Annotated in this window: 53 protein-coding genes (2 of these 53 cut by a window edge); 20 read left to right on the top strand and 33 right to left on the bottom strand. The window is 70.7% G+C overall.

Features of this window, described 5'->3' with window-relative positions:
- Positions 1–1,456, bottom strand: partial view of a BACON domain-containing protein gene (locus tag ACG01O_RS16645; protein ID WP_394386290.1) — the 5' portion only. It extends 1,136 nt beyond the left edge of the window; only the first 1,456 of its 2,592 coding nucleotides appear in the window; it begins with the start codon at positions 1,454–1,456; its stop codon lies off the left edge, out of view.
- Between the two features lie 126 nt (positions 1,457–1,582).
- Positions 1,583–2,713: a PQQ-dependent sugar dehydrogenase gene (locus ACG01O_RS16640; RefSeq protein WP_394386288.1), complete on the bottom strand. Its 1,131-nt coding sequence runs from the start codon at positions 2,711–2,713 to the stop codon at positions 1,583–1,585.
- Between the two features lie 195 nt (positions 2,714–2,908).
- Between ACG01O_RS16640 and ACG01O_RS16635 the strand changes: the two genes are divergently transcribed.
- Positions 2,909–3,475, top strand: coding sequence for a DUF3617 domain-containing protein (locus tag ACG01O_RS16635; RefSeq protein WP_394386286.1), 567 nt, complete (start codon positions 2,909–2,911; stop codon positions 3,473–3,475).
- Positions 3,476–3,554: 79 nt separating this feature from the next.
- Here ACG01O_RS16635 and ACG01O_RS16630 read toward each other — a convergent pair whose 3' ends face one another.
- The 8 genes from ACG01O_RS16630 to ACG01O_RS16595 all read right to left on the bottom strand — a co-directional run bounded on the left by ACG01O_RS16630 (position 3,555) and on the right by ACG01O_RS16595 (position 15,605).
- Positions 3,555–4,295, bottom strand: coding sequence for a PEP-CTERM sorting domain-containing protein (locus ACG01O_RS16630; RefSeq protein WP_394386284.1), 741 nt, complete (start codon positions 4,293–4,295; stop codon positions 3,555–3,557).
- Positions 4,296–4,801: 506 nt separating this feature from the next.
- Positions 4,802–6,781, bottom strand: coding sequence for an Ig-like domain-containing protein (locus tag ACG01O_RS16625; protein ID WP_394386282.1), 1,980 nt, complete (start codon positions 6,779–6,781; stop codon positions 4,802–4,804).
- A gap of 29 nt (positions 6,782–6,810) precedes the next feature.
- The gene (locus tag ACG01O_RS16620; protein WP_394386355.1) at positions 6,811–8,718 is read right to left on the bottom strand and encodes an Ig-like domain-containing protein; all 1,908 of its coding nucleotides are present in this window, start codon (positions 8,716–8,718) and stop codon (positions 6,811–6,813) included.
- A gap of 147 nt (positions 8,719–8,865) precedes the next feature.
- The gene (locus ACG01O_RS16615) at positions 8,866–10,518 is read right to left on the bottom strand and encodes a peptide chain release factor 3 (RefSeq protein ID WP_394386280.1); all 1,653 of its coding nucleotides are present in this window, start codon (positions 10,516–10,518) and stop codon (positions 8,866–8,868) included.
- 58 nt (positions 10,519–10,576) lie between these two features.
- Complete coding sequence (locus tag ACG01O_RS16610; RefSeq protein ID WP_394386277.1) at positions 10,577–11,485, bottom strand: class I SAM-dependent methyltransferase; 909 nt, start codon at positions 11,483–11,485, stop codon at positions 10,577–10,579.
- A 135-nt stretch (positions 11,486–11,620) separates the two neighbouring features.
- Positions 11,621–12,121, bottom strand: coding sequence for a Dps family protein (locus ACG01O_RS16605; protein WP_394386275.1), 501 nt, complete (start codon positions 12,119–12,121; stop codon positions 11,621–11,623).
- 194 nt (positions 12,122–12,315) lie between these two features.
- Complete coding sequence (katG, locus tag ACG01O_RS16600; RefSeq protein WP_394386273.1) at positions 12,316–14,553, bottom strand: catalase/peroxidase HPI; 2,238 nt, start codon at positions 14,551–14,553, stop codon at positions 12,316–12,318.
- Positions 14,554–14,684: 131 nt separating this feature from the next.
- Positions 14,685–15,605: a hydrogen peroxide-inducible genes activator gene (locus ACG01O_RS16595; RefSeq protein WP_394386271.1), complete on the bottom strand. Its 921-nt coding sequence runs from the start codon at positions 15,603–15,605 to the stop codon at positions 14,685–14,687.
- Positions 15,606–15,691: 86 nt separating this feature from the next.
- Between ACG01O_RS16595 and panB the strand changes: the two genes are divergently transcribed.
- Both panB and panC read left to right on the top strand, forming a co-directional pair.
- Positions 15,692–16,501, top strand: a complete 810-nt coding sequence (panB, locus tag ACG01O_RS16590) for a 3-methyl-2-oxobutanoate hydroxymethyltransferase (protein WP_394386269.1) — start codon at positions 15,692–15,694, stop codon at positions 16,499–16,501.
- A gap of 2 nt (positions 16,502–16,503) precedes the next feature.
- Positions 16,504–17,340 (top strand): pantoate--beta-alanine ligase, encoded by an 837-nt coding sequence (gene panC / locus ACG01O_RS16585; protein WP_394386267.1) that lies wholly within the window; start codon positions 16,504–16,506, stop codon positions 17,338–17,340.
- Here panC and ACG01O_RS16580 read toward each other — a convergent pair.
- Entirely contained in the window at positions 17,333–17,809 is a 477-nt protein-coding gene (locus ACG01O_RS16580) for an FKBP-type peptidyl-prolyl cis-trans isomerase (RefSeq protein WP_394386265.1), read from the bottom strand. The genes panC and ACG01O_RS16580 overlap by 8 nt on opposite strands.
- 146 nt (positions 17,810–17,955) lie before the next feature.
- Between ACG01O_RS16580 and ACG01O_RS16575 the strand changes: the two genes are divergently transcribed.
- From ACG01O_RS16575 to ACG01O_RS16555, 5 genes are all read left to right on the top strand, one after another.
- A complete protein-coding gene (locus ACG01O_RS16575) occupies positions 17,956–18,672 on the top strand; it encodes a peptidylprolyl isomerase (RefSeq protein ID WP_394386263.1) in 717 nt (238 codons plus the stop codon).
- Positions 18,673–18,725: 53 nt separating this feature from the next.
- On the top strand, positions 18,726–21,086 hold the full coding sequence (locus tag ACG01O_RS16570) for a YCF48-related protein (RefSeq protein WP_394386261.1): 2,361 nt from the start codon (positions 18,726–18,728) through the stop codon (positions 21,084–21,086).
- Between the two features lie 135 nt (positions 21,087–21,221).
- Positions 21,222–22,124, top strand: coding sequence for an alpha/beta fold hydrolase (locus tag ACG01O_RS16565; RefSeq protein ID WP_394386259.1), 903 nt, complete (start codon positions 21,222–21,224; stop codon positions 22,122–22,124).
- Between the two features lie 40 nt (positions 22,125–22,164).
- Positions 22,165–23,352: a 6-phosphofructokinase gene (locus ACG01O_RS16560; protein WP_394386258.1), complete on the top strand. Its 1,188-nt coding sequence runs from the start codon at positions 22,165–22,167 to the stop codon at positions 23,350–23,352.
- A gap of 113 nt (positions 23,353–23,465) precedes the next feature.
- Positions 23,466–23,672: a hypothetical protein gene (locus ACG01O_RS16555; protein WP_394386257.1), complete on the top strand. Its 207-nt coding sequence runs from the start codon at positions 23,466–23,468 to the stop codon at positions 23,670–23,672.
- Between the two features lie 89 nt (positions 23,673–23,761).
- Here the strand turns inward: ACG01O_RS16555 and recG are convergent, their stop codons facing one another.
- Positions 23,762–25,837 carry an ATP-dependent DNA helicase RecG gene (gene recG / locus ACG01O_RS16550; protein ID WP_394386255.1) on the bottom strand — a complete coding sequence of 692 codons (2,076 nt, stop codon included), beginning with the start codon at positions 25,835–25,837 and terminating at the stop codon, positions 23,762–23,764.
- Positions 25,838–25,919: 82 nt separating this feature from the next.
- Between recG and ACG01O_RS16545 the strand changes: the two genes are divergently transcribed.
- From ACG01O_RS16545 to ACG01O_RS16535, 3 genes are read left to right on the top strand one after another with little or no spacing between them, the layout of a single operon-like run.
- Positions 25,920–26,291 carry a COG4315 family predicted lipoprotein gene (locus ACG01O_RS16545; RefSeq protein WP_394386253.1) on the top strand — a complete coding sequence of 124 codons (372 nt, stop codon included), beginning with the start codon at positions 25,920–25,922 and terminating at the stop codon, positions 26,289–26,291.
- 12 nt (positions 26,292–26,303) lie between these two features.
- A complete protein-coding gene (locus tag ACG01O_RS16540; protein ID WP_394386251.1) occupies positions 26,304–26,876 on the top strand; it encodes an RNA polymerase sigma factor in 573 nt (190 codons plus the stop codon).
- Entirely contained in the window at positions 26,873–27,718 is an 846-nt protein-coding gene (locus tag ACG01O_RS16535) for an anti-sigma factor family protein (protein ID WP_394386250.1), read from the top strand. The genes ACG01O_RS16540 and ACG01O_RS16535 overlap by 4 nt, the downstream gene beginning before the upstream one ends.
- 42 nt (positions 27,719–27,760) lie before the next feature.
- On the opposite strand, the gene ACG01O_RS16530 is transcribed toward ACG01O_RS16535, so the two are convergent.
- The 3 genes from ACG01O_RS16530 to ACG01O_RS16520 form a co-directional block, all read right to left on the bottom strand.
- Positions 27,761–28,510 (bottom strand): substrate-binding periplasmic protein, encoded by a 750-nt coding sequence (locus tag ACG01O_RS16530; RefSeq protein WP_394386248.1) that lies wholly within the window; start codon positions 28,508–28,510, stop codon positions 27,761–27,763.
- 99 nt (positions 28,511–28,609) lie between these two features.
- On the bottom strand, positions 28,610–28,978 hold the full coding sequence (locus tag ACG01O_RS16525; RefSeq protein WP_394386246.1) for a hypothetical protein: 369 nt from the start codon (positions 28,976–28,978) through the stop codon (positions 28,610–28,612).
- Positions 28,979–29,004: 26 nt separating this feature from the next.
- A complete protein-coding gene (locus tag ACG01O_RS16520; protein WP_394386245.1) occupies positions 29,005–29,376 on the bottom strand; it encodes a TraR/DksA family transcriptional regulator in 372 nt (123 codons plus the stop codon).
- A 123-nt stretch (positions 29,377–29,499) separates the two neighbouring features.
- Here ACG01O_RS16520 and queA point away from each other — a divergent pair, with 123 nt between their 5' ends.
- Complete coding sequence (gene queA / locus ACG01O_RS16515; RefSeq protein ID WP_394386243.1) at positions 29,500–30,645, top strand: tRNA preQ1(34) S-adenosylmethionine ribosyltransferase-isomerase QueA; 1,146 nt, start codon at positions 29,500–29,502, stop codon at positions 30,643–30,645.
- Here queA and ACG01O_RS16510 read toward each other — a convergent pair.
- On the bottom strand, positions 30,597–31,202 hold the full coding sequence (locus ACG01O_RS16510) for an IMPACT family protein (RefSeq protein WP_394386242.1): 606 nt from the start codon (positions 31,200–31,202) through the stop codon (positions 30,597–30,599). The two genes, queA and ACG01O_RS16510, sit on opposite strands and share 49 nt — an antisense overlap.
- Positions 31,203–31,224: 22 nt before the next feature.
- A complete protein-coding gene (locus ACG01O_RS16505) occupies positions 31,225–32,103 on the bottom strand; it encodes a substrate-binding periplasmic protein (protein ID WP_394386240.1) in 879 nt (292 codons plus the stop codon).
- Between the two features lie 83 nt (positions 32,104–32,186).
- Between ACG01O_RS16505 and tgt the strand changes: the two genes are divergently transcribed.
- Together tgt and ACG01O_RS16495 are read left to right on the top strand one after the other, a co-directional pair.
- Positions 32,187–33,314 (top strand): tRNA guanosine(34) transglycosylase Tgt, encoded by a 1,128-nt coding sequence (gene tgt, locus ACG01O_RS16500; RefSeq protein WP_394386238.1) that lies wholly within the window; start codon positions 32,187–32,189, stop codon positions 33,312–33,314.
- A 38-nt stretch (positions 33,315–33,352) separates the two neighbouring features.
- Positions 33,353–33,859 (top strand): hypothetical protein, encoded by a 507-nt coding sequence (locus ACG01O_RS16495; RefSeq protein WP_394386237.1) that lies wholly within the window; start codon positions 33,353–33,355, stop codon positions 33,857–33,859.
- A gap of 24 nt (positions 33,860–33,883) precedes the next feature.
- Here ACG01O_RS16495 and ACG01O_RS16490 read toward each other — a convergent pair whose 3' ends face one another.
- The 10 genes from ACG01O_RS16490 to ACG01O_RS16445 all read right to left on the bottom strand — a co-directional run bounded on the left by ACG01O_RS16490 (position 33,884) and on the right by ACG01O_RS16445 (position 43,259).
- On the bottom strand, positions 33,884–36,124 hold the full coding sequence (locus tag ACG01O_RS16490; RefSeq protein WP_394386235.1) for a PAS domain-containing sensor histidine kinase: 2,241 nt from the start codon (positions 36,122–36,124) through the stop codon (positions 33,884–33,886).
- A gap of 19 nt (positions 36,125–36,143) precedes the next feature.
- Positions 36,144–36,974 carry a phosphate/phosphite/phosphonate ABC transporter substrate-binding protein gene (locus tag ACG01O_RS16485; protein ID WP_394386233.1) on the bottom strand — a complete coding sequence of 277 codons (831 nt, stop codon included), beginning with the start codon at positions 36,972–36,974 and terminating at the stop codon, positions 36,144–36,146.
- 145 nt (positions 36,975–37,119) lie between these two features.
- On the bottom strand, positions 37,120–38,586 hold the full coding sequence (locus tag ACG01O_RS16480) for a radical SAM protein (protein ID WP_394386232.1): 1,467 nt from the start codon (positions 38,584–38,586) through the stop codon (positions 37,120–37,122).
- Positions 38,583–39,308, bottom strand: coding sequence for a prolipoprotein diacylglyceryl transferase (locus tag ACG01O_RS16475; RefSeq protein WP_394386231.1), 726 nt, complete (start codon positions 39,306–39,308; stop codon positions 38,583–38,585). The genes ACG01O_RS16480 and ACG01O_RS16475 overlap by 4 nt, the downstream gene beginning before the upstream one ends.
- Positions 39,298–39,552 carry a hypothetical protein gene (locus ACG01O_RS16470; RefSeq protein ID WP_394386230.1) on the bottom strand — a complete coding sequence of 85 codons (255 nt, stop codon included), beginning with the start codon at positions 39,550–39,552 and terminating at the stop codon, positions 39,298–39,300. Before ACG01O_RS16470 ends, ACG01O_RS16475 begins: the two co-directional genes overlap by 11 nt.
- Before the next feature lie 7 nt (positions 39,553–39,559).
- Complete coding sequence (locus tag ACG01O_RS16465) at positions 39,560–39,832, bottom strand: hypothetical protein (RefSeq protein WP_394386228.1); 273 nt, start codon at positions 39,830–39,832, stop codon at positions 39,560–39,562.
- A complete protein-coding gene (locus tag ACG01O_RS16460; protein ID WP_394386226.1) occupies positions 39,829–40,086 on the bottom strand; it encodes a hypothetical protein in 258 nt (85 codons plus the stop codon). The genes ACG01O_RS16465 and ACG01O_RS16460 overlap by 4 nt, the downstream gene beginning before the upstream one ends.
- Positions 40,083–41,981 carry an MFS transporter gene (locus tag ACG01O_RS16455; protein WP_394386224.1) on the bottom strand — a complete coding sequence of 633 codons (1,899 nt, stop codon included), beginning with the start codon at positions 41,979–41,981 and terminating at the stop codon, positions 40,083–40,085. Before ACG01O_RS16455 ends, ACG01O_RS16460 begins: the two co-directional genes overlap by 4 nt.
- Positions 41,982–41,988: 7 nt before the next feature.
- Positions 41,989–42,771: a DUF2145 domain-containing protein gene (locus tag ACG01O_RS16450; protein ID WP_394386223.1), complete on the bottom strand. Its 783-nt coding sequence runs from the start codon at positions 42,769–42,771 to the stop codon at positions 41,989–41,991.
- Complete coding sequence (locus ACG01O_RS16445; RefSeq protein WP_394386221.1) at positions 42,768–43,259, bottom strand: hypothetical protein; 492 nt, start codon at positions 43,257–43,259, stop codon at positions 42,768–42,770. Before ACG01O_RS16445 ends, ACG01O_RS16450 begins: the two co-directional genes overlap by 4 nt.
- A gap of 219 nt (positions 43,260–43,478) precedes the next feature.
- Here ACG01O_RS16445 and ACG01O_RS16440 point away from each other — a divergent pair, with 219 nt between their 5' ends.
- The gene (locus ACG01O_RS16440) at positions 43,479–44,261 is read left to right on the top strand and encodes a hypothetical protein (RefSeq protein ID WP_394386220.1); all 783 of its coding nucleotides are present in this window, start codon (positions 43,479–43,481) and stop codon (positions 44,259–44,261) included.
- Between the two features lie 77 nt (positions 44,262–44,338).
- Here ACG01O_RS16440 and ACG01O_RS16435 read toward each other — a convergent pair whose 3' ends face one another.
- Both ACG01O_RS16435 and ACG01O_RS16430 read right to left on the bottom strand, forming a co-directional pair.
- Positions 44,339–44,785: a YiaA/YiaB family inner membrane protein gene (locus ACG01O_RS16435; protein ID WP_394386219.1), complete on the bottom strand. Its 447-nt coding sequence runs from the start codon at positions 44,783–44,785 to the stop codon at positions 44,339–44,341.
- Between the two features lie 111 nt (positions 44,786–44,896).
- The gene (locus ACG01O_RS16430) at positions 44,897–46,138 is read right to left on the bottom strand and encodes an amidohydrolase family protein (RefSeq protein WP_394386217.1); all 1,242 of its coding nucleotides are present in this window, start codon (positions 46,136–46,138) and stop codon (positions 44,897–44,899) included.
- Between the two features lie 124 nt (positions 46,139–46,262).
- Between ACG01O_RS16430 and ACG01O_RS16425 the strand changes: the two genes are divergently transcribed.
- Positions 46,263–47,075, top strand: coding sequence for a helix-turn-helix domain-containing protein (locus tag ACG01O_RS16425; protein ID WP_394386216.1), 813 nt, complete (start codon positions 46,263–46,265; stop codon positions 47,073–47,075).
- On the opposite strand, the gene ACG01O_RS16420 is transcribed toward ACG01O_RS16425, so the two are convergent.
- A complete protein-coding gene (locus ACG01O_RS16420) occupies positions 47,044–47,733 on the bottom strand; it encodes a CAAX prenyl protease-related protein (RefSeq protein ID WP_394386215.1) in 690 nt (229 codons plus the stop codon). The two genes, ACG01O_RS16425 and ACG01O_RS16420, sit on opposite strands and share 32 nt — an antisense overlap.
- A 135-nt stretch (positions 47,734–47,868) precedes the next feature.
- On the opposite strand from ACG01O_RS16420, the gene ACG01O_RS16415 reads away from it, so the two are divergent.
- Positions 47,869–48,630: a UPF0149 family protein gene (locus tag ACG01O_RS16415; RefSeq protein ID WP_394386213.1), complete on the top strand. Its 762-nt coding sequence runs from the start codon at positions 47,869–47,871 to the stop codon at positions 48,628–48,630.
- Between the two features lie 49 nt (positions 48,631–48,679).
- On the top strand, positions 48,680–49,447 hold the full coding sequence (locus ACG01O_RS16410) for a metallophosphoesterase (protein WP_394386211.1): 768 nt from the start codon (positions 48,680–48,682) through the stop codon (positions 49,445–49,447).
- Here the strand turns inward: ACG01O_RS16410 and ACG01O_RS16405 are convergent.
- Positions 49,425–50,405, bottom strand: coding sequence for a DMT family transporter (locus ACG01O_RS16405; RefSeq protein ID WP_394386209.1), 981 nt, complete (start codon positions 50,403–50,405; stop codon positions 49,425–49,427). The two genes, ACG01O_RS16410 and ACG01O_RS16405, sit on opposite strands and share 23 nt — an antisense overlap.
- Before the next feature lie 58 nt (positions 50,406–50,463).
- Between ACG01O_RS16405 and ACG01O_RS16400 the strand changes: the two genes are divergently transcribed.
- Positions 50,464–51,135: a hypothetical protein gene (locus ACG01O_RS16400; RefSeq protein WP_394386207.1), complete on the top strand. Its 672-nt coding sequence runs from the start codon at positions 50,464–50,466 to the stop codon at positions 51,133–51,135.
- A 6-nt stretch (positions 51,136–51,141) separates the two neighbouring features.
- Here the strand turns inward: ACG01O_RS16400 and glpD are convergent, their stop codons facing one another.
- A complete protein-coding gene (gene glpD / locus ACG01O_RS16395; protein WP_394386205.1) occupies positions 51,142–52,626 on the bottom strand; it encodes a glycerol-3-phosphate dehydrogenase in 1,485 nt (494 codons plus the stop codon).
- 22 nt (positions 52,627–52,648) lie between these two features.
- On the opposite strand from glpD, the gene glpK reads away from it, so the two are divergent.
- Positions 52,649–54,136 (top strand): glycerol kinase GlpK, encoded by a 1,488-nt coding sequence (gene glpK / locus ACG01O_RS16390; protein ID WP_394386203.1) that lies wholly within the window; start codon positions 52,649–52,651, stop codon positions 54,134–54,136.
- Here the strand turns inward: glpK and ACG01O_RS16385 are convergent.
- A protein-coding gene (locus ACG01O_RS16385; protein WP_394386201.1) for a TMEM165/GDT1 family protein crosses the window boundary here: on the bottom strand, positions 54,125–54,468 show its 3' portion. 232 nt of this gene lie beyond the right edge of the window; the window shows 344 of its 576 coding nt (coding positions 233–576); its start codon lies off the right edge, out of view; the stop codon is at positions 54,125–54,127. The genes glpK and ACG01O_RS16385 overlap by 12 nt on opposite strands.

The following is a 54,468-nucleotide window of genomic DNA, read 5'->3' as shown; positions in this document are numbered from 1 at the left end:
AGGCCAGGGCTGCGCCGTAGTTGTCGGTCACGGTGAGCGTGCGGCTCAGCACGTTGCCCGCCGTCGATGCCGTGAGCCCCACGCCCCATTGCGAGGGCAGCAGGCGGCGCTGGTCGGCGTTGAGGTTGACGGTCAGGGGCCAGGTGGCGCGGTCGCCATTCACGGTGGCGGTCACGTTGACCGTGGTGGACACCGAGCCGGGCGTGACGGCACCGATCACCGGGGCCAGCGTGACCGTGGCTCCGCTGCCGCTCACCGTGCCGATGGCCGTGGGGCTGCGCAGCCAGGCCGGCAGGCTCGACAGCGCAAACGGCCAGCTGTTGGTGCCCGTGTTGAGCGTGAGGGTGGTGGACTGGCCGCTCACCATGTCGCGGCCCTTGGCGCCACCCAGCGTCAGCGCAGTCGCGGGCGCCGACAGCAAAGGCGCTGTGAGCGTGAGGTTGGTGGTGACGGTTTTGTCCGCCAAGCCGGCCGACGACAGCACCACGTTGGCGCTGTAGCGGCCGCTGGCCAGGGCGCCCACGCTGGGGTTGGGCTGCAGCGTCAGGGTGGACGGCGTGGTGCCGCTCAACGGCGTAGCCACAAGCCAGGGCTGCGAGACGGCGGCCGTCCAGGGCGTGGGCACGTCGTTGTCGATGGCAAATCCCAGCGGTTGCGCCGCAATGGGTGCGCCGTTCACGGCTGCAAAGCTGGGCACGCCCGAGGTGAGCGTGAAAGCGGCTGGCAACACCGCCAGGCTGAAAGGCACCGAGGCGGTCTGGCCGTCGCTGGATGTGACCAGCACGCTGCCGGTGTAGCTGCCTTGCGCCAGCGCCGGTGTGGTGTAGCCCACGCTGAAGCTGCCGTTGCCCGTGCCGCTGCCGCTGGTGATCTTGAGCCACGGCGTGGTGGTGGTGGCCGTCCAGGTGGCGCCGCCGCCCTTCACGTTGATGGACACCGTGGTGTTGAGCTGGCCGCCACGGTGCACCGTGCTGGTGGTGGTCGTGGCGGGGCTGGCGCTCAGCGGGCCGGGCGTGACGTTGATGTCATACGGCAGCGGCACGGGCGAGCCCGGAATCTGCACGGCGCAGCCCGAGTCCTTGCACAGCTGAACCTGGAAGGTGCCCTGGTAGCGCCCCTGGCTCAGGGACGGCGAGGTGTGCAGGGTGACTGACTGCGTGTTGGCGTTGACCGCGGTGAGCGACACGGCGGGCGTCAGCACCTGCTGTGGGTCCACGATGAAGGCGTAGATCGCGCCCGTGAACTGGGACGGGTCGGTGGCCGTGGCGCGCAGTGTGAGCGTGGCCGACGCGCCCGCGGCCACGTTGGCCGTGGCGGTGGTGGGCGAAAACGTCAGCGCGCTGGCCGCGCCGCCGCCCGACCCGCCCCCTCCGGTGGAGCCACCGCCCCCGCCGCCACAGCCGCTCAGCAGTGCCGTCAGCGCCAGGGCGCCCAGCATGGCCAAGATGGAACGCATCCGCTTCTCCCGCTTCATCTGGTTTTGAAAAAACCGCGGATGCTATCGGGGCGCGGGGCCGGTGGTGGATGGGCGCTGCTGGCGCCGTGCCCCCGTTTCAAGGGGCCAGACGGCTGGCGGTCAGCTTCAGGGCTTCACGCGCACCACCTTGCCGTGCGCTTCCAGCACCAGGTACAGCAGGCCGTCCGGCCCTTCGCGCACATCGCGCATGCGGCCGGCGTCGGGGAACAGGCGCTCTTGCTCCACCGGGCGGTTGCTGGCGTCCAGCTTCACGCGCTCCAGGTGGCCGAACTTCAGTGAGCCGATGAAGAAGCTGCCCTGCCAGGCCGCGCCGTACTTGTCGCTCTTCAGGCGCGCCAGCCCGGCCGGGGCGATGGACGGCACCCACTTCACTACCGGCTGCTCCATGCCCGCCTTGGCGGCGATGCCGTCGCCGATCTTGCCGCCACCGTAGTTCTCGCCGTAGGTGATGACGGGCCAGCCGTAGTTCAGCTTCGGGCTGATGAGGTTGAGCTCGTCGCCGCCCTGCGGGCCGTGTTCGTGCTCCCACAGGCGCCCTTGCGCGTCCACGATCAAGCCCTGCGAGTTGCGGTGGCCGTAGCTCCAGATCTCGGGCAGGGCGCCGGGCGTGCTCACGAACGGGTTGTCGCTCGGCACGCTGCCGTCCTTGTTCACGCGCACGACCTTGCCCAGGTGGTTGTCCAGCGTCTGCGCCTGCTGCATGCCCTTGTAGCGCTCGCCCAGGCTCAGGAAGAGCTTGCCGTCCGGCGCCTCGGCGATGCGGCAGCCAAAGTGGTGCTTGCTGTCCATCTTCGGAACCTGGCTGAAGATCACCTTCACGTCAGTCAGCCGCTTGGTGTCGGCGCTCAGCTTGGCGCTGGCCAGCGCGGTGCTGTTGGTCTTCTTGTCGGCGCTGGGCTCGGCAAAGCAGAAGTAGATCGTGCGGTTGCGGGCGAAGTCGCTGTCCAGCTGCACATCCAGCAGCCCGCCCTGGCCCTCGGCCACGACAGCGGGCACGCCGGCAATCGGCGCGCTGGGCTTGCCGCCCGGTTTGGCCGTTCGCAGCGTGCCGTCACGCTCGGTGATCAGCAGTTCGCCGCCGGGCAGAAAAGCCACGGCCCACGGCGTTTTGAGTCCGTCGACGACGGTTTCCAGTTCGGGGGCGGCCTGGGCCGCAGCGGTGGTCAGGGCCGCGACGGCAGCCACGGCGACGCGAGCGGCTTGCGTGGCCAATGGGGAGCGGAGGTGCTTGGGCATGGGTGAAGCGGGTGGGTGAAGCAGCGGGGAGTGGCGGCAGGGAATGGGGGGGCGTGTGACGCGCCAAGCGCGAGATCATCGCAGCGGCCCTGAATCCGCGCCTGCGCGCCGATGCGAAACCAGTTGCAACCCAGGGCTGCTTTGGGCGGGGGAACCTGCTGCAATCGGGGCCCCTTTTCACTCCCCTGTTGCGCCATGTCCCGTTGTGCCTTGCGGTTTCGTCCGGTGGTTGCCCTCGCCAGCCTGTTCGCGTTCGCTCACGTGGGGGCGGCGCCGGTCATTGAGGTCAAGCCCGGCCTGTGGGCGACCGACACCGAGATCTGGATCAACGGCCAGTCCATGCGGGCCAGCCTGCAGGCGCTGAAGGCCCGCGTGCGCGATCGCTTGAGCGAGGCCCAGCGGGCCGAGCTGGACCGGGTGCAGTCGGGCGAGCAGCAAAGTTGCCTCGCCCCGGCGCAGTCGCGCATCGACCTGGCCCGCTACCTGGAGTCGTCCCTGGGCCACACCGGGCCGTGGACCTGTGAGGTCACGCCCAGCCAACTCGACGCCGGCCAAGCCGCGGGCCGCTACGCCTGCCGCACCAGCGGCGGTGGGCGCACGCAGGGCACGTTCTCGGCCACCTACGGCCCCACGCGCTACACGCTGGAACTGAACGGGCGCGGCAACGCGGTGGACGGCCGCAACGGCCAGGCCATCGGCGGCGGGCTGGAGGTGGAGCAGCGCCTGCTGTCCAACGGCCGCTGGGTGGGCGAGCGCTGCTGAGCGCGCTCCGCCGCTGCCCCGCAGCCGGCGAGGCGAAAAAAAACCGGCCTGGGGCCGGTTGGCGCTCATGCGCGGAGGGTCAGCGGGCGCGGCGGTTGCGGCGCAGGGCCAGCAGGGCCAGGCCTGCGGCACCCACCAGCGCGATGCTGGACGGCTCCGGCACGGCGTTGTTGACGTTCAGCGAGATGTTGTCGATGGCGAACTGGGCGGGGCCGGTGTAGTTGCCGGGAATGACTTCCGTGAACTGCAGGCGGTAGTTGCCGGCGCCCAGTGCGTTGAGCTTGGCGGCGACGTCCAGGCTGATGTCGTGCAGCGTCCAGGTGGTGGAGCTTTGGGGCAGCACGAAGGCATACAGGTTGGCCAGGGCCGCACTGCCAGCGGCGTTCATCACGTCCACGCTGAACGTGCGGTTGGTGCCGCTGTAAGTGGCTTGCGTGCCGAACGTGAAACCCAGCAGGGCGCTGCTGAGGTTGCCCGTCAGCGAGAAGCCCTGCGACAACGTGAAGTTGCCGCCGCTGCCGTCAAAGCCGTTGAAGGCGCTGTAGCCGGCGATGGGCGTCGCGGGCGTGCCGAAGTAGTTGGCAGCCTGGTTGCGCACATACCAGGCAGGTTGGCCGCTGGTGGAGTTGGCGATGGCGGCGTTGCGGCCGTCGCCGAATGAGGCCTGGAAGGGAGAGGTTTGGGTAGACGACGCCGTCCAGCCCGAGAAGTTGCCGGTTTCGAAGTTGCCGTTGACCAGCACTTCGTGGGCCGAGGCGGAGGCCAGCAGGCCCACCGACAGAGACATTGCGAGGCCGAGGCGGCCGAGGGTCGTTTGCATTGTTTTGTTGGGGATGGAGTGGAAGCGAGGCGCATGCTAGGTGCGCGCCAAAGCAGGACCGAGCCCCAAAGGCCCCACACCCGAGGGTGTCCCACGAACCGTTCGTGACGGAATGCCTGCCCTGTGGCCCCCGGCAACACCGGGGGGCGGGCGCACTCTGACGGCAGCGGTGGGGCGTCAGCCTTCCATCCGCTGCTGGAAGACCAGGCCCGCGTGCTCGCGCAGCGCGTGGAACTTGATGCGGGGCCCGTGCTCCGGCACGGCGCGCAGTGCGCCGGCGTACTCCAGCAGCACGGTGGGCGAGTGACGTCTGGACGGAGGCGTCCTGGATGCCTCGCCCCCGACCCAGTTTGTCTCTAGCCTGGCGAGCGCGGCGCTGCTGGAGGCGAGGTCGGTGGCCGTCGCTGCACCAGCAGGCAGGGCGGTGCCATCTTCGTGGCCTTGACGCCGGTTGCTCCCATCTGCGTGGTCAGCCCCCGGCACGGGCCCGGAAAATCAGTTGAATCTCAGTCCGCGGGGCCGAAGTCGCGCATGCGCACCAGGCCGCCGCTGCTGCTCATGGCCAGGTAGCCGCCGGTGACGGCGCGCACCGGGGCGTACATCACATAGGCCACGGGGTTGCCCGCCGTGAGCTGCATCACGCTGCGCTTGTCACTGGAGAGGAACCAGCGGTCCCCGCGGTCCACCTCGCCACTGCCGAAGTCGTAGGTGATGCGGCCGTCGGCGTGCAGGATCTGCGGGTAGCTGTTGTAGCGCGCCCCGGCGGGGTCGGCGCTGCCGATGCCCGTCTGGTAGCTGGTGACCCACCGGCGTGCCGCCCCGGCGGTGGTGAAGGTCGGCACGGGGCCGCCCTTGGCCACCAGGCGCAGGTTGGCGCGCGTGGGCGTACCGCTCTCCAGATATTCGGTCAGCCAGTACTCCATGCCCGGCTCGGGGCCGTTGCCCAGCCGGGTGTAGCGGAAGGTGGTCTCGGTGCCGGACAGCACCCAGCGGCCGTCGGTGAGCTGGCCCTTGTAGCCGGGCAGGTTGGGCGTGCCGTCGGTGACCACCGCCTGCAGGCTGCACATGCACTGCGCCACGCCGGCGCTCGACGCCAGGTCGATGCCGGCCCAGGTCGTGCCGACTGCGAAGTCTTCCAGGCGCAGCGGCTGTCGGTCGCGCTCCACGTCGTAGCTGACGACCGGCGCCCAAACCGTGTAGCCCGCAACGGGGCAGAAGGCGGTGGTGGCCGGGCAGTCGGCCAGCCAGCGGGTCATCAGCTGGCGGCTGGCTTGGCCATCGATACCGCGCACCTGCTTGTACTGCTGCGCGTACACCCGGTACTGGCCGTCCATCAGCACGGGGCTGGCCAAGGTGATGGTGAGCGTATTGCCCGCCGTGGCCCAGCTGGCGTTGATGGCCGTGTTGGTGGAGAAGGTCCAGACGATGCCGGTGGCACTGCCGTCGGCGCGCAGGTCGAATACCGAGCCCGTGGGCATCACGACGTTGCTGCTGCCCTCGTACAGGGCGGCCAGCCTGCTGCCGGTCGCGGCGACCGTGGGCGCCGCAGCCGCGGCGACCTGGGCCAGCGTCTTCTCGACGAGGGCGGGGTAGGTGACGGAGCCGCCGACCCACTGCTGGTTGAAGGCCGCCAGGGCGGCGGGGCTGGCTGCCAGCTCGGTGGCTGTGGTCGCGCCCGAGGGCAAGGTCGCACTGTCCTCGTACGCATGCCGCAGCAGCGTCGTGATGTCCAGCAGGTCGTTGGGGTCCTGTGCGGCGGCAGCGGCCTTCAGCTCGCTCGTGGTCGCGGGCTGCAGGCCGCGTTGCTTGAGCAGGCCGTGGCGGGCGGTGCTCAGCGCGTCGAGCACAAGGGCCGGCCACTGCGTGGCGTTGATGCGTGTGCCAGCTTGGGCGTAGAGGCTGCCCGCATCGCCCACGAGGCTGGTGCGCGTGTACGCGGCGCGCACGCCGGATTCCTTGGCGGTCAGCGTGATCAAGGCGCCCGGTTTGCCCGTCTTGACCGAGAGCTTGTAGGCCCCGGCGTCGTCCGCGTTGACCTTGACGGTGGCGTCACCCACCTGGGCGGTGACTTCGGTCAGCGAGTTGATGCCCGGCACGGTGCCGCTGAGCTCGATCTCGGCCTCGACGTTCACCTTGACGGTGGCGGTGCTGTTGGCGGCGCCCACATCGGCCCGGTAGGTGAACTGATCGTCGCCGAAGAAGCCGACGTCGGGCGTGTATTGCAGGCTGCTGCCCTGCACGACGACCTTGCCGTGCGCCGGCGCCGTGGCCACGCTGAGGGTGGCGGTGCCGCCCGTCACGGTGTCATTGCCGCTCACGGCCAGTACGGCGGCGGCGCCTGCCGGCACGGTGTACTGGTCGTCCAGCGCCGTCACCGTCGGCGCCGGTGGCGCAGGGGGCGGTGCAGACCCGCCGGATCCGCCGCCGCAACCCGCCACCAATGCGAGGGCGAGCGAGGCGAGCCCCTGTCGATGATCCGTCTTCATGGGTTTCATTCGTTGGAATCTGTGCTGCCTCAGTTGATCGGCCCGAGGTCACGCAGGCGGACCAGATACGTCGTCCCGTCGCTATAGGTACTGGGCGATACCAGCGCCAGGTAGCTGCCGGATGGCGCAGCGACCAGTCGGTAGCGATAGATGAAGCCATCTTCTGTAAGCCTTGTGACCTCGCGGCCGTCGCCCGACAGCGTCCAGGTGGAGGTGGCATAGGGCTTGCCGTTGTAGTGGTCGATCGAGATGACTTTGCCATCGGCCTGCCACCATGATTCGTTCCCTGACCAATGCAGAGGATCGTGCTGCTGGGGCAGGTTAGGCGCGAACCAGCGCCGGGTGGCCGAGGTCGCGTTCAGCGTCACGTCGGCCGCCTTCACAACCGGTATGAGCTTCGCCTTCACGCGCGTGCCGTTCTGTTCCAGCTCCACCAGCCAGAGCTCGAGCCCGTCGGCATCCTGGCGCAAGCGGGTGTAGCGATGGGTCAGGTTGCCCGCCCGCAGCAGCAATTGGCCCTCAACAAGTTGCCCTGTGAAGCCGGGCAGCTCCAGCGCCGCGCCGAAGCTCACTTCGCGCGCGCGGCACAAGCACAGGGCCGTGCTCGCGTCAGCCTCTGCGATCAAGCCGGCCCAACGTTGCGAGGCAGCAAAGTCCTCAGCCCGCAGCGGCAGCCGGTCGCGCTCGAGATCGAAACTCGTGTACGGCCTCCAGCCCAACGTGTAGCCCACGCAGGCGGGGGACATGCGCGCGCAGTTGGGGTCAACGTCCGCGTCCAGCATCAACTGCGCGCTGGGCTGGTCGTCCGTGCCGCGGACGCTCCGCAGCCGGTACTCCGGGTACCAGATGACGGAGCCCGCCGGCGGGCGCGGGCCATCCAGCTTCACGCGCAGGGTGTCGCCGTCCCGGGTCCATCGGCCTGGATAGACCGTGGCCGAGTCGTAGGCCTGCACGGTGGCCTGGCCATCGGGCGCCAAGCTGAAAAGACGCTGCGCAATGATCAGTCGCCGCCCGGTGGACGCCACGGTCGGTGCCTCGGCGGCAGCAAAGGCATCGGCGGTGGGGGAGAGATAGACCTTGGAACCAGCCTGCCAAAGGTAAGGCGTGCCGGCCAGGGCTGTTGCGCTGCGCAGGTAATCCAGCGTCGTGCCCATGCCCGCCGGCAGGGCGCCGTTTTCCTCGAAGAGGTGCCGCAACTGCATGACGAGGTTGAACAGGTCGTCCGGATCCTGCCTGCGCAGGGCCGCGCGCAGACCCGTGCCGTTGGTGGGCATGCCGGTCTGCAGCAGCAGGCCGTAGCGGGCGGTGGTCAAGACGTCGAGCCGCAGGCTGGGCCATTGTGTGTCGTCCAGGCGCGGGCTGTTCCGTGCGAACAGGGTGCCGAAGTCGCTCACGGCACTGGCCATGGCCAAGCGAGCCTCGGCGGCCGTGCCCTGGCTGGTCAGCGTGACGAGGCTGTCGGCGCGTGCGCTCTTGATCTGGACGAGATAGCGGCCGCCGGCATCGACGCTGGCCTTGAACTGACGGTCGCCGACCTGGGCGATGACGTCGGTCGGCGTCGTCGGCGCCGGCTTGAGGCTGCCGCTCAAGGTCAGCTCGGCCTCGACGGTCAGCTTGACGGTGGCGGTGCTGCTCGCCGCACCCACGTCCACGCGGTAGCTGAACTGGTCGGTGCCATAGAAGCCAGCATCCGGCGCGTAGCGCAGCGTGGTGCCCTGCACCGTCACCTGGCCGTGCGCCGGGTTCGTGGCAACGCTGACCGTCGCGGTGCCGCCCGTGACCGAATCATTCACCAGCACCGCCAGGTCGGACGGCGTTCCGGCCGGCAGCGTGAAGGGGTCGTCCACAGCTTGCACGGTGGGCGCCGGCGGCGGCGCGGGCGCCGGGGCGCTGCTGCCGCCACCACCGCAGGCGGTCACGAACGCCGCCAGGCACATCGCGGCCACTGTGGCGGCACGGGGCACGCCCGCGGGCGTTGACGAATGAAACTGCACGTGGCTCTCCCTGAACCTGGACCTAACGCCCCGCTTGGGTGGCGGGCGGACTGTATCGAAGGTTCAGGGCGGCGACGGAGGTTGGAGGCCTCAGCCTTCCATCCGCTGCTGGAAGACCAGGCCTGCGTGCTCGCGCAGCGCGTGGAACTTGATGCGGGGCCAGTTCTCTTGCATGGCGCGCAGTTCGCCGGCGTACTCCAGCAGCACGGTGGGCGCGTTCACGGCGTCCCAGGCCACGCGGTGGGCGTTGTGGTCGATGAAGCGGCGCAGCTCCTTCTCGCCGCTGCCGGGCTGGCCTTCGGCGTCGTCGCAGGTCACCCAGCGGGCGACGTTGTAGCGGGCCGCGGTGATGCGGGCCTTCACGCCGTACTCGTGCTCCAGGCGGTGGGCCACCACTTCAAACTGCAGCTGGCCCACAGCGCCCAGCAGCAGCACGCTGCCGGCCTCGGGGCGGAAGACCTGGATCGCGCCTTCCTCGCCCAGCTGGCGCAGGCCCTCGCGCAGCTGCTTGGTCTTGAGCGGGTCGGCCACTTCCACGCTGCGGAACATTTCCGGCGCGAAGAAGGGCAGGCCGGTGTACTGCAGGGCTTCGCCTTCGGTGATGGTGTCGCCCAGCTGCAGCACGCCGTGGTTGGGAATGCCGATGATGTCGCCGGCAAAGGCTTCGTCCAGCAGCTCGCGCTTCTGGCTCATGAAGGTCACCACCGTGTTGGGCCGCAGGCCCTTGCCCGAGCGCACCACCTTCAGGTTCATGCCGCGCTCGAAGCGGCCCGAGGCCACGCGCACGAAGGCGATGCGGTCGCGGTGGGCCGGGTCCATGTTGGCCTGGATCTTGAACACCACACCGGTGAACTTGGGCTCTTCGGGCTTGACGGTGCGCTGCATGGATTCGCGCACGTCGGGCGGGGGCGCCAGTTCCACCAGCGCGTCCAGCACTTCCTGCACGCCGAAGTTGTTCACGGCGGAGCCGAAGAACATGGGCGTTTGCTTGCCGCTCAGGAAGGCGTCGTGCTCAAAGGCGGGCGCGGCTTCCTTGACGAGTTCGATCTCGCCCTGCGCGTTGTCGTACTGCATGCCGAAGCGTTCGGCGTAGATCGGGTTGTCCAGCCCTTCCAGCACTTCCTCGGTGCCGGCCACGCGGTCCTCGCCGGGGGCGAACACGCGCATGCGCTCCTGGCGCAGGTCCATCACGCCGTGGAACTGTTTGCCCATGCCCACCGGCCAGGTGAAGGGCACGACGGTCATGCCCAGTTCCTGCTCGATCTCGTCCATCAGCGCGAGCGGGTCTTTCACCTCGCGGTCCATCTTGTTGACGAAGGTCAGGATGGGCGTGTTGCGCGCGCGGCAAACCTGCAGCAGGCGGCGGGTTTGCGGCTCCACGCCGTTGGCCGCGTCGATCACCATCAGCGCCGCGTCCACGGCGGTCAGCACGCGGTAGGTGTCTTCCGAGAAGTCCTGGTGGCCCGGCGTGTCCAGCAGGTTGATCACGCAGTCGCGGTATTCCATCTGCATGACGGACGACGCCACCGAGATGCCGCGCTGCTTTTCAATTTCCATCCAGTCGGAGGTGGCGTGGCGCGTGGCCTTGCGGGCCTTCACGGAGCCGGCGATCTGGATGGCGCCCGAGAACAGCAGCAGCTTTTCCGTCAGCGTGGTCTTGCCGGCGTCGGGGTGGCTGATGATGGCGAAGGTGCGGCGGCGGCGAACTTCCGTCTCGATGCGGCTGGCGATGGGTTCTGACATGCGGTGGCTCTCGGGCTAACCCGCAATTATCCCCGGCACCGCCCAGGCAGGTGCGGCCTCAGTGGGGGCGGAAGGCGCCGTCGCGGTAGCGCTGCAGCCGAATGGATTCCAGGTGCGCCGTCCACGCGGCGGCGTGGGTCGGGTCGGCGGGCCAGGGCATGGGCTGCAACGCGATCACGAAGCTGTTGCCCACCTCGCCGGTGCACATCGCCGGAATCAGGCTGCATTGCCGCAGCAGGTACAGCTCCAGCAGCAGGATCTGCAGCGACTCGGGCGTGAACACGTGGTAGTGCAGGTAGCTGAGGTCGCGCGCCTGCCCGGTCATGGACCGCTGCAGGTGCTCGAACGCGGCGTGCAGGTCGCCCACGCTCAGCGGGTCTTGCGGGCCGAATCGGTGCGGTGCGCCGGCCGGCGGCGACGCCGAGTGGCTGTCGGTGTCGAACGCCAGTTTTGCGGCAGGCGCAGCGTGCGGCCAGTGGTGGCGCATCAGCACGTCGCTGGTGGTGGTGAGCTGGCGGAAGAGGTCGAAGGTTTGCGTCTTCAGCGGCACCACCATCACCGCCGTTCCGCCGGGCTTGAGCAGCGTTTCTACGCTGCGCAGGTGCATCAGCAGATCGGGCTGGTGCTCGATGTTGTGGCAGCTGTAGATCAGGTCGAAGCGTTGTTCTGCGGGCACGCAGTCGGCCAGGCGGCCGTCGGCGCAGACGTAGTCGATGTCGTCGAACAGATCGAACGGGCCGTCCGGCAGCCGGTACACCTCGCGCATCTGCCGCTGCAGGGTGGCGGTGTCGCAGTAGTCGGACACCTTGAGGTTGGGGTAGTCGCGGCGACGGAAGGCCGGGCTGGCGCCAGGCCCGATTTCCAGGATGTGCGCGTCGGGCGCTATCGCGGCCTTCAGCACCTCGGGCACGCTGCTGCCCGGCTGCAGGCCGGCCATGAGGCGTTCGATGAAAGGCGGAATGGACATGCGCAGCCCGAGAAAACGGAAGTTCGCCGATTGTGGGCGGCCCCAGCGCAAGGGATCGCGCCCAATGCGCCGGGATTCACCGTCATTCCACCTGTATCGCCGGCCCTATCGCTGGCCCGCCGCGCGGGCCGAAGCTCACTCTTCCAGCAGGCTGCGCAACATCCAAGCCGTCTGCTCGTGCACCGTGATGCGCTGGGTCAGCAGGTCGGCGCTGGGCTCGTCGCTGGCTTTGTCCACGGCCGGGAACAGCTGGCGTGCGGTGCGGGCCACGGCCTCGTGGCCTTCTTTCAGGATGCGCACCATCTCCAGCGCCTTGGGCGGGGTGGCGGGGGCGTCGGGCAGGCTGCTGAGCTTGGCGAACTGCGCGTAGCTGCCCGGCGCGGCGTGGCCCAGGGAGCGGATGCGCTCGGCGATCGGGTCCACCGCGTTCCACAGCTCGGTGTACTGGGCCATGAACATCGCGTGCAGGCTGTTGAACATCGGGCCCGTCACGTTCCAGTGGAAGTTGTGGGTGGTCAGGTACAGCGTGTAGGTCTCGGCCAGCAGCTGAGACAGGCCGGCCGCGACGGTGGCGCGGTCCTTGTCGCTGATGCCGATGTGGATTGCCGGCGCGGCGGCGGTGCGTTTCTTGGCCATGGGTGCTCCTGTGAAAACGACGGGGCGAGCCTACCGGAAGCGGCTCGCCCCTGGGGTGGGTGCGGGTGTGAACCCGTCAGCCGTTCAGGCCGTGCACCAGCAGGGCGATGCCGGCGAGGTTGCCGCTGGCAAAAACCAGCCAGCCCAGGCCGCGTTGGGCGGTGCGTGCTGCGTGTTGCATGTCAGGGTCTCCTTCAGGCGTGCAGGTCGAAGCGGTCCAGTTCCATCACGTGCGTCCAGGCGGCCACGAAGTCGTGAACGAACTTGGGCTGGGCGTCTCGGCCGCCGTACACCTCGGCAATGGCGCGCAGCTGGGCGTTGGAGCCGAACACCAGATCGGCCACCGTGGCGGTCCACCGGCGGGCACCGGTGGCGCGGTCCACGCCTTCGATCACGTCGCCCGCCTGCTGCCACTTCGTGCCCATGTCCAGCAGGTTCACGAAGAAGTCGTGGCTCAGCACGCCCGGGCGGTGGGTGAACACGCCGTGCGGGCTGCCGCCGGTGTTGGCGCCCAGCACGCGCAGGCCGGCCACCAGCACCGCCATCTGCGGGGCCGAGAGCGTGAGCAGCTGGGCCTTGTCCACCAGCAACTCGGCCGCGGCGGCTGCGGGCAGGCCCGGGGCCAGGTGGTTGCGGAAGCCGTCCGCACGGGGCTCCAGCGGGGCGAAGGAGGCCACGTCGGTTTGGTCCTGCGTGGCATCCATGCGGCCGGGGCGGAAGGGCACCGTCACCGGCACGCCGGCTGCCTTCGCCGCGGCTTCGACCGCCGCATTGCCGGCCAGCACGATCAGGTCGGCCAGCGACACCTGCCGGCCGCCGGTGGCGGTCGCGTTGAACTGCTGCTGAATGGCTTCCAGCGTGGCCAGCACCGCGGCGAGTGGCTCGGGCTGGTTCACGGCCCAGTCCTTCTGCGGTGCCAGGCGGATGCGTGCGCCGTTGGCGCCGCCGCGCTTGTCGCTGCCGCGGAAGGTGCTGGTCGAGGCCCAGGCGGTGCTCACCAGCTGCGCGGTCGTCAGGCCCGAGGCCAGCACCTGCGCCTTCAGCGTGGCGATGTCGGCCGCGTTGATCAGCGGGTGGTTCACGGCCGGGATGGGGTCTTGCCACAGCAGCGGTTCCTTCGGCACCAGCGGCCCCAGGTAGCGCGTGACCGGGCCCATGTCGCGGTGGGTCAGCTTGAACCAGGCGCGGGCGAAGGCGTCGGCAAAAGCGGCCGGGTCGGCATGGAAGCGGCGCGAGATTTTTTCGTAGGCCGGGTCGAAGCGCAGGGCCAGGTCGGCGGTGCTCATCATGGGCGCGTGGAACTTCCTGGGGTCGTGCGCGTCCACCACCGTGTCGGCCCCGGCGCCGCCGGTCGGCACCCACTGGTGGGCTCCGGCCGGGCTCTTCGTCAGCGTCCAGTCGTACTTGAAGAGGGTGTCGAAGTAGCCGTTGTCCCACGTGGTGGGGTTGGGCTTCCAGGCGCCTTCCAGGCCGCTGGTGATGGTGTGCCCGGCCATGCCGGAGGCGTAGCTGCTCTTCCAGCCCAGGCCCTGGTCCAGCAGGTCGGCGCCCTCGGGCTCCTTGCCCATGTGGCTGGCGTCGCCCGCGCCGTGCGCCTTGCCGAAGGTGTGGCCGCCGGCAATGAGGGCCACGGTTTCTTCGTCGTCCATGGCCATGCGGGCGAAGGTCTCGCGGATGTCGCGGGCCGACAGCAGCGGGTCGGGGTTGCCGTTGGGGCCTTCCGGGTTCACGTAGATCAGGCCCATCTGCACGGCGGCCAGCGGGTTCGCCAGCTCGCGGTCACCGTGGTAGCGCTCGTCGCCCAGCCAGGTGGCCTCGGGGCCCCAGTCGATGTCGATCTCGGGTTCGTAGATGTCTTCCCGCCCGCCGCCGAAGCCGAAGGTCTTGAAGCCCATGGATTCCAGCGCGACGTTGCCGGTCAGGATGAAGAGGTCGGCCCAGGACAGCTTCTCGCCGTACTTCTGCTTGATGGGCCACAGCAGGCGGCGGGCCTTGTCGAGGTTGCCGTTGTCGGGCCAGCTGTTCAGCGGGGCGAAGCGCTGGTTGCCGGTGCCGCCACCACCTCGGCCGTCTTGCACGCGGTAGGTGCCGGCGGCGTGCCAGGCCATGCGAATGAAGAAGGGGCCGTAGTGACCGTAGTCGGCCGGCCACCAGGGCTGCGAGTCGGTCATCAGGGCCTTCAGGTCAGCGATGACGGCGTGCAGGTCCAGGCTCTGGAAGGCGGCGGCGTAGTCGAAGGCCTCGCCCATGGGGTTGGCGGCCGGGGCGCGCTGGTGCAGCACCGCCAGGTTCAGCTGGTTGGGCCACCAGCGCTGGTTGGCCGTGGCGGCGCGGCTGGCGTTAGCGCCGTGGTGGAAGGGGCACTGGGCGGCGGCCGGGGTGGCAGCCGGGTTGGTGGCCGGGTTGGTGGCCGGGTTGGTGGCTTGGGTCATGTCAGCTCCTGCGGTGAGATGGCAGAAGCTTATTGAAAACTATCGACTTTGTTGGTTGAATAGATTCAATCTAACGATAGCCAAAATTGTGGGCGGCTCCAGCGCCCCCGGGCCGGGACGGCCCGGTCGGTTCAGCTCAGCCGGGTCACGCCGTCCAGCTGGCAGGCGTAGATCGCGTTGCGCAGCGCCGCAATCGCCTCGTAGCGGGTGAAGCTGCGCCGCCAGGCCAGCACCACGCGGCGGGTGGGAATCGGGGCGCTGAAGGGCACGAAGGCCAGGTGGGGCGAGGCGTCGCGCGGCACCGAGAGCGCCGGCACCACCGTCACGCCCATGCCCGAGGCCACCATGTGCTTGATGGTTTCCAGCGACGAGCCCTCGAAGCTGCGGCGAATGCCTTCGGCGTTGCTGGAGAAGCGGGCGAACTCCGGGCACACCTCCAGCACGTGGTCGCGGAAGCAGTGGCCGTTGCCCAGCAGCAGCATGGTTTCGCGCTTGAGCTCTTCGGCGCTGATGGTTTCGCGCGCGGCCAGCGGGTGCGAGGCCGGCACGGCCACCACGAAGGGCTCGTCGTACAGCGCGGCGGTGGCCAGCCCGGTGTCGGGGAAGGGCTCGGCCATGATGGCGCAGTCCAGCTCGCCGGTGCGCAGCATCTCCAGCAGCTTCACCGTGAAGTTCTCCTGCAGCATCAGCGGCATCTGCGGGTACTGCGCGATGGTGTGCTTCACCAGTTCGGGCAGCAGGTAGGGGCCGATGGTGTAGATGATGCCCAGGCGCAGCGCGCCGGCCAGCGGGTCTTTGCCGCGCTTGGCGATTTCGCGGATGGCGCCGGCCTGGTCCAGCACCGACTGCGCCTGCCGCACGATGTCTTCGCCCAGCGGCGTCACGCTCACCTCGTTGCCGCCGCGCTCGAAGATCTTGACGTCCAGCTCCTCCTCCAGCTTCTTGATGGCCACCGACAGGGTGGGCTGGGAGACGAAGCAGGCCTCGGCCGCGCGGCCGAAGTGGCGCTCGCGGGCCACGGCAACGATGTAGCGCAACTCGGTCAGGGTCATGGCAGGCGGCAAGCTCAAGGGGCAGGGGTCGAACGCTACACTGCCGCCGCCCTTCCAGGGTGACAAGGGTTTACACCGAGGTGCCTATGACCGCTGACCGAAAGCCGATGACCCTGCCGCGCCTCGCGCAGATGCACGCCAGCGGCGAAAAGATCGCCATGCTGACCTGCTACGACGCCGCCTTCGCCGGGCTGCTGGACGAAGCGGGCGTGGACATGCTGCTGATTGGCGATTCCCTGGGCAATGTGCTGCAGGGCCGCGGCTCCACCGCCCCGGTGAACCTGGACGACATGCTGTACCACACCACCTGCGTGCGCCGCGGGGTGAAGTACGCCTTCGTCGTGGCCGACCTGCCGTTCGACAGCTACCACGTCAGCAAGGAAGAAGCCTGGAAAAGCGCGGCCGCCCTGGTGAAGGCCGGCGCGCACATGGTGAAGCTCGAAGGCGGCGGCTGGACGGCCGAGACCGTGCGCTTCATCAGCGAGCGCGGCATTCCGGTGTGCGCGCACCTGGGCTTCACGCCGCAGACCGTGACGGCGCTGGGCGGCTTCAAGGTGCAGGGGCGCGACGAGGAAAGTGCGGCCCGCATCAAGCGCGAGTCGCAAGAGCTGGTGGAGGCCGGTGCGGCCATGCTGCTGTATGAAATGGTGCCCGCCGCGCTGGCTGCCGAGATCACCGCCGCGTCGCCCGTGCCCGTCATCGGCATCGGCGCGGGCGTGGGCACCTCGGGCCAGGTGCTGGTGCTGCACGACGCGCTGGACATCACCCGCGGCAAGAAGCCCCGCTTCGTCAAGAACTTCATGGCCGGGCAGGGTTCCATCCTCGGCGGCGTGAAAGCCTATGTGGACGAGGTGAAGGCCAAGACCTTCCCCATCAACGAGATTCACGGGTTCTGACCATGCAGGTGATTCACACCATCGCAGCGCTGCGCGAGGCGCTCGCCCCCCACGCCGCGCGCGGCTTCGTGCCCACCATGGGCAACCTGCACGACGGCCACCTGGCCCTGGTGAAGCAGGCCCGTGAACTGGTCGGCCCGCAAGGCGCCGTGGTGGCCAGCATCTTCGTGAACCGGCTGCAGTTCGCGCCGCATGAAGACTTCGACACCTACCCCCGCACGCTGGAACGCGACTGCGAACTGCTGGCCGCGGCTGGCTGTGATGTGGTGTTCGCGCCCAGCGAGAAAGAGCTCTACCCCGAGCCCCAGGGCTACAAGGTGCAGCCGCCCACCGAGCTGGCCGACATCCTGGAAGGGCACTTCCGCCCCGGCTTCTTCACGGGCGTGTGCACCGTGGTGCACAAGCTCTTCAACATCGTGCAGCCCACGCTGGCGGTGTTCGGCAAGAAGGACTACCAGCAGCTGATGGTGCTGCGCCGCATGACGGCGCAGATGGCGCTGCCCATCGCCATCCACGGCGGCGAAACGCGCCGCAGCGCGGAGGGCTTGGCGCTGTCCTCGCGCAACGGCTACCTGAGCGAGGCGGAGAAGGTGGAAGCGCTGCGCCTGTCGCGCACGCTCAAAGCCTTGATCGCCCGCTGGCAAGCCGGCGAGCGCGACCTGGCCGCGATGGAAGCCGACGCGATGCAGGCCTTGCGTGAGGCGGGTTGGGCGCCGGATTACGTCACGCTGCGCCGCCAGCACGACCTGGGCGCGGCCGTGGAGGGCCAGCCCCTGGTGGCACTGGCCGCCGCGCGGCTGGGCACCACACGGCTGATCGACAACCTCGAGGTCAGTTGACCGCGGTCAGCTCGACGTCGAACACCAAGGCGGCACCGCCCGGGATGGTGCCGTAGCCGCTGGCGCCGTAGCCCAGGCTGGCGGGGATGACGATGGTGCGCTTGCCGCCCACCTTCATGCCAGTGACGCCTTGGTCGAAGCCCGTGATGACCTGCAGCGGCGTCGTGCCCAGCGTGAACTGGAACGAGCCCGCGTCGAACTTGGTGCCGCGCGTGTCGGCCACGCGCACGTCGTACAGGTAGCCGCTGTAGGTGACCGTGGCCTTGCTGCCCGCAGCGGCCGTGGCGCCCGTGCCCAGCACGTTGTCGGTCACCTTCAGCGCCGTCACGCTGCTCCAGCCGTAGCCGTCACCCGTGGACGGCGTGCCCGAGTTGCTGCCGCCACCCCCGCAGGCGGTGACACCGAGCGTCGCGGCGAGGGCGCTGGCAGCCAGCAAAAGGGCGGAACGGCGAGAAGCGAACAGGGACATGGTGAACAACAAGGTGGGTGGAGAGGGTTCCGCGGGTCGCGGGCGGCGCGGACTATAGCCATCGCACGTAAACGCTTGTAAGCGGTGTCAACACCCGGCGAAGGCTCGCGTTAAACAGTGCAAATCGTTCGTCCATGGAGAAGCACATGCGCCTGCCGTCCCGTGTTTTGAGTCTGTTGGTGGCCCTGGGCTCGGCCGTGGCGCTGACCGCCTGCGGCGGCGGCGTCGAGGTGGACATCGGCGGCGGTGGTGGCGGCGGTGGCAACGGCGGCGGGGGCACGGCCTACCCGCGGCCCAACCCGAATCCCACGCCGCCCACGCTGTCGTGCAGCCCGGCGGGCCTGGCCGCCTCGGCTGCCAGCAAGTGGGGCACGGTGTGCATGCTCACCAGCAGCGGTGAGATGGTGGTGGAGCTGTACGACAGCTACGCCCCGCAGACCGTGGCCAACTTCTACAAGTACGTGTCGGCCGGCTTCTACAGCAACACCCTCATCCACCGCGTGGACCGCGACTTCGTCATCCAGGGCGGCGGCTACACCAGCGGCATGGTGGTCAAGCCCGCGCTGTACGCGCCGATCAAGCTGGAGGCCAACAACGGCCTGTCCAACCTGCGCGGCACCCTCGCCATGGCCCGCCGCAGCGACGCCGACTCGGCCACCAGCCAGTTCTTCTTCAACGTGGTGGACAACACCAGCCTGGACTACCAGAGCCCCGCCAATCCGGGCTACACCGTGTTCGGCCGCATCATCTCGGGCCTGCCCACGCTGGACGCCATCAACGTGGTGCCCACCTACACCTACAGTGCCACGGATATCGAGCCCCGCACCGAGGTGCTGGTGTACTGGATGCAGCGCCTGAAGTGACCCGCTGACGGCTCCTACACTGCGCGCAGACAGCGCGTCAGGAGTGGTGGAGCATGAACCGGTTCAACAGCGTGTTTGCGCGGCGTGGCGCCACCGTGGCGAGCCTGGCGGCCGCGTGGCTGGTGGTGGCTTGCGGTGGTGGTGCAGGTGGTGGGGGTGCAGGCGGCAGCACACCCGGCCCCGCGCCGGCCACCCCGCTGCCCGACAGCCTGGCCATCACCGCCCCGGCCGCCGGCGAGGCGGGCGCGGCGCTGGCGTTTGCCAGCAGCACGGCGCTGGCGGCCGGCCTCACCGCCCAGTGGCGCTTTGGCGATGGCGCCACCAGTGCCGAAGCCAGCCCGCAGCACCGGTTCGACCGGGCGGGCAGCTTCGACGTGGTGCTGCGCGTCACCAACGAAGCCGGCCAGAGCCGCGAGGCCAGCGCCACCGTGCGCGTCACCAGCGCCGGCAACGTGCTGGGCTTGATCTGCAGCGGCGGCGCCGGCCAGGGCTGGTGCTGGCAACAGCAGCGCCCCACCTCGCACCTGGTGCGCGACGTGTTCGCGTGGAGCCCGCAGCAGGCCTGGGCCGTGGGCCAGTACGGCGAGATCCTGAAAACCGACGACGGGGGCGCGCACTGGGTGCTGCAACGCCCGGCCACCGAGCCCGGCATGCTCACCAGCGTCAGCTTCTGGGACGCCCGCAACGGCTGGGCCGTGGGCAGCGCGGGGGTGTTTCGCACCACCGACGGCGGGGCGAGCTGGCAGCGGCGGGAGCTGACCGGCGTGGACCTGGCTGGCCAGGCGCCCGACACCGTGCGGGCGCTGGGCGCCCAGACCGCGCTCGTCACCAGCGGGTACCAGGGTGCGGCCACGCGCGACGGCGGCGCCACCTGGCGGGCGGTGAGCCCGGTGGAGGTGGTGTCGCCCGCGGGCCGGTTGTACGACAGCCAGTTCATGCGCCTGAACCGGGCCGACCTGGACGGCCAGAACCGCGTGGCGGTGCTGAACCTGGACGCGCCCGATCAGTGCAGCCTGAGCACCTCGCTCACCTTCGCCAGCGAAACCCGGCTGCTGTTGAACGCCCTGTCGGCCGGCTGCCGGGCGGGGCCGGGCGCGCCGCTGCCGTTCCAGCGCCAAACGCTGTGGAAGAGCGCGGATGCCGGCGCCACCTGGACGGCGTTGGACCTCAGCGCCACGCCGGGCCTGTTCGCCCAGCTGCTGTGGGCGTCGGACGATGGCGACACGCTGCTGACGGCGTCGCAGGGCTTTCTGTACCGCAGCAGCGACGGCGGCCGCACCTGGGGCGCGCTGCTGAACGGGCCGAGCGTGGCCGGCCCCACGGTGCAGGCGCTGGACGGCCGCACGCTGGTGCTCTTCACCGGGGCGCAGGTGTACCGCAGCGTGGATGCCGGCCTCACCTGGGCGCCCAGCACCCGGCCGGCCGAGCGGCGTTTGGGCAGCGAGGTGAACGCCCCGCGGCGGGTGGACGCGCTCACGCTGACCGCGCGCAACGGCGGGGGCGACTTCTGGATCTCGCGCGACGGTGGCGCGAGCTTTCAGAGCCTGATCGGGCATGACCCGATCGAGGCCAACCTGCAGTACTCGGTGGCGGTGCTGGGCGCCAAGACCCTGCGCATGCTGGCCTTCGACCGCACCTCGCTGGAAAGCCGCGACGGCGGCCAGACCTGGACCGTGGTGGAGCGCGCGGTGCCGGGCGGCAACGGCCCCGGCATCCAGCAGCTGCAGTACCTGACCGACACCCAGGGCTGGCGGCTGCTGACCGACGGCGTTGTCTACCGCACCGAAGACGCGGGCAAGACCTGGCAGTCCACGCCGGTGTACGACGGCGTGCAGATGCACTTCAGCGACGCCAGCCGCGGCTGGGTGCGCTCGCTGCAGCAAGGCCCGCTGCTGACCGACGATGGCGGCCGCAGCTGGCGCAAACCGGCGGAGCTGCCGCCGGGCATCACCGTGCTGCGGCACCTGCCCGGCGGGCGCCTGGTGGGGGTGGGGGCGTCGGCCGTGACGGTGGTGTCCACCGACAACGGCCAGAGCTGGGTGCGGCGCCCGCGCCCGGGCGACCCGAACGCCGTCCTCACGGCCCTGACCCTGCACCCCGACGGCAGCGTCTGGGCCGTGGGCCGCGGTGGCCTGCTGCTGAAGTCCAGCGACGGGGGCGACAGCTGGCAGCGCATCGACCCCGCGGGTGACGCCACCGACTTCAACGACCTGGCCTTTGGCGACGCCCAACGCGGCTGGATCGTGGGGCAGGGCGGCCGGGTGCTGACCACCCGCGACGGCGGCAGCACCTGGACGCGCCAGGCCAGCGGCACCTTCCTGGACCTGCACACCGTGCGCCCTTCGGACGCTCGCACCGCCTGGATCACCGGCGCCCAGAGCCTGCTGCTGGCCACCAGCACCGGGGGCGATTGACGCGGCGCAGCGCCCGCCACCGGTCGGCTGCCATCGCCATCCGTCAGCGCAAGTCGCCATTGGGCGCATGCCTGGCCGGCGAGCGGTCGGAATGCGGGCAACATCCGCCCCCTTGAAACTTTGAAGGACACAAACATGTGGATTCGCACCCGTTCCTGGGCTGGCCTGTGCGCCGCGGCGGCGGTCATGGTCACGGCGGTGGTACCGGGCCTCAGCCGTGCCGCGCCGGTGGAGTTCCGCGACCTGCGCGTGGAGGTGGTGGGCCAAGGCCGCCCGGTGCTGATGATTCCGGGCCTGAACAGCGCCGCTGCGACCTGGACGGAAACCTGCGCCGCCCTGCAACCGCAGGTGCAGTGCCACATCGTGCAGCTGCCGGGTTTCGCCGGCGCGCCGGCCATCCAGACCGACCCGTTTCTGGACGGCATGCGCGACCGCCTGCTGGCTTACCTGGACGACCGCCAACTCAAGCAGCCCGTCGTCATGGGGCACAGCCTGGGCGGCGCGCTTGCGCTGAAGATGGCTGCCGCGCAGCCCGCGCGCATCGACCGCCTGGTGATCGTGGACTCGCTGCCCTTCTTTGCCGGCATTCGCGGCATGACGGCTGAGGCTGCCAAGGGCGCGGCCGCCGCCATGCGCCAGCAGATGCTGAACGCCACGCCGGCGCAATGGGAGGCCGGCGCACGCCAGGGCGCGATGGGCATGAGCCGCACGCCGGCCAACAACGAGCGCGTGGCCGGCTGGTCGCTGGCCAGCGACCGCGCGACCTCCGCGCAGGCCATGTCGGAGCTGTGGGGGGCTGACCTGCGCCCCTTGCTGCCCCAGATCACCACGCCGACCTTGGTGCTGGGGGCCTGGGCGGCCTACGCGCCCATGGGCTCCACGCTGGACAGCACCCGCCGCATCTTTGAAGGCCAGTACGCTGGCCTGAGCGGCGTGAAGGTGAGCATGAGCGCGCAGGGCTACCACTTCCTGATGTGGGACGACCCGGAGTGGCTGGTGGGCGAGGTCAAGGCCTTCCTGGCCGCCGCGCCGAAATAAGGCCGCGCAGCGGCGGGCGGCTGCGGCAGACTGCGGCGTCATGAGTGCCGACGCCCACCCCTCCCGCCCCGTTCACCCCGCCCGCCCGCTTCGCCGCATCGCCATCACCACCGGCGGCGGTGACGCGCCGGGCTTGAACGCGGTGATCCAGGCCGTGACGCGGGCCGCCCTGCTGCGGGGCTGGACCTGCGTCGGCATCCGCGACGGCTACGACGGCCTGCTGCGGCCCGACCGGTACCGCGCTGGCGACGGCTGCATCGAGCTGACCGCTGAACGCGTGGAGGGCCTGGCCGCCCTGGGCGGCACGCTGCTGGGCTCCACCAGCAAGGGCAACCCGTTTGCCTACCCCATGCCGCAGCCGGACGGCCGCACCGCGCTGGTGGACCGTTCGCAAGACCTGCTCGACGCGCTGGCGCGAGAAGGCATCGACGCCCTGGTGGCCGTGGGCGGCGACGGGTCGCTCGCGATTGCGCACCAGCTGGCCCAGCGCGGGCTGCCGGTGGTGGGCGTGCCCAAGACCATCGACAACGACCTGGACGGCACGGTGATGACCTTTGGTTTCGACACCGCGGTGGCCTTTGCCAGCGAGTGCCTGGACCGCCTGCACACCACCGCCGCCAGCCACCACCGTGTGCTGACGGTGGAGGTGATGGGCCGCTACGCCGGCTGGATTGCGCTGCACGCTGGTCTGGCGGGTGGGGCGCACGCCATCCTGCTGCCCGAGATTCCGTTCGATCTGGCCCCGGTGGCCGAGCTCATCGCCCGCCGCGAGGCCCAGGGGCTGGGCTACTCGCTCGTCGTGGTGGCCGAAGGCGCGCATCCCCGCGACGGTGAGCGTGCGCTGTGCGGCCCGGCCGAGGCGGGCCATGCCGAGCGCCTGGGCGGCATGGGCGAGCAGGTCAGCCAGGCGCTGGCACGCCTGACCGGCAAGGACGCGCGCTGCGTGGTGCTGGGCCATTTGCTGCGCGGCGGCAGCCCCAGCGCCTTCGACCGGGTGGCGGCGCTGCGCTTCGGGGCGGCTGCCGTGCGCGCGCTGGCGGCCGGCCAGAGCGGTGTGATGGTGGCGCTGGACGGCCGCGACGTGCGCCCTGTGCCGCTGGCCGAGGTGGCCGGCCGCATGAAGGCCGTGCCGCTGGACGGTGACACCCTGGCCACCGCGCGTGACCTGGGCGTGTGCCTGGGCCTCCCGCAGGCGGCGGACCCGGGCGCTGGCGGGCGCCATTCATGACACGTCGGCTGCAGCTGACCCCCCGCGTCGTGCAGCCCGTCGCACCGGGTGCGACAGGCGCACGCCCTCGCCCTAACGTGCAGGCCTTCACAACACTTTTTGAGGGACCCCGCATGACCCGCTTCACCGCCCTTCCCACCGCACTCGCCGCACTCGCCGCACTCGCTGCTGCTGCCCTGCTCAGCGCCTGCGTGTTCGCGCCGCCGGTTCACACCACGACCGACTCGGCCTCCATCAGCCGCATGAGCGAGCAAGCCACGGCCACCTGCGGCGCCGGCAATGTGAAGGAAGTGAACGCCAAGAGCTTCACCTGCAAGTGAGGCGTGCGGCCCGGCCGATGAGGCGCGGGCCACATGCGTCGCGCAGCCGGTGACCCAAGCGAAGCCCTCGGCGGCGTGCCCCGAGGGCTTCAGGCTTTCAGGAACTCCGCCTTGGTGCCCAGCCAGCGCGTGACTTGCCGGTGCGCCGCATCCGGCGCGCGGTCCAGCAGTTGCGGGGCCAGGGCGCGGGCGGCCACCAGCAGGGGGGCGTCTTCCTGCAGGTCGGCAAAGCGCAGCAGCTCGGCGCCGCTCTGGCGCGAGCCCATGAATTCGCCCGGGCCGCGGATGTCCAGGTCTCGCCGCGCGATCTCGAAACCGTCGGTCGTCTCGGCCATGGCCTTCAGGCGTGACTTGCCGGTGTCGCTCAGCGGCGGCGTGTAGATCAGCACGCACACGCTGGCCTTCGCGCCCCGGCCCACGCGGCCGCGCAGCTGGTGCAGCTGCGCCAGGCCAAAGCGCTCGGCGTGCTCGATCACCATCAGGCTGGCGTTGGGCACATCCACGCCCACTTCGATCACGGTGGTGGCCACCAGCACGCTCATCTGCCCGCTGGAGAACTGCGCCATCACCGCCGCCTTGTCGGCCGGCGACATGCGGCCGTGGAGCAGCCCCACGCTCGTGCCGGCCAGCGTGGCGCTCAGCTCCTCGTGCGTCTCGGTGGCGTTGCGCAGGTCGATGGCCTCGCTTTCTTCCACCAACGGGCACACCCAGTACACCTGCGCGCCGTCGGCCACCGCCATGCGGATCTTGTCGATCACGTCGTCGCGCTTGCTGTCGGTGAACACCTTGGTGACGATGGGGCTGCGGCCCGGGGGCAGCTCGTCGATGGTAGACACGTCCAGGTCGGCGAAGTAGGTCATGGCCAGCGTGCGCGGGATGGGCGTGGCGCTCATCATCAGCATGTGCGGCTCCAGATCCATGGCCTTCAACTTCTGGCGCAAGGCCAGCCGCTGCGCCACGCCGAAGCGGTGCTGCTCGTCGATGATGGCCAGGCCCAGCTTGGCAAAGCGCACCTTGTCTTCGATCACGGCGTGCGTGCCCACCACCAGCTGCGCCTCGCCCGAGGCGGCCGCGTCCAGCATGGCCTGGCGGGCCTTGCCTTTCACGCTGCCGGTGATCCAGGCGATCTTGAGGCCCAGCGGCTCCAGCCAGCCGATGAGCTTGCGGAAGTGCTGCTCGGCCAGGATCTCGGTGGGCGCCATCAGCGCGCACTGCCAGCCCGCGCCGATGGCCACGGCCGCCGCGAGTGCGGCCACCACCGTCTTGCCCGAGCCCACGTCGCCCTGCAGCAGGCGGTGCATGGGCTGCGGGCGGGCCAGGTCTTGCGCAATTTCCTCGCACACCCGCTGCTGCGCGGCGGTCAGCTGAAAGGGCAGCACGCCCAACAGGCGTTCGTGCAGGCCGCCGGGCTGGCCGCGCAGGGCCGGCGCCACCAGCAGCGCGCGTTCCCGCTGGGCCCGCAGCTGCGACAGCTGCTGGGCCAGCAGCTCCTCGAACTTCAGGCGCTGCCAGGCCGGGTGGCTGTGGTCCTCCAGCGCCGCCAGCTGCGCGCTGGGCGGCGGGTGGTGCAGGTAGTTCAGTGCGTCTTTCAGGCTGGGCAGGCCGGGCGGCACCACGCCGTGGGGCAGGATCTCCCGCAGGTCGGCCCGCGCCAGGCCCGAGGCCACGGCCTTGCGCAGGTAGGCCTGCGGCAGCTGGGCCGACGCCGGGTAGACCGGCGTGAGCGATTGCGCCAGCGGGGTGGTGTCGTCCACCACCTTCACCACCGGGTGCACCATCTCGCGGCCGAAGAAGCCGATGCGCGCCTCCCCCCGCACCCGCAGCCGCGTGGCGGCCGACATCTGCTTTTGCTGCGAGGGGTAGAAGTGCAGGAAGCGCAACAGCAACGAGCCGGACTCGTCCTTCAGGCGCACCAGCAACTGGCGCCGGCCGCGCATCTCCACCTGGCAGTCCACCACCACACCTTCCACCTGGGCGGGCTCGTTGTCGCGCAGCGCGCCGATGGGCGTGATGCGGGTTTCGTCTTCGTAGCGGTGCGGCAGGTGCAGGGCCAGGTCGATGTCGCGCACCAGGCCGAGCTTTTCCATCGCCTTCTGGGGGGCGGATTTGGCCTTGGCGGCGGTGGAGGCAGCGGCCGGGGCGGGCGCTGGAGCGGGCGCGGTCATGGCCGGCATTCTGGCGGCATGGAATAGTCCGGGGGGCTCGCGTGTTCACCGTCTTGTCCCCACCTTTTTTGAGAGACCCGACATGAACTTCCGCCTCCTGGCGTGTGCCGCCGTCCTGGCCGTCACCGGCTGTGCCTCCGTTCCGCCCGCGCCCGCCTCGGCGGCCGACGGCGTGCTGGTGGGGGCCAACGGCATGACGCTCTACACCTTCGACAAAGACACCGCCGGCAGCGGCAAGAGCGTGTGCAATGGCCCCTGCGCCACCAATTGGCCGCCGCTGGCCGCCGCCGCCGGCGACGCCGCCCGGGGCGACTGGACCGTCATCACCCGCGACGACGGCAAGGCCCAGTGGGCCTACAAGGGCAAGCCGCTGTACTTCTGGGTGAAAGACCAGAAGCCCGGCGACCGCACCGGCGACGGCTTCAACAAGGTCTGGCAGCTGGCCCGTCCGTGATCGAGGCCCGGCATGCCCGTTGAACAGCTGCTCACCCACATGCCGGCCCTGCGCCGGTATGCGCGGCTGTTGACGGGCGACGCCACCCGGGCCGACGACCTGGTGCAAGACACGCTGGAGCGTGCCTGCCGCAAATGGAGCCTGTGGCGCCCGGGCACGGCGCTGCGGCCCTGGCTGCTGTCCATCATGCACAACCTGCACCTGAACCAGCTGCGCGACTGGCGGCTGGACGACGGTGCGGCCGCCCTGGACGACGTGCCCGACCGGCCCGACCCGGCCGACGCGCCGGCCGGCCTGCGCCTGGACCTGGAGCGTGCGCTGGCCGCACTGCCCGACGGCCAGCGCGCGGTGATGCTGCTGGTGGTGGTGGAGGAGTACACCTACGCCGAGGCGGCGGACATCCTGGGCGTGCCGCTGGGCACGGTCATGTCGCGCTTGCACCGCGGGCGGGAAACCTTGCGGAGCTGGCTCAGCACCCCGGCCAGCCCGCTGCCCCCGCCCGAGGCCGAAACGGGCGCTGCCGCCCCGCCGCCCACCGCCGCGGGCGGTGCCCGCATCCTGAACCTGTCGCGTGTGAAGCGATGACGTCTGAGCGCCCCACCCCCTCCCCCGACCCGGGCCTCTCGCCCGACGACGCGCGGCTGCACGCCTTCGTGGACAGCCAACTGCCCAGTGACGAGCGGCCGGAGGTGCTGGCCCGGCTGAATGCCGACCCGCTGGCCGCCGAACAGGTGCGGGCCTGGCAGGCCCAGCGCCAGGCCCTGCGCGGCCTGGCCCGCGACTGGCCGCTGGGCGAAACCCCGCGTGAGCTCAGCGGCATCGTGCTGCGCGAGGCCGCCGCTCGGCGCTGGCGGCGGGCGCTGCCGCAGGCGCTGGCGGCGGGCCTGTTGGTGGCGCTGGGCGTGTTCGGTGGCTACCGCTGGGGCCAGCACGACGCCGGCGCGCCCACCGCGGGCTTGCTGGCCCAGGGGCCGGCGGCGGTGCCGGAGTTCGCCCGCCAGGCCGGCGTGGCGTTTGCTGTCTACAGCGCCGAAAAGCGCCACCCGGTGGAGGTGACCGCCGCCGAGCAGGCCCACCTGGTGCAGTGGCTCAGCAAGCGGCTGGGCCGCCCCTTGACCGTGCCGGTGCTGACCGACCGGGGCTACACCCTGCTGGGCGGCCGCCTGCTGCCGGGCGAGGCCACCCAGCCGGGCAGCCCGCGCGCCCAGTTCATGTACGAAAACGCCACGGGCGACCGGCTGACGCTGTACGTGGCGGTGCTGGCGCCCGGTGCGGCTCCGGCGGCGCCCGAGTTCCGGCTGCTGCAGCAGGACGCCCGCACCACGCTGTACTGGGCCGACGGCGAGTTCGGCTACGCCTTGAGCGCCCAGCCCTCGGTGGCGCTGCAGCCGATTGCGCAGCGGGTGCACGAGCAGTTGACGGGTTGAGCGCCCCGCGGGGGCGTGCCCTCGGGGACGTGCGATGTCGCGTCAGCGGAAGTAGCGCTGGCGCAGCTTGTCGTAGCGGCCGTCGCGGCGCAGCGTGTCCAACGCGGCTTGCAGGCGCCGCACCAAGGCCGGGTCGGCGTCGGGCCGCAGGCCGAAGTAGTAGGCGCGGGAGGCGTCCTGCTCCATCACCGCTTGCAGCGTGCCGTAGGGCAGCTGCAGCTGGCGCAGGTTCCAGGCAGCGGCCCAGTCCAGCAGGGCCACGTAGTCCATGCGGCCGGCCAGCAGCTTGCGCACGTTGGTGGCGTCGTCCAGGCCTTGTTCCAGCTGCAGGCCGGGCTTGAGGCCCGCGGCTTGCAGCTGCTTGTCGGCGGCCGACTCGCGCACCACGCCGATGCGGGCGCTGCCCAGCTCGCTGAGTTGCGTGAGGGTCAGCTCGGTGCGCGACGCGAGCTTGTAGATCAGGATGCGGCGCTGCGCGATCGGGCCCACCCACTGGAACTGCGCCTCGCGCTCGGGCGTGCGGGTCAGCGAGAACAGCACGCTGTTCGCGCTGCCTTCGGCCACCTGCATGGCGCGCTGCCAGGGCAGCACCTGCAGCTCCAGCCGCAGGCCGGCCTGCGCGGTCATCAGCCGCAGCAACTCCACGCTGAAGCCCTGCGCCAGGCCGTCTTCCAGGTAGTTCAGCGGGGCCAGGTTTTCCGTCACGCCCAGCAGCACGGGCTCATCGGCTGCGGCGACCGAGGGTCGCGCAGCGAGCAGGGCGGGCAGGGCGAGGCAGAGGCGGCGTTTCACAAGGAGCGGGGCGCAGACTCTGGCGAGTCTAGGGGCCCCGCATGACCGTTCCGGTCACGCCACCCGCGCGGGTGTGCGATATCGCCGCTCGGTCGGTTTTCAGGTCGGCGTGGGCACGCCGGCCATGCGGTCGTGGGCCACGAAGAACTGGCGCGCCATGGCCAGCATCTGGCCCTGGCTCAGCGCGGCCGAGGCGCGGTAGTCGGCAATCTGCGTGGCCAGCTTGGGGCAGTGCGCTTCCACGTAGTGCTTGAACTGGTGGATGACGACATGCGAGCCGGTGATCAGCACCTCGGGCGTGTCCTTCAGGGCCTGGCACAGCTGCTCGTACAGCGCCTGCTCGGTGCGCTCGTGGTGGCCGTGGCTGTGGCGCTCGTGGGCGTCGATGCGGGCGGCGTGCACCTGGTGGGCATCGAAATGCAGCACTTGCGCGTGGTGGTGGTCGAGGTGAACAACAGCGTGGAACATGCGAGGTTTCTCCTTCAGATCAAGGGTCAGTGAGCGGCTTCGGCCGCGGTCTGGCAATCGATGCAGCGCAGCGCTTGCGGCTGGTGGTGCAGTCGGTCGAACGGGATGGCCGCGCCGCAGTCGGTGCACAGGCCGTAGTCGGCGGTGTTCAGGCGCGCCAGTGCGTCGTCCAGCGCCTGCAACTCGGCCAGCAGGTGGTGGTCTCGGGCCTGGTCAAGGGCGCGGTCGGCTTCGTGCTCGCGCTGGTCGTGCGGGTCGTCGGCCAGCAGCGCGGCGGCATGCGCCACGCGGGTGGCGCCTTCGCGCTGGGCCTGCAGCGCGGCCTGCACGCGTTGGCGGGCGACCTGCAACTCCGCTTCCAGCAGCGCGTGTTGTCCGGGGGTGAGGGCAGTGCTCATGGGAACCTCCTGGAACCCATGCTGGCACCGGGCGCGGCGCGCCGCCTTGCGCTGCATCAAGACGGTGCGATGGGAGAATCCGGCTCCCTTTTTTGGTACGGGTCTGTCCGGCCCTCAAGCGCAATGCCTGCCTTCACGCCTGCGGCCTTCACGGTCGCCGACTTCGATTTCGACCTCCCCCCCGAACTGATCGCCCAGCACCCCGCCGCCGAGCGCAGCGCCTCCCGGCTGCTGGACGGCACCGGCCCCGTGCCGGTGGACCGCGTGTTCCGCGAGCTGCCCGACCTGCTGGCACCGGGCGACCTGCTGGTGTTCAACAACACCCGCGTCATCAAAGCCCGGCTGTACGGCATCAAGGCCACCGGCGGCAATGTGGAGGCCCTGGTGGAGCGCGTGCTGCCCGGCAAGTTCACGAGCCCCCACGCGGATGCTTCGCATCCGCTGCCCCCCGAGGGGGCTCTGCCGGCTCGGGGCGGCCCAGCGCCGGCAGGCGAGGTGTGGATGCACCTGCGCGCCAGCAAAAGCCCCAAGCCCGGCAGCTGGGTGCGGTTTGCCGATGCGTTCAACGCCCAGGTGCTGGGCCGCTGCGGGCCCGACAACGGCCTCTTTCACCTGCGCTTTGAAGGCGACCCCTTCGCGCTGCTGGACGCCCACGGCCACGTGCCACTGCCGCCCTACATCGCGCACGGCGACAGCGCCGACGACGAGCGCCGCTACCAGACCGTGTTCGCCAAGGAGCCGGGTGCCGTGGCCGCGCCCACCGCTGCGCTGCACTTCGACGAGGGCGTGTTGGCCGCGCTGACCGCCCGCGGCGTGCAGCAGGCGCACGTCACGCTGCACGTGGGCGCCGGCACCTTCCAGCCGGTGCGCGTGGAGCAGTTGGCCGACCACAAGATGCACAGCGAATGGTTCGAGGTGCCGCAGGCCACGGTGGAAGCGATTGCCGCCTGCCGCGCGCGTGGCGGCCGGGTGGTGGCGGTGGGCACCACCACGCTGCGCGCGCTGGAGTCCGCCGCGCGGGGTGGCACCTTGGAAGCCGGCGCGCGCGAGACCGACATCTTCATCACCCCGGGCTTCGAGTTCCGCGTGGTGGACCGCCTCGTCACCAACTTCCACCTGCCCAAGAGCACGCTGATGATGCTGGTGAGCGCCCTGGCCGGCCACGCCCACGTGATGGCGCTGTACCGCCACGCGATTGCGCAGCGCTACCGCTTCTTCAGCTACGGCGACGCGATGCTGCTGGACCGCGCCCAGGCCACGCGGCCCTGAGCCGCGTCATCCACCGCCGCGGTGAAGGCGCTGCGCGCGGTGACCGGCAGCTGCCAGCGCATGTGCACCCGGGCGCTGTGGGTCACGTCCACCAGCGCCGCGCCGTGCTGTTCGGCCAGGCGGCGCAGCCGGCCTTCCAGGTCGTAGGGCAGCTCGCAGGCCAGCTCCACCTGCGCCACGCGCTCGATCTTCTCGGCCGTCAGCAGCGCCTGGGCGATGCAGTCGGTGTAGGCCCGCACCAGGCCGCCCGCGCCCAGCTTCACGCCGCCCCAGTAGCGCACGGCCGTGGCCAGCACGCCGTCCAGCCCCTGGTGGCGCAGCACGTCCAGCATGGGGCGGCCCGCGGTGCCGCCAGGCTCGCCGTCGTCGTTGGCGGCCGAGTGGCCGCCGGCCAGCAGCGCCCAGCACACGTGCACGGCGCCGGGGTGCTCGGCGCGCAGCTGTTCCACACGGGTCAGGGCGGCGGCGCGGTCGGCGCAGGGCTCCACGCAGCCGAGGAAGCGGCTCTTCTTGACGACGAGTTCATGCCGCGCCGGGGCGGCCAGGGTCAGGGACATGGCCGCATTGTCGGCGGCGGGGTCAGGGCTCGTCGGCGAACGTGACCGCGCGCGTGGCGGCCTCGCTGAGGTGGCGGCGGGTGATGGCGCGCACCGTGCCATCGGCCAGCATGGACTGCATCGCCCGGCGCAGCCGCTGCCGGTCGGCGTCAGGCAGGCGCAGCGACAGGGCCAGCCCCGCGAGCACCCGGTCTTGCGGGGCCACGTCCACCGGCGTCCAGGCCTCGCCGTCGTCAAAGGCGGCGTCCACCTCGGCCCACGAGGCCGGCAGCGCCAACAAGCCGTGGCCGCGGCCGGCGCGGGCCATGCGCAGCACGGCGGGGAAGTCCGACACCTCGTGCACCCGGCCCTGCGTGCGCAGGCGCTGCACCAGCCGGTCCAGCGTGGGGCCGTGGGTGTAGCCCTTGACGGTCAACAGTCGCAGGCGCGAGTCGGCCTCGAAGGCGGCCAGCGAGCGCACCTGCGGCGCCAGCTCGCGGTGCAGCATGAGGTGGTAGCGGCCCTGGGCGTAGGGCACGAACTCGGCAAAGGTCTGGCGCTCGGGCGTGGGAATGGCCGACATCGTCAGGCCCGCCACGCCGCTGCGCATCTGCTCCCAGATCCGCACGCGGGACTCCACCACCAGCCGCAGGTCGCAGCCCGAGCGGCGGGCCAGCTCGTCGAACATGTCTTTGTCGATGCCTTGCCAACCCTGGCCCGGCACATCACGAAAGAACGGCGGGTAGGCGTACAGCGCGGCCACGTGCGGGCCGCAGGGGGGCTCCGCCGCGGGAGCCGCACTGGCCGTGCTGGCCGCACTGACCAGCGTGAGCCCGGCCCAGCGGGTCCATCGGGCCCACCCGCGCGCCGTGTCACGCGCCGTACCACGCGGTGGGGTGGAGGCGAGGCGGGGCGGCGTCATGGTGGCTTCAGCCTAGCGCCGGTGCCGGGCCGCAGATATCGATTGCAACCCGCTTGACACGAGGCTGAGACAATCGCGGTCCCATGCTGAAGTTCGACCTCCTCAAGACCGAAGGCCGCGCCCGCCGCGGCACGCTCACGCTCAACCACGGTGTCGTGCAGACGCCCATCTTCATGCCGGTGGGCACCTACGGCACGGTCAAGGGCGTCACGCCGCGCTCGCTGAACGAGATGGGCGCGCAGATCATCCTGGGCAACACCTTCCACCTCTGGATGCGTCCGGGCCTGGACGTGGTGAAGCAGTTCGGCGGCCTGCACCGCTTCGAGAGCTGGAACAAGCCCATCCTGACCGACAGCGGCGGCTTTCAGGTGTGGAGCCTGGGCGCGATGCGCAAGATCAGTGAAGAGGGCGTCAAGTTCGCCTCGCCCGTGAACGGCGACAAGCTCTTCCTGACGCCCGAGGTCAGCATGCAGATCCAGACGGTGCTGAACTCCGACATCGTCATGCAGTTCGACGAGTGCACGCCGTACGAGACCAAGGGCGTGCTCACCACCGAGCGCGAGGCCAAGCAGTCGATGGAACTCAGCCTGCGCTGGGCCAAGCGCTGCATCACCGAGTTCAACCGGCTGGAGAACCCCAATGCGCTGTTCGGCATCGTGCAGGGCGGGATGTTCACCCCGCTGCGCGATGCGTCCCTCGCCGGCCTGGTGGAGCTGGACCTGCCGGGCTACGCCATCGGCGGCCTGTCGGTCGGCGAGCCCAAGGCCGAGATGCAGCGCATCCTCGAGCACACCGGCCACCAGCTGCCGGCGAACAAGCCGCGCTACCTGATGGGCGTGGGCACGCCGGAGGACCTGGTGGAAGGCGTGAGCCAGGGCATCGACATGTTCGACTGCGTCATGCCCACCCGCAACGCGCGCAACGGCCACCTCTTCACCCGCTTTGGCGACCTGCGCGTGCGCAACGCCCGCTACAAGGCCGACGAAACCCCGGTGGACCCGACCTGCAGCTGCGAGTGCTGCACCGGCTTCAGCCGCGCCTACCTGCACCACCTGGACCGCTGCGGCGAGATGCTGGGCCCCATGCTCACCAGCGTGCACAACCTGCACTACTACCTGAACCTGATGCAGGAGATCCGCGACGCGCTGGATGCCGGCCGCTTCGAGGCCTGGCGCGCCCAGTTCCACGCCGACCGCGCGCGCGGGGTGTGACCTCTTGGTGAGGCGGGCGGCAGCCCCAACATAGCGGCATGCTGAAACTGCTGCTCGCCCCGCTGCGCTGGGTTTTCCGCGTCGTTCTGGCGCTGCTCATCCTCTTCGAGGAATGGGGTTGGGAGCCGCTGCGGCGGGCGTTTGCGCTGTTCGCGCGGCTGCCGGTCATCCGGCAGATCGAAACCCTGCTGCGCCGCCTGCCGCCGCGCTGGGCCTTTGTGGTGCTGGTGCTGCCCAGCCTGTTGATCCTGCCGGTGAAGCTGGCCGCGCTGTGGCTGGTGGCCCAGGGCCGCGTGGTGCTGGGCATCAGCGTGGTGGTGCTGGCCAAGCTGGCGGGCACGGCATTGTTGGCCTGGTTGTTCCAGCTCATTCAGCCGGCTTTGATGCAGCTGCCGTGGTTTGCGCGCCTGCACGCCCGCTGGACGCGCTGGAAGACCGAGCTGCTGGCCTGGGTGCGCGCCAGCGCGGTGTGGCGCACGGCCCGGGCCATGAAGGCTTCGATGCGGCGGGCCTGGCGGCGGCTGCGCGGGCGGCCCGACGCCTGAGCGTTCAACGGGCCCGGGCGGGGGTCAGGGCGCCACGATGGTGGGCAGCCGCACCGTGACGCAGGTGCCCCGCTGCGGCTCGCTGTTGAGCTGCAGGGTGCCGCCCATCAGCGTGACGATCTCTTTCACGATGGCCATGCCCAGGCCGGTGCCGGGAATCGCGCCGGACTTGTCCGCCCGGTAGAAGCGTTCGGTCACGCGGGCCAGCTCCTCGGCCGTCATGCCGATGCCTTCGTCCTGCACGCGAATCTCGGCATGGCCGCTGGTGGCGGCGTGCACGCTCACCATCACGCGGCCGCCGCCGGGCGAGTATTTGTAGGCGTTGGACAGCAGGTTGCGCAGGGCCTGGCCCAGCTTGCTGGCGTCCACCTGCACCCATTGCGGGCTGTCGCACATCGTCAGCTCCACCGCGCTGCGGCCCTCGGGCGTGCCGAAGTCGCCCACGGTCTGGCGAACCAGGTCGCGCAGGCACACCGGCGCGAACTCGAAGTCCAGTGCGCGGCGCGATTCGATGCGGGCCAGGTCCAGCAGCTCGTTGAGGATGTCCACCATCGCCTTGCTTTGGCGGTGGATGCGGCTGAGCAGGTCCGCCTGCACCTCGGGCTTCATCTGCCGGTGCAGCAGCAACTCCGAGAAACCGAAGATGCTGGTCATGGGCGTGCGCAGCTCGTGGGCAGCGGTGGTCAGGAACTCGCTCTTCAGGCGGTCCAGCTCGAACTGCTGCGTCACGTCGCGGATGTGCAGCATCTGCGAGGTCTCGGCGCCGCCGCCGTCATGCAGCGCAAAGCTCAGGATGCGCGGCATCGGGCGGGCCATCTGCACGGTGCGGGGCTCGTCGCGCAGGTCGTGCAGGCGCAGCGGGCGCCGGGCGTCGGCCTGCTCCATGCGGCCCAGCAGCAGTGCTTCCAGGCCGGCTTCGTCCTGCCCCAGCACCTGCCGGTCGGGCAGCGCAATCAGCAGCGCGCAGGCCGGGCTCACGTACTGCACGCGGCGTTCGGCGTCGAACGAGATGAAGCCGTCAGGGCTGAGGTTGAAGATGGCGCGCAGTTGGTCGGCCTGCAGGCGCAGGCGCACCACCAGATCGCCCACCTGGCGCGACAGCGCCTCCACCGCGTTCACCTGCTGCGCGTCGGCCGGTGCGCCGGCCGAGCCCAGCAGTTCGCTCATGGTTTGCATGGCGTGGGCGCGGGCGTCCAGCTCGGCCCGCAGGCGGTCTTCCAGCGCCTGTTGTTCGGTCACGTTGCGCAGCACCAGCACCGCGCCGGCGGCGCCGCCTTGTTCGTCGCGCACCGGGGCGAGGCTGGCTTCCAGCATCTGGCCGTTGCGCTCGAAGCGGCGCCCGCGCCAGCCCTCGCTGCCGGCGCCCAGCGCGTCCAGTGCCTGCAAGGCCTGCGGCAACTCGGTCAGCTCGGGCAACAGCGACACCACCCGGGCGCCCAGCAGCTGCGGGCGCGGCAGGCCCAGCAGGTCGCCCAGCACCGGGTTGGCCAGCACCACCTCGCCGGCCCGGTTCAGTGCGGCCACGCCCTCGGCAATCGAGGCCAGCGTGACGGCTGCCTGGGCCCGCTCGGCCTGCAGCGAGGCCGCCACCTGGTTCAGCACGGCAAACGTGCGCTGGAACTCCAGCGGCGCCTCACGCGTGTCCATCGGCGCGAGGTGGGTGCCGCCCTGGCGCAGCTGGTCGCCCAGGGCCTGGACCTGATCGAGGTGCCCCAGCCAGCGCCGCAGCGGCCACCACACCAGGGCGGCGCCGGCCAGCAGGCCGAAGCTGGCCAGCATCACGCCGATGCGCATCACCTGCCAGATGTCGGCCGCGATGCGCTCGCTCCACACGTGCAGCCGGGTGATGCCGTAGTCGCGCCCGCCCACCACGATGGGCGCATTGATCGGGTCCAGCTCGCGGGCCACGCGGGCCACCAGCCAGGCCGGCGGCGTGGGGCTGGGCCGGTCTTGCCGCGCCACTTCGATGCGGCCGGCCTTCAGGTCGATGAAGGCGGCGCGCTCGAACAGCGGGTGGGCAATGGCGCGGTCCAGCGTGCGCTTGATGGTGTCGTAGTCGCCAATCACCGCGGCCTCCGACACCGCCGGCGCCAGCAGGGCGGACATGGCCTGCGAGCCGGCCTCGGCGTCGTCCAGCGTGGAACGGACCTCATAGGCCAGGAAGGCGCCGAACCCCAGCGTCAGCAGCAGCACCAACGCCGCCAGGTACAGCATCAGCACCCGGCTCAGCAGCGAGCGCGGCAGCAGGGCGGCGAGGCGGCTCATCGGCGCGGCCCGGCAGGCGTCAGCGCAGGGCGGCCGGGGCCGAGAGGTAGAAGCGCCGGTACGAGGCGTATTCCTGCCCGTCCGACGCGATGAACACCGCGTCCGCCGGCAGGCCGATGAGCTTGTTCACGCTGGCCAGAATTTCGCGGCCTTGGGGGTCGCTGGCCATGCCGACGAAGGCGCGCGCCACGGCTTGCGCGTCGCGCTCGGGCACCTTGGGCGCCACCATCAGCGCGAGGTCGTGGTAGGGCTCGGAGCTCCACAGCACGCGGAACTGCTTGCCCTCGCGCTTGGTGTAGCCCTCGGCCAGCTGCGAGTTCGCGCCCACGGCCGCCACCTTGCCGCTGAAGAGCTGGGCGAAGGCGCCGTCCATGTTGCCGCCGAACACGGTGCGCACATTGATCTTTTGCTGCAGCAGCTGCGCGTAGGTGGTTTTGTAGGCCACAAACGCCTCGGGCCCGGGGAAGCCCACCTCCTTGCCTTCCAGCTGCGAGAGCTTGGTGATGGGCGAATCGGCGGCCACCACGATCTGGCCATGCACGGGCGGCGTGCTGCGGCGCCCCACCACCTTCCAGCCCAGCTGTTCGCGCTCGGGGCTGAAGAGGTGGTTGGTGAAGGCGAAGTCCACCTCCTGGGCCAGCACATAGGCGGTGGTGTCCGCCGAGGTGCGGCCGAGCTTGAGCAGCAACTTCACCCCGCTCTTCTCGGACACGTAGGCCACGATGGGGTTCCAGTACGACGCCGCCGTGGCGATGTTGGCCTGGTTGACCGGGGAGAAGCGGTACTCCGTCTGCGCAGCAGCGGGCAGGGTCACGCACAAGGCGGTGAGCAAGGAGATCAGGGCCTTCATCCATCCTCCGTCGGCACCAAGGCGCGGCGCCGCTCCCGGATTCTGGGCGGATTGCCCCCCGGCTGTGCCCGCCGCGGCGGGCAAGTCGCCCTTCGTGACGTGGCGCGGTGGGCGGGTTCGTGAACTCCTTCGCGCCCCGGCGGGGTCAGCCCACGGGGTGGATGGGCACCGTGAGCCCAGGCCGGTCGGTGCGGCGCGCCTGCTGCGCGGTGCGCAAGGCGGCCCGAATGGCCGCCAGGCCCTGGGCGCGTTCGTCCCGGTAAAACAGGTTGTAGGCCTCGAACGGGATCATGCGGCCGTCCGGCCGGGCCATGTGCACGCAGCTCTTTTTCAGCGCCCGGATGTCCAGCGACTGCGCATCCATGAACTGCACGATGAGCACGCGGAACACATCGCGGTAGCCCAGTGCCGGCGCGTCGATGCGCGGCAGGCAGCACAGCAGTTCCGACAGGCAGCTGGCGCCGCTCTCGGGCGAATGGTTGGTGGAGAACAGCTTGAACAACTGCTGCTTGAAGTTCGCATCGCCCTCGAAGGCAATGGTGCTGCGCTCGCCGGCCAGCAGGGTTTGGGCGTCCACGAACCGGGTCAGCGGCGCCAGCCCTTCGGGCGTGCGCAGCGCGTAGGCCATGGCCAGGGTGTCCGGGTTGCACGGCACGGGCAGCACGTCCGCCAGCGTGAAGCTGCCGCTTTGCGTGGCAATGCGCCGGCGCAGCTCGCTCACCGTCAGGCGGTGCTTGGCGGGGTCGTAGCCCTGCACGCGGCCGGCGTCTTGAATGGGCTGCAGCGTCACGCCGCGCACGCAGTCGTGGGCCACGCCGTGGCGGATCACATCGCCAATCTCGTCGTCGTTGACGCCGCGTTTGACGGTCATGACGAGCGTGGTGGAAAGGTCCAGCGCGTCCAGCCGGGCCAGCGCCGCCTCGTGCGGGCCGCGCAGGTCGGCGCCGCGCAAGTCCATCAGCGCCTCGCGCCGCAGCGAGTCGAACTGCAGGTAGACCTCCAGCCCCGGGGCGTAGGTGGCCAGGCGCTCGGCAAACGCCGCGTCTTGCGCGATGCGCAGCCCGTTGGTGTTCACCATCAGGTGCTTGATGGGCCGGGCGCGGGCGGCGTCCAGGATCTCGAAGAACTGCGGGTGCAGCGTGGGCTCGCCGCCGGAGATCTGCACCACATCCGCCTCGCCCTCGCTGGCCACCACGGCGTCCAGCATGGCGATGACCTCTTCGAGCGAGCGGTGCGTCAGCCGCTCGGGGCCCGAGGCCGCGTAGCAGGTGGGGCAGCGCAGGTTGCAGTGGTCGGTGATCTCGACGATGGACAGGCAGCTGTGCTGCATGTGGTCGGAGCACAGGCCGCAGTCGTAGGGGCAGCCGTACTGCATGGCGGTCGCAAAGCGCGCGGGCATCTCCGGCGGCTTCACGTACACCTCGCGGCACAGGCGGTAGTAGTCGGCGTCGTCGCTCACCAGCACGCGCTCGGTGCCGTGGGCGGGGCACCATTTGTCCATGAACACCTGGCCGTCCTTGATCAGGATCTTGGCCTCCACCGGGTGCAGGCAGGTGGTGCAGACCGAGCTGGTCGTGTCGTAGAACTGGTAGGGGCGAACTTTGCGGGTCATGCAGGCCTGCGCAGCGCGCGCAGCGTGAGGGGCAGATAGACAGCCAGGGCCACGAGGCAGGTCCACTGGATGCCCGACAGGCCCAGCGGCCAGGCCACGGGCACAGGCTTCAAGCATTCGATGGCCAATCGCCAGGCGAGGTAGCTGCTCAAGAACACCTTGAACGCCGCGCCCGGCGTGGCGAAGCGCGCGCGGTGCAAGGCCCGGCCGAGCGGCAGCACGACGGCGATCTCGTACAGCTGCGTGGGGTGGCGCGGCAGGCCGTCGCCAAAGTCCACGCCCCACGGGGCAGAGGTCGGCAGGCCGTAGGTGTCGTCATGCAGGCCGGCGAGGAAGCAGCCGACGCGGCCGATGGAAAGGCCCACCGCGATGGGCCACACCATCGCGTCGCCGGTGCTGCGGGTCTGGCCCGTGAGGGCCTTGGCGATCTCCACGCCGATCAGCCCGCCCAGCAGGCCGCCGACGATGCTCTGGCCGGGCCACACGGGCTGGCCTTGCCACATCGCCAGGGCCACGTCGGGCCGCTCGATCAGGAAGACCGCCTTGTTGCCCAGTGCCGCGCCCAGCAGCAGGCCCACGAGCACCGCGAAGTTGCCGGGTGCGAGCGCGCCGCCTGTGGGTTGGCGCTTGAGTGTGGCGCGCCACAGGGCTGCACCCAGCGCCATGCCGGCCCAGGCAAAAAACGAGTGCACCCAGGCTGCGGTGTCTGGGTCAAGCGTCATCGGTGCTCGAGTGGGAGGCAGGTTCGGCCACGAGCCAGAGCTTGCGCAGGCGAATCACGACGCCATACAGCCCGCCCAGCGCGAGCAGCAAGCCGATGGCGAAGAAAACCAGGAAGACGGCGGGCGCGTCTTTCATGGATTGAAGCCCACGGAAGGCACACAGGCCCAGTGAACCACTGCCCAGCGCCAGCAGGACAAGCCAAAGGGTCAGCAGCCCCTTGTAGGCCGTGCGCAGAAATGCCATGTCGGGTTCAAACCTTGTCGTCTTCAGGCCGCCGGTGTGCGCTGCGCCAGAACGCCCGCCCACAGATCCAAGCCAGCCCACCGCCGATCAACAGGCTGGGCACGGCGATGACGAGGGCCGCACCGGCGTAGTTCTCGGGGCGGTGGGAAAACGCGTCGGGCAGCGACATCACGGTGAACGCTGCGCCGCACAGGCCGGCAGCGCCGAAGCCCAGCGTGGCCACCGCCAGGAGCACCGCGGCGAGGAGGCGCCAAGCTTGGCGGCGTGTCGTGGGGGTCATGGCGCGTCGCCGTGCGCTGGGCCTCGGCGGAGCAGCGTGTTGATTTGCTTTGCGCACAGCCGGACCATCAAAAATCCGCCCAGCCCGCAGGGCACCGACAGCACGAGGAGCGAGGCGATGCCGGCATTGCCCTCCGTCAGTAAACCAACCACGGCCATCAAGGTGTAGCCACCGCCGCAAAGCCCGATCGCCCCAAAGCCCAGGACGCCGATCAACAGCGCAATCACGAGCAGAGCGCGAACCAGGGTGTTCACGGGGCGCGTGCGTCGAGCAGCCCGGCCACGTGCGTGCGCAGCCCGTCCGGCGTCACCTCGGCCGCCTTCATCGGCGCGCCCACCGTCAGGCTCACCGGGCTCCACACGCCGCGCCGCAGCGGCTTCACCATCGCCTGGCCGCCTTCCACGCGCGAGAAAAAGCTGCCCCACAGATTGCCCAGCGCCATCGGGATGACGGGCAGATCCGGCCGGCCTTCCACCAGCTTCATCACGCCGCCCTTGAAGGGCTGCAGCGTGCCGTCCCGGGTGAGGCCGCCTTCGGGGAAGATGCAGATCAGCTCGCCGTCGTCCAGCACCGCACGCGCGGCGGTGAAGGCGGCCTCATACGTGGCTGGGTCGGTCTTGGCCGGGGCAATGGGAATCGCCTTGGCCAGCTTGAACATCCAGCCCAGCACCGGGATCTTGAAGATCTGGTGGTCCATCAGGAAGCGGATGGGCCGGGGGCTGGCGGCCATCAGCAGCACGGCGTCGACAAAGCTCACGTGGTTGCACACCAGCACGGCGGCACCCGTGGTCGGAATGCGCTCGTCATTCACGATCTTGAAGCGGTACACCAGGCGCGTCAGCACGAAGGCCACGAAGCGCAGCAGGTACTCCGGCACGATGAGGAAGATGTAGAACGCCACCACCGCGTTGGCAATGCCCACCGCCAGGAACACCTGCGGAATGGTCAGGCCCGCGCCCAGCAGCGCGCCGGCGATCACCGAGCTGGCGATCATGAACACCGCGTTCAGGATGTTGTTGGCCGCGATGATGCGGGCGCGGTGGCTGGGCTGGGCACGCAGCTGGATGAGGGCGTACATGGGCACGCTGTACAGGCCCGCGAACAGCGCCAGCAGCGTCAGGTCGGCCAGCACGCGCCAGTGGGCGGTCACGGCCAGGAAGGCGCTCACGCTGTAGGGCTCGGCCGCGGGCAGGCCGGTGGACGCGAAGTAGAGGTCGATGGCGAACACGCTCATGCCAATCGCACCCAGCGGCACCAGGCCGATTTCCACATGGCGCTTGGACAGCATCTCGCAAAGCAGCGAGCCGATGCCGATGCCGATGGAGAACACCGCCAGCAGCAGCGAGGCCACCTGCGGGCTGCCGTGCAGCACCTCCTTGGCGAACGCCGGGAAGTTGCTGAGGAACACCGCGCCGAAGAACCACATCCACGAGATGCCCAGCAGCGAGCGGAACACCGCCAGGCCCTCATGCGCGAGCTTGAGGTTGCGCCAGGTTTCGGTGATGGGGTTCCAGTTGATGACGAGGTTGGGGTCGGTGGACGGGCTGGCGGGAATCGCCTGCGCCGTGACGCGGCCCAGCACCGCCAGCACCCCGCAGGCGATGGCCACGTGCTGCGGGCCCACGCCAGGTTGGTCCACCAGCACGCCGCCCAGCAGCTGGCCCAGCAGGATGGCGACGAACGTGCCCATTTCCACCATGCCATTGCCGCCGGTCAGCTCGCGCTCGCTGAGCTGCTGCGGCATGTAGGCGTACTTCACCGGGCCGAACAGCGTGGAGTGCAAGCCCATCAGGAACACGCAGCCCAGCAGGGCCGGCACGTTCGTCGTCCAGAAGCCCCAGCCGGCGATGGCCATGATGGCGATCTCCAGGCTTTTCACCAGCTGCATCAGCCGGGCCTTGTCGTGCTTGTCGGCCAGCTGGCCGCTGGTGGCCGAGAACAGCACGTAGGGCAGGATGAACAGCGCCCCGATCACCAGGCCCGCCATCTTGGGGTCCAGCCAGCTCAGCTGCAGCTGGTAGGTGACCATCAGCGTGAAGGCGAACTTGAAGACGTTGTCGTTCGCCGCGCCGAGGAACTGCGTCCAGAAGAAGGGCGCGAAGCGGCGTTGCTTGAGCAGGGCGAACTGGTTGGGATGCTCGTGGCTCATCGAGGGTTCAGGGCTGGACGGTTTGAGGAGGCTGCGCCAAACCTCGGCGCTGCAGCCAGTGGAACATGGAGTCGACGGTGACCGTGTCGATGTGACTGCTGAATCGACGCGCGCTCGGATGATCGTCGAAAGCGATGTTGGCGCGGGTGATGCGCCCACCCAAGCGGGTGAGCGTGGACAGGTGCAGGTCGGTCGGCTGGTAGCCCTCGGCTTGCAGCCAGTCTTGCGCCGCGCGGCGGCTCACCACGCCGGGTGCCGCCGCCCCCACCAGGGTTTCCAGCGCCCACTGGTTGCTTTGCTGGTACTTCGTGCCGAAGGCGTAGGCCACCATGCTGTAGCGCCGCTCGTTGAAGCGGGCCACGCGGGTGTTGTCGGTCAGCACCGGCAGCAGTGCCTGCTGCAGCTCCGGCTGGAGCACCACGAACGCGGCTTCGTAGCGGAACGGGTTGTCCAGAAAGAACTCGCCCAGCCCCTGGCGGAACAGCGCGGCGTGGTCGGTGCCGCATTGGTTGAGCTTGTGCATCACGCGCCACACGTTGCCGTCGCGGTACGCAAAGCCAAGGTGCGACCAGCGCAGCCCGTACTTGGAGAGGTCTTGCCCTGCGCGGGTCAGCAGCACCACGTCGGCGCCGCTGGCGTCCAGCGCCCGGGCGGTGGCCTGGGCCAGGTTCAGGCCCTGCTCCACCTGCTGCGTGGTGGGCGGGGTTTCCTCGCAGGTGCGGCCGGCGTGGGCTTGGCGGGCCACCGCCAACATCAGCGCCAGCACCAGCATGGGCAGTGCGGCCCTCAACGCGTCACCTGCTCGTGGTGCAACAGCGCGCGGCCGACCTCGGTGGGGATGACGGCCACCACCCGGCCGGCGGCCGACAGCACCGTGCCCGCGCCGATGACCGACACCGTCACGGCCGTGCCGGCCGACACCAGCAGGCCCTCGGCCATCTTGCCGGCCACGCGCAGGCTCAGGCGTGCGCCGTCTGACACCCGCTCCAGCACCCACACGGTGGCGCTGCCCACGGCCGTCACGCTCACGACCACCAGGCCCGCGCCGGCCGACAGCAGGCCCACGGGCACGGTGCTGAGCGCCACGCCGGTGGCACTGACGGCGCCCACCGACAGCACCAGCGGCGCGGCCGACAGCGCCACGCTGGTCTCCGACAGGTTGCCGTGCGCCTGGGCCGGCGTGTGCAGGGCGGCCGCCAGGGTCAGGCTCGCGAGGGCCGGCGTGAGGGCCTGCGCCAGGGACCGGACGTGGCGGGTGCGGAATGCAAGAGGTGTCATGGTGAGGTGTGAACCTGCAGTGAAGACGGCGGCGATGTTGCGGGAACCCGCGCGGCCGTGGCGTGCCGAGTGGCCCAGGCGCGCACCAAGCCCCGGCCGGTAGCGCGGCATGACACCGGCGCGCTGGTTAGGATGCCGCTCCGGCCGCCCCCATGGCCCTGTTGTCTCCACCTTGCGCCCCGCCCGTGGCGCCTCTGAACACCCCTGAACGCGCCTTGCATGTCCGCTCCTGACCCCGACACCCCCTCGCGCCTGGTGGTGGGTTCCCAGCCGGTGAACCGCCGCACCCGGCCGGTGCTGCCTGCGGGTGCGCAGCCACCGTCGGCCGCGGTGCAACAGCGCCAGCAGCAGCTGCGCGCGCGGGTGGAATTGGGGCGTCCCCTGGCCGATGGGGCCACGCCAGCCGTGCCGCGCGCGCCGCTGCCGCTGGCCGCGCGGGTGCAGGCGGGCGTGGGCGTGGTGTCGTTGTCGGGGGCGCTGTTCGTGGGCCAGCCGGTGGCGGTGGGCGTGCTGGTGCTGGTGGGCTCGGTGAGCCTCGGCTGGGTGGCGCGCAGCCTGTGGCGCCGGCCCGCAGGCGGTGTTGCGGGGGCGTTGGCCCCGGCGGTGCCGGCGCAAGACCTGGCGGCGCTGGATGCGCTGCTCGCGCGCGCCGCGCCCGCCCTGCCGGACGAAGCGGCCTCCTCGGTGCAGGCGCTGAAGCAAGACCTGGCTCGGCTGCACCACCGCGAGACGGTGGCGCGGCTGGCCATGGCCGACCAGGCCTACCTGCACCAGTGCGTGGTGCGCTACCTGCCCGACACGCTGGAGGCCTACCTGGCCATTCCGGCGGCGCGGCGTGGCGAAGCGCTGGCGCCGGGTGAACCCACCGCGCATGCCGCGCTGGTGCAACAGCTGGCCGCGCTGCGCGATGGCGTGCAGCGTCGCCTGGCGCCGGCTGAAGCGGATGCGGCCGAGGCGCTGCTGCGGCAGCAGCGCTTTCTGGACCAGAAATCGCGCGAGTGACGCGCGGGTGAGTGGCGACTGAGCGCGACTGAACGTGAAGGGGCGAATCACCTCGCCCCGCCCGCCCGGCTGCTGCGTCAGGCCGTCGCGTCGCCCGTGCGGTTGCTGCTTTGTTCCAGCAGGTCGGCTTCGTGGCGGTCGCGCAGCGTCTTGGCCAGCGTGAACGTGGTGGACACCAGGAACAGCCAGGACACCGCCAGGTAGCGCTTGATCCAGGCGTCCATCTCCATGCGCCACAGCCCCCAGGCCGTGAGCGCCAGGGCGGCGGCCAGCGCGATCCAGACCATCATCACCCAGCCTTGTGTGTCGACCTGACCGTCGCGGTTGTCGCGCTGCGTCTTGGCCACGGCAAAGCACGAGAACACCGAAAAGATCAGGCCGATGGCCAGGAAGGCGCGGTCCAGGTCTTGCCCCGGTGCGCCGAACACACCCCAGGCGCAGGCCAGCAGGGCCAGGACGAAGGCGCTCCAGACCTGGATGCGCCAAGCGTGGGTGTCGCGTTGCATGACAAAGCGGGTGGACATGGACTGAACTCTCTCTGGGGTTGAAGGAATGGCCGCGATGGTGCGGCAAGTGGCGGCGGGCTGCATCGGGAATGGTGCCCAGGCCCACCGCAAGCGCCCAAGGGTAGCGTGTCATGCCACCGAGGCCCGCTCGAAGTGCGGCCGGGTGGCGAACACCGTGGGCGAAAAGGTCGCGCCGCGCCAGCGCGCCACGCGTTTGAGGGCGAGGTCGAACAGCAATGGGTTGCGGGCACGCAGTGCATCCAGCGGCGCCACATCGGCCGCATCCAGCAAGCCGGCACGCACCAGCGTGGGCAGCCGCACAGCGGCCGCAATGCCGGGCAGCGGGTAGTCAGAGCCGTGCAGCAGCCGGGGGTGCCAGTCGTCCCGGGTGAGCAGGGTGCGGCCCACGTCCGGGTGGCGGTTGGTTTGCAGCACCACCGAGAGGTCACCCATCAACTGATCGCCCCAGCCCTCGTCCATGAGCCGGGCGAACAGCGAGAACGCAGGCACGTGGCGCGGCCGGGGGCGGTCCAGGTCCAGCGCCGTGCCGAGGGACGCGCAATGCGCCACCACCAGCCGAACGCCCTGTTCCAGCGGCGCCCGCACCAGCAGCGGGTTGCCCAGGTCTTCGCGCCGCGCCCCGGGCACGGCCCGTTCCTCGCCGCAGTGCACGATGACGGGCAAGCGGGCCTCGGCCAGCCGGGCGTAGAACGGCCGCAGCCGCGGGTCGCGCAGGTCGATCGCCATGCTGGAGGGCAGCCATTTCAGCGCCACGGCACCGCCGGCCAGGGCGGCGTCCAGGCGTGCCAGTGCGTCAGGCCGGTGGGGGTGGATGGAGGCCACCCAGGCGAATCGTTGCGGTGCCTGGGCCGCCACGTGGGCGGCGTAGCGGTCGGGCACGTGGAAGGTGGTGTGCGCTGGCACGGGCTGGCCTTGCGCGTCACAGGCGTGGTCGAACGCGAACAGCATCCAGCGTGCGCCGGTGGGGAACGCTTCGGCCAGGGCGCGCAGCCGGGCCACGTAGGCGAGGTCCACGCTGGGCGCATCGGGCGCCACGTGCGCAGCCTTCAGGATGAAGCGCTTGCGCAGCATTTCCACGGGGTGCCACCACTGGTCCAGCGTGGCGTTCACGGTGCAGCCGGAGCCCGAGTCGCCGGTGCCGAGCAGGTGGGTGTGCACGTCCCACAGCTGGGTGGCGTCCAGGTCGGCCCAGCAGCGGTCGAGCAGGGCTTGCACCTCGGGCGGCCAGGGGGCATGGCGGGTGGCGCGCCCGGGCGAGAGGGCGGAGAGCGAGGGGGAAGCGGAGGCCGTCAGCGCGGTGAACAGCCCGGCAGCAGCGCCGCAGCACAGCAGGTGGCGTCGGTTGAGCATGGGGGTAGCGGAGGGTCAGGAACGGCCGCGACTGTGTCCAGCCCCGTGCCGGGCGGCGTGGTTTTTCCCCGGCCGCCGCAGCGCTTGCGCCGGCGGGTAGCGCCATGCGCTACCGTCGCGCCTCATGTCGAGCACGCAATCTCTCGTGGCCCTGATCAAGGCCGAGCTGAAAACCCAGGGCCTGAGCTATGCCGAGCTGGCCGAGGCGCTGGCGCTGTCGGAGAGCAGCGTCAAGCGCATGCTGGCGCCGGGTGGTGAGATGCCGCTGTCCCGCGTGGATGAAATCTGCCGGGTGCTGAAGCTGGAGTTCGCCGAGCTGGCCGGCCGGCTGGTGGCGCAGGCGCCCACGCTGCGCGAGCTGAGCCTGGAGCAGGAGCGGGCGGTGGTGGCGTCGCCGGTGCTGCTGCTGGTGGCCATTTGCTGCCTGAGCCACTGGGCGATTGAAGACGTGCTGGCGCGCTACCGCATCAGCGAAGCGGACGCTGTCGCGGCGCTGGCGCAGTTGGACCGGCTGGGCGTGATCGAGCTGCGGCCGCACAACCGCTACAAGCTCAAGGTGGCCAAGACGCTGCGCTGGCGCCCGCAGGGCCCGGTGATGCAGTTCTTCCGCGAGCGGGTGATGGCCGACTTCTTTGCCGGTGGCTTTGACGGAGATGGCGAACTGCTGACGCTGGTGCACGGCGAGTTCGGCACGGCCCATGCGCGTGAACTGGCCGAGCGGCTGCAGCGTGCGGCGGACGACTTCGCCCGCCAGCACCTGCTGGACCAAAAGCTGCCGCCGTCCGAGAAGCGGCCCTACAGCGTGGTGATCGGCCTGCGCTCGTGGATCTTCGAGGCCTTCCGCGACCTGGAGCGGCCCGGCCTGGGTCAGCGCCGAGGCGGCGCCCACGCCGCGCCCGCGGCGGTCACCAAAACTCCCACCGCCCCGTTGCCGTGACCCACACGCCCAGCAGGCCGTTGGTGACGGCGTGCGCGATGACGGCCGTCCAGAGCTTGCCGCTGCGCCGGTACAGCAGCGCGTAGGCCAGCCCGGCGATCACCGCGGCCAGCCACAAGGTGTGGGCCAGCGTGAACACGAAGGTGGATGCCACCAGCGCCCGCAGCCCCACGCGCTGCGGGTCCACGCGCTCGAAGCCCGGGTGCTGCACCCAGCGCATCAAAAAGCTGCGCCAGAACAGTTCTTCCATCACCGGCACCACCAGGGCCGCGCCCGCGATGCGCAGCGCGATCAGCGGCCAGATCAGCCGGCCGTCGGCGTCCAGCGGCACGAAGCTGGCGGTGGGGCTGCCCAGCTGCATCCACGGGGCGTCCAGGTGCACCCACAGCGCGAACACCGCAATGCCCACCAGCACGGCCTCGCCGGCCTCGCGGGCCTCGGGCCAGTTCTGACGCGTGAGTTCGCCGTAGTCACGCCAGTACCGGGCCAGCAGGCCGGCGACGATGAGCGTCTGTGCGCCGTACACCCAGCGGGCGTCCAGCCCCCACGCGGCCGGCAGATAGCCGCGCAGCGCCAAGAGGGCCATGAACACGGCAAATGGAATGCAGCGCGCCAGCGCGGCGGGGCTGAAGACGGGGGCGGGGGCAGCGGCAGGCATGGCGCCGCCAGCTTAGCCCCGGCCTCGCTGCTGCCGCGGCGCGCCGGCCCCCAAACCTCAGGGGGCTTGGCCTTGCGGCTGGCCGTCGCTCCGTGGCGCTGGCCCGGCCGGGCCGGTGCCGCGACAATCCAGCGCATGAGCACCCAAGACCTGACCGACGCCGAGTTCGCCGAACTCGATGAACTCCTCGCCGCCACGCCCGCGCCGCTGCAACCGCTGGACGCGTCCATGCTGGACGGCTACCTGTGCGGTGTCATCGTGCAGCCCCGCCTGATCGAGGTGGACGAATGGCTGCCCAACATCTTTGACTACGACGGCGGCCTGCTGCCTGAAACCGTGGACGCCGCCTGGCTGGACCAGCTGACCCAGCTGGTGGAACGCCGCCACGCCGCGCTGAACCGCAGCCTCGCAGAAGACGGCTGGTTCGACCCCGTCATCCTGGACGTCGACGAAGAGCAAGCCCCCGAGCCGCTGCCCGAAGACGCGTCGGACGACGAGCGTGCCGCCCGCGCCAGCTACGACGCGCTGGGCCCGATCTCGCGTGCCCTGATGCCCTGGGTGGCGGGCTTCCAGCACGCCGCGCTGTGCTTCCCCGAGTTGGCCGACATGCCCAACGACGACGTGGCCAAGGCCATGGCCCGCCTGTACCGCCATCTGCCCGCCGAGACTCCGGACGAGAAGGAAGTCGTCGAGACGCTGAACCGTGAGCACCCGCTCAAGGACCTGGACGACGCCATCGAGGAGCTGGTGGTGACGGTGGCCGACCTGGCTGACCTGACGCAGGCCGAGCGCTACCGCGTGGAAACCATCCGGCGCGACACGCCCAAGGTCGGCCGCAACGACCCCTGCCCCTGCGGCAGCGGCCGCAAGTACAAGCAGTGCCACGGCAGCAATTGAGTCCGGCTGCACCGGCCCGGCCGGCGTCACGGCCCCCGGTGCGTTCATCGTGAAGCTGCAACTGCTGTCCGACCTCCATCTGGAGACCGAGTCCTACGTCCCGGTACCGGCGCCCGGGGCGGAGGTGCTCGTGCTCGCAGGCGACATCGACACCACCTGGCGCAGCTTCGCGCTGTTCCGTGACTGGCCGGTGCCGGTGCTGGTGGTGCCGGGCAATCACGAGTTCGACCGCCGGGATGTGGACGAGGCGCGCGAGGCGCTGCGGGCCCATGTGTCGGCCCTGGGCCTGCGGCTGCTGGACGACGAATCGCTGGTGCTGACCGGCGCTGACGGCCGGCGCGTGCGCTTCGTGGGCTGCACCCGCTGGTGCGATTTCGAGGCCTTCGGCGCGAGCGGCCGCGAGCGGGCGATGCGCGCCGGCGGGTATTTCCAGAAGGTCATGCAGTCCACCCGCCACGGCGAGGTGTTCGGCGTGGACGCGGTGCGTGCGCTGGCGCTGGAACAGCGCGCCTGGCTGGCCGGTGAACTGGCCCGCACCGGCGAGTGGGAGGCCACGGTGGCCATCACCCACTTCGCCCCCAGCCTCAAGAGTGCCGACCCGCGCTACGGCCGCCAGCCCGGCACGGCCAGCTTCTGCAACAACGACGAAGACCTGCTGCCCCACGCCCAGCTGTGGTTGCACGGCCACCTGCACTGCCGGCACGACTACCGGCTGGGCGACACCCGCATCGTCAGCCACGCCCGTGGCCATGTGCGCAAGGGCGAGGCCGACGGCTTTGACGGCCAGCGGGTGATCAGTGTGTTCGCACCGGCTTGATCCGCAGCGCCCACACCACCCCGGCCAGCAACAAGCCCACCCCCAGCACCGTCGCCAGCGGCGGGGTGCGGTGGTTCCACGCAAACGCATAGGCCAGCGCCGCCAGCGTCTCGAACACGATGAGCTGGCCGGACAAAGACGTGGGCAGCCGCTGGCTGGCCTCGTTCCAGCACAGCGTGCCCAGCCAGGACGCGAACAGGCCCACCGCCGCCATCAGGCCCACATAGGCCCCCGGCGTGTCGCCCAGCGGCCGCGTGAAGCCGGTCGGGATGAGGGTGCCCGGTGCGGCCAGGTCCAGCAGCCCCAGCCCCGCCGCGCCGATCACGGCCATGGGCAGCGTCACCAGCCCTTGTGCCGTGGCCCAGGCCCGTGGCGACTTGGCCGCGCCGTCCGCGCCGCAGTGCGCGCGCAGCCAGTCGGCGTTCTTGATGGGGTACCAGGTCCAGCAGGCCACGGCGGCCACGGCCAGCGCGGCCCCCTCGGCGTAGCGGCGCGGGTCGCCGGCGGTGGCGCGCAGCAGGGCCAGCTCGTCCCGGTTCACCAGCGCCAGGCCGGTGGCGATCAAGCCCAGCGACGGCAGCAGCTTCAGCCAGGGCAGGTGGCCGTCGCGCACCCGGTTGCGGTGGTTGGCGCACACCGCAATCACCACCGGCAACGTGCCGATGATCATGGTGGGCAGCGGGGCGCCGGCGCGCTGGATGGCGGCCGACAGGCACAGGTAGTAGGCAAAGTTGCCGATCGCGCTCAGCCGCGCGGCTTCCCACCAGTCGGCGGCCTGCAACTCGCGCAGCGCCCGGCGGTCCAGCAACAGCGCCAGGGGCAACGCAATCAGGCCGAAGGCCAAGTAACGGCCCACCGTCAGCAACGCGGGCGCATAGCCCGGCAACATGACTGGCGCCACGAACACCAACCCCCACATCAAGCCCGCGGCCAGGGCAAACAGCACACCGATCAGCATGGCCGTCATCATCTCCCAGGCGATTCGTCATCCGCAGCGGCTAGGCTTGCCGACTGTGATGCCTCGCCTTCGTGACCCCCTGCTGATGGCCCTGACAGGCTGGGTGGCTGTGGCCGCGCAGGCGGGCCGTCCGCTGCAAACCGAGGACGCTGGTGTCATTGAAGTGCGCCACTGCGAGGTGGAAGGCGTGCGCAGCCGTTGGCAGCAGGCGGAGGGCGGGCTCAGCCAGAGCAGCCTTCAGCTGGGTTGTGGGCTGGTCGTGGGCACCGAGGTGGCGTTTCAGGCGATCGATCCCAGCGAGTTCGCGCTGGTGGGCAAGACCCAGCTGGTGGCTGTGGGCGACGCCCAACTCACGCTGGCCTGGACGCTGGCCCACCGCCACGTGGCGGCCGGTTGGCGCCGCAGCGGGGCGGGCCTGACCTTGGCCTGGACGGCCCCGCTCGCACCGCATTGGGACCTGCACGCCAATCTGGGCCACCAGCGTGATGAGATGCGCCGCAGCGGCAGCACGGTCTGGGCCCTGGCCGCGGAGCACCATGGCCTGGGCGAGGACGGGCGCTGGCAGCCCATGGCCGAGGTGTTCGGCGACGACCGGGGCCAGCCCTGGGTGAACGCGGCCCTGCGCTTCGCGGCCGTGCCGCAGCGTGCGTTCCTGGATGGCTCGCTGGGCCAGCGCCTGGGCGCCGGCCGGGCCCGGCTCGTGACGCTGGGCTTCAAGCTGGCGTGGTGAACCCGCTCAGCCGGCCTGAAACCACCCGGCCACGGCCGCCTGCTGCGCGGCCGTGAAGTGCAGGCCCAGCTTGCTGCGGCGCCACAGCACGTCGTCGGCGCTGCGGGCCCATTCGTGGTCCACCAAGTGGCGCAGTTCGGACTCATGCAGGCCCGGGGCCACCTCGGCGCCGGGCGGCGCGGCCAGCAGGTCTGCCGCGCGGCTGCCGTAGGCACGCGCCAGGCGGCGCACGGTGGTGGCCGGCCGGTCGGGGTGGCGGGCTTGCAAGGCGGCGGTGAAAGCGTCGATGTCCACCCCATGCGGGCCCAGGTCGCCGCCGGGCAGGAGCGCGCTGGCCGTCCACGGCCGGCGGGCCTCGCCCAGCAGCTGGCCCACCTGGCTGGCGCCGTCTTCGGCCAGCTTGCGGTAGGTGGTGAGCTTGCCGCCCCACACGTTCAGCAGCGGCGCGCCGCCGGCGGTGTCGGTCTCCAGCAGGTAGTCGCGCGTCACGGACGAGGCCGAGCCGCCTTCGTCCAGCAGCGGGCGCACGCCGGCGTAGGTCCAGCGCACGTCGGCCGGCGTCACCGGGCGGGCCAGGTAGCGGCTGGCCTGATCGCACAGGTAGGCGATCTCGGCCGCGTCGATCAGCGCCCGGGCCGGCGGCAGCTCGTGCTCGGGCAGTTCCACGTCGGTGGTGCCGATCAGCGTGAACCGCTCCTGGTAGGGGATGGCGAAGACGATGCGGCCGTCGGGGTTCTGGAAGATGTAGGCGTGGTCGTGCGTGAAGCGCTGGTCCACCACGATGTGGCTGCCCTTCACCAGCCGCAGCCCGCGCGCCGGCAGCGCCTGGCCGCCCTGGCCTTGCGTGCGGTCTCGCAGAAAGCGCTCGGCCCAGGGCCCGGCGGCGTTGACGAGGGCGCGGGCCTGCACCGTGCGGCCGGTTTGCAGCGTCACCGTCCAGTGGTGGGCGCTGCGCGTGGCCTGGGTCACGGCGCAGCGCGTCAGCACTGCGGCGCCGTGGGCCTGCGCGCATTGCGCGTTGGCCACCACCAGCCGGGCGTCGTCCACCCAGCCGTCGGAGTACACGAAGCCGCGCGTGAACTCCGGCCGCAGCGGCTCGCCGTAGATGCTGCCGGCCAGGCGCAGGCCGTGCGAGCCGGGCAGCAACTCGCGGCGGGCGAGGTGGTCGTACAGGAACAGACCCAGCCGGATCATCCAGGCCGGGCGCAGGTGCGGCGCGTGGGGCAGCACGAAGCGCAGCGGCTGGATCAGGTGGGGTGCGCTGCGCAGCAGCACCTCGCGCTCGCGCAGCGCCTTGGCCACCAGCGAGAACTCGTAGGTTTCCAGGTAGCGCAGCCCGCCGTGCACGAGCTTGGTGGAGCTGGACGAGGTATGTTGGGCCAGGTCTTGCGCCTCGGCCAGAAGCACGCGCCAGCCGCGCCCGGCGAGGTCTCGCGCCAGGCCCGTGCCATTGATGCCGCCCCCTACCACCACGACGTCAAAATCGTCCATAGATCGACTCTAAGGGATGGCGATGACGGCCTTGCTAGCTCTGGACCAGGGCACCTCCAGTTCACGCGCGCTGGTGTTCGACCGCACCGGCCGCCTGCTGGCCGTGGCGCAGCGTGAGCTGCCGCAGCACTTTCCGCAGCCGGGGTGGGTGGAGCACGACGCCCAGCAGATCTGGGAGCACCAGGTGGCCTGCGCGCGTGAGGCGCTGGCGAAGGCGGGCGTGAAGCCGGCGGCCATTGGCATCACGAACCAGCGCGAAACCGTGGTGCTGTGGGACCGCCGCACCGGCGAGCCGCTGCACCGCGCGCTGGTGTGGCAAGACCGCCGCACCGCGCCGCTGTGCGAGCAGATGAAGGCCCAGGGCCTGGAGCCGCGCATCCGCGAGTTGACCGGCCTGGTGCTGGACCCGTACTTCTCGGCCACCAAGCTGCGCTGGCTGCTGGACCACCTGCCCGGCGCCCGCGAGCGGGCCGTGCGGGGCGAGCTGGCGTTCGGCACCATCGACAGCTGGCTGCTGTGGAAACTGACCGACGGCCGCGTGCACGCCACCGACCCCAGCAACGCTTCGCGCACGCTGCTGTTCGACATCCACCGCGGCGACTGGAGCGACGAGCTGCTGGCCGCGTTCGACATCCCGCGCGCCCTGATGCCCGAGGTGCGCCCGTCGGCCGGCGTGTTCGGGCAGGCCGCCGAGTTCGGCATCCCGATTGCCGGCATCGCGGGCGACCAGCAAGCCGCGCTGTTCGGCCAGGCGGCCCTGGCGCCCGGCCAGGCCAAGAACACCTACGGCACCGGCTGCTTTTTGCTGATGCACACCGGCGACCAGCCGCAGGCGTCCACGCAGGGGCTGCTGACCACGCGGGCTGCGCAGGTGGGCGCCACGCCGCAGTACGCGCTGGAGGGCAGCGTGTTCGTGGGCGGGGCGGTGGTGCAGTGGCTGCGCGACGGGCTGCACGCCATCGGCGCCAGCCACGAGGTGCAGGCGCTGGCGGCCAGCGTGCCCGATGCGGGTGGCGTGATGTTCGTGCCGGCGTTTGCCGGACTGGGCGCGCCTTACTGGCGGCCCGATGCGCGCGGCGCGCTGCTGGGGCTGACGCGGGGCACCTCGCAGGCCCACATCGCGCGGGCGGCGTTGGAAAGCATCGCCTTCCAGAGCGCGGCAGTGCTGGCGGCCATGAACGCCGATGTGGCCGCCGCCGCGGCGCGCGGTGCGGGCGTGGCGCAGTTGCAGGAGCTGCGCGTGGACGGTGGCGCCTGCGCCAACGATTTGCTGATGCAGTTTCAGGCCGACCTGTTGGGCCTGCCGGTGCTGCGCCCGCGCGTCATTGAAACCACGGCGCTCGGCGCGGCGCTGCTGGCCGGCCTGGGCGCGGGGCTGTGGGCCTCGACCGGCGAGGTGGCGTCGATCTGGCAGCTGGACCGGGCCTTTGAGCCGCGCATGTCGCGCGACGAAGCGGGGGCCCGCATGGCGCAGTGGGAGCGCGCCGTTCGGCAGGTGTTAGCCGAGTAGCTGTCCGCCGGCCACCAGCGTCAGCACGCCCAGCACCGCGAAGATCACCGCGGCCACGGTGTGCACCAGCTTCACCGGCAGCTTCTGCGCCAGCTTGCCGCCCACCAGCACGGCGGGCACGTTGGCCAGCATCATGCCGAAGGTGGTGCCGGCCACCACGCCGACAAAGTCCGCCGGGAAGCGGGCGGCCAGGGCCACGGTGGCGATCTGCGTCTTGTCGCCCATCTCGGCCAGGAAGAACGCGATCACCGTGGTCACGAACACGCCGTGGCCGGGCTTGGGCGTGTCGTCGTCGTCGAGCTTGTCGGGAATCAGCATCCAGCCGGCCATGG

Source organism: Pelomonas baiyunensis (assembly GCF_043555935.1).
In the GTDB taxonomy this organism is placed as follows: Bacteria; Pseudomonadota; Gammaproteobacteria; order Burkholderiales; family Burkholderiaceae_C; genus Pelomonas; species Pelomonas baiyunensis.
This window is presented reverse-complemented; position numbering and strand designations above follow the sequence as displayed.

Coding starts and splice junctions, on each gene's coding strand:
- ACG01O_RS16640 (WP_394386288.1), bottom strand. CDS start 2,713: ATGCCCAAGCACCTCCGCTCCCCATTGGCCACGCAAGCCGCTCGCGTC.
- ACG01O_RS16635 (WP_394386286.1), top strand. CDS start 2,909: ATGTCCCGTTGTGCCTTGCGGTTTCGTCCGGTGGTTGCCCTCGCCAGC.
- ACG01O_RS16630 (WP_394386284.1), bottom strand. CDS start 4,295: ATGCAAACGACCCTCGGCCGCCTCGGCCTCGCAATGTCTCTGTCGGTG.
- ACG01O_RS16625 (WP_394386282.1), bottom strand. CDS start 6,781: ATGAAGACGGATCATCGACAGGGGCTCGCCTCGCTCGCCCTCGCATTG.
- ACG01O_RS16620 (WP_394386355.1), bottom strand. CDS start 8,718: ATGTGCCTGGCGGCGTTCGTGACCGCCTGCGGTGGTGGCGGCAGCAGC.
- ACG01O_RS16615 (WP_394386280.1), bottom strand. CDS start 10,518: ATGTCAGAACCCATCGCCAGCCGCATCGAGACGGAAGTTCGCCGCCGC.
- ACG01O_RS16610 (WP_394386277.1), bottom strand. CDS start 11,485: ATGTCCATTCCGCCTTTCATCGAACGCCTCATGGCCGGCCTGCAGCCG.
- ACG01O_RS16605 (WP_394386275.1), bottom strand. CDS start 12,121: ATGGCCAAGAAACGCACCGCCGCCGCGCCGGCAATCCACATCGGCATC.
- katG (WP_394386273.1), bottom strand. CDS start 14,553: ATGACCCAAGCCACCAACCCGGCCACCAACCCGGCCACCAACCCGGCT.
- ACG01O_RS16595 (WP_394386271.1), bottom strand. CDS start 15,605: ATGACCCTGACCGAGTTGCGCTACATCGTTGCCGTGGCCCGCGAGCGC.
- panB (WP_394386269.1), top strand. CDS start 15,692: ATGACCGCTGACCGAAAGCCGATGACCCTGCCGCGCCTCGCGCAGATG.
- panC (WP_394386267.1), top strand. CDS start 16,504: ATGCAGGTGATTCACACCATCGCAGCGCTGCGCGAGGCGCTCGCCCCC.
- ACG01O_RS16580 (WP_394386265.1), bottom strand. CDS start 17,809: ATGTCCCTGTTCGCTTCTCGCCGTTCCGCCCTTTTGCTGGCTGCCAGC.
- ACG01O_RS16575 (WP_394386263.1), top strand. CDS start 17,956: ATGCGCCTGCCGTCCCGTGTTTTGAGTCTGTTGGTGGCCCTGGGCTCG.
- ACG01O_RS16570 (WP_394386261.1), top strand. CDS start 18,726: ATGAACCGGTTCAACAGCGTGTTTGCGCGGCGTGGCGCCACCGTGGCG.
- ACG01O_RS16565 (WP_394386259.1), top strand. CDS start 21,222: ATGTGGATTCGCACCCGTTCCTGGGCTGGCCTGTGCGCCGCGGCGGCG.
- ACG01O_RS16560 (WP_394386258.1), top strand. CDS start 22,165: ATGAGTGCCGACGCCCACCCCTCCCGCCCCGTTCACCCCGCCCGCCCG.
- ACG01O_RS16555 (WP_394386257.1), top strand. CDS start 23,466: ATGACCCGCTTCACCGCCCTTCCCACCGCACTCGCCGCACTCGCCGCA.
- recG (WP_394386255.1), bottom strand. CDS start 25,837: ATGACCGCGCCCGCTCCAGCGCCCGCCCCGGCCGCTGCCTCCACCGCC.
- ACG01O_RS16545 (WP_394386253.1), top strand. CDS start 25,920: ATGAACTTCCGCCTCCTGGCGTGTGCCGCCGTCCTGGCCGTCACCGGC.
- ACG01O_RS16540 (WP_394386251.1), top strand. CDS start 26,304: ATGCCCGTTGAACAGCTGCTCACCCACATGCCGGCCCTGCGCCGGTAT.
- ACG01O_RS16535 (WP_394386250.1), top strand. CDS start 26,873: ATGACGTCTGAGCGCCCCACCCCCTCCCCCGACCCGGGCCTCTCGCCC.
- ACG01O_RS16525 (WP_394386246.1), bottom strand. CDS start 28,978: ATGTTCCACGCTGTTGTTCACCTCGACCACCACCACGCGCAAGTGCTG.
- ACG01O_RS16520 (WP_394386245.1), bottom strand. CDS start 29,376: ATGAGCACTGCCCTCACCCCCGGACAACACGCGCTGCTGGAAGCGGAG.
- queA (WP_394386243.1), top strand. CDS start 29,500: ATGCCTGCCTTCACGCCTGCGGCCTTCACGGTCGCCGACTTCGATTTC.
- ACG01O_RS16510 (WP_394386242.1), bottom strand. CDS start 31,202: ATGTCCCTGACCCTGGCCGCCCCGGCGCGGCATGAACTCGTCGTCAAG.
- ACG01O_RS16505 (WP_394386240.1), bottom strand. CDS start 32,103: ATGACGCCGCCCCGCCTCGCCTCCACCCCACCGCGTGGTACGGCGCGT.
- tgt (WP_394386238.1), top strand. CDS start 32,187: ATGCTGAAGTTCGACCTCCTCAAGACCGAAGGCCGCGCCCGCCGCGGC.
- ACG01O_RS16495 (WP_394386237.1), top strand. CDS start 33,353: ATGCTGAAACTGCTGCTCGCCCCGCTGCGCTGGGTTTTCCGCGTCGTT.
- ACG01O_RS16490 (WP_394386235.1), bottom strand. CDS start 36,124: ATGAGCCGCCTCGCCGCCCTGCTGCCGCGCTCGCTGCTGAGCCGGGTG.
- ACG01O_RS16485 (WP_394386233.1), bottom strand. CDS start 36,974: ATGAAGGCCCTGATCTCCTTGCTCACCGCCTTGTGCGTGACCCTGCCC.
- ACG01O_RS16480 (WP_394386232.1), bottom strand. CDS start 38,586: ATGACCCGCAAAGTTCGCCCCTACCAGTTCTACGACACGACCAGCTCG.
- ACG01O_RS16475 (WP_394386231.1), bottom strand. CDS start 39,308: ATGACGCTTGACCCAGACACCGCAGCCTGGGTGCACTCGTTTTTTGCC.
- ACG01O_RS16470 (WP_394386230.1), bottom strand. CDS start 39,552: ATGGCATTTCTGCGCACGGCCTACAAGGGGCTGCTGACCCTTTGGCTT.
- ACG01O_RS16465 (WP_394386228.1), bottom strand. CDS start 39,832: ATGACCCCCACGACACGCCGCCAAGCTTGGCGCCTCCTCGCCGCGGTG.
- ACG01O_RS16455 (WP_394386224.1), bottom strand. CDS start 41,981: ATGAGCCACGAGCATCCCAACCAGTTCGCCCTGCTCAAGCAACGCCGC.
- ACG01O_RS16445 (WP_394386221.1), bottom strand. CDS start 43,259: ATGACACCTCTTGCATTCCGCACCCGCCACGTCCGGTCCCTGGCGCAG.
- ACG01O_RS16440 (WP_394386220.1), top strand. CDS start 43,479: ATGTCCGCTCCTGACCCCGACACCCCCTCGCGCCTGGTGGTGGGTTCC.
- ACG01O_RS16435 (WP_394386219.1), bottom strand. CDS start 44,785: ATGTCCACCCGCTTTGTCATGCAACGCGACACCCACGCTTGGCGCATC.
- ACG01O_RS16430 (WP_394386217.1), bottom strand. CDS start 46,138: ATGCTCAACCGACGCCACCTGCTGTGCTGCGGCGCTGCTGCCGGGCTG.
- ACG01O_RS16425 (WP_394386216.1), top strand. CDS start 46,263: ATGTCGAGCACGCAATCTCTCGTGGCCCTGATCAAGGCCGAGCTGAAA.
- ACG01O_RS16420 (WP_394386215.1), bottom strand. CDS start 47,733: ATGCCTGCCGCTGCCCCCGCCCCCGTCTTCAGCCCCGCCGCGCTGGCG.
- ACG01O_RS16415 (WP_394386213.1), top strand. CDS start 47,869: ATGAGCACCCAAGACCTGACCGACGCCGAGTTCGCCGAACTCGATGAA.
- ACG01O_RS16405 (WP_394386209.1), bottom strand. CDS start 50,405: ATGCTGATCGGTGTGCTGTTTGCCCTGGCCGCGGGCTTGATGTGGGGG.
- ACG01O_RS16400 (WP_394386207.1), top strand. CDS start 50,464: ATGCCTCGCCTTCGTGACCCCCTGCTGATGGCCCTGACAGGCTGGGTG.
- glpD (WP_394386205.1), bottom strand. CDS start 52,626: ATGGACGATTTTGACGTCGTGGTGGTAGGGGGCGGCATCAATGGCACG.
- glpK (WP_394386203.1), top strand. CDS start 52,649: ATGACGGCCTTGCTAGCTCTGGACCAGGGCACCTCCAGTTCACGCGCG.